This is a genomic window from Nocardia sputi (assembly GCF_023501985.1).
The window spans coordinates 403,026-459,916 of sequence record NZ_JAMFLC010000002.1; the positions used below are offsets into that span (position 1 = coordinate 403,026).

The window sequence follows — 56,891 nt, forward strand, 5'->3', positions numbered from 1 at the left end:
CATCAGCGACAGCGGGCCTTCCTGCATCCGGGCGCCACCCGATGCGGTGACGATGATCAACGGAATACGCCGCGCCAGCGCCGTCTCCGCGGCGGCGGTGATCATCTCGCCGACCGCGGTGCCGAGGCTGCCGCCCAGGAAGCGGAAGTCCATGGCGGCGATCACCACCGGCCTGCCCTCGATCGCGGCCTGCGCGCACAGCACCGCGTCGTGCAGGCCCGTGCGGGCGCGGGCGGCGGCCAGCCGGTCCGGGTAGGACTTCGTGTCGGTGAAGGTCAGCGGGTCGTCGTCGGTGACGGCGACCGGCAGCGGCTCGAAACGCCCCTCGTCGGCGAGCTGTCCGATGCGCTGCCGCGCGGTGATCGGAGTGTGCCTGCCGCATTCGCCGCAGACGCCGAGGTCGCGGGCGAACCGCTTGCCGTACAGCGGGATCAGGCATGCAGGGCAGAGCACCCAGTCCGCGACCTCCTGGTCGTGTGCTGACTTCATCACGCGTGTCTCCTGTGCTCGGGAACGGGTGGTCGGTCCGGGCGGCGCCGGCCGGGCGATCACAGCGACAGCCTGCGCCCCGCCGCTCGAGAACAACTCGACTCGTTCGCTCGAGCGATGTTCGAGGGCCGTCCTCGATGCTCGATCGCACCATCGAAGGGAGAATCGCCATGAATCTGAACGCATCCGGTGGTGCGCGATGAGCCGCCGCGTCGTCGTCACCGGGCTCGGGGTCCGCGCGCCCGGCGGGTCGGGCAAGGACGAGTTCTGGAAGCTGCTGTCGGAAGGCCGTACCGCGACGCGCCGTATCTCGTTCTTCGACGCCTCCCCGTACCGGTCCCAGGTGGCCGGCGAGGCCGACTTCGACCCGGCGCGGGAAGGTTTGTCGCCCAGGGAGATTCGGCGAATGGACCGGGCGGTGCAGTTCGCCGTGGTCTGCGCGCGGGAGGCGGTGGCCGACAGCGGGCTCGACCTCGCGGCGGTCGATCCGCACCGGCTCGGCGTGAGCCTCGGTAGCGCGGTCGCCGCGGCCACCAGTCTCGAGCGCGAATACCTGGTGCTGTCGGACTCCGGCAAGAACTGGCTGGTCGACGAGAGCTACCTCTCCCCGCACATGTTCGACTACATGATCCCCAGCGTGATGCCCGCCGAAGTGGCCTGGAGCGTGGGTGCGGAGGGGCCCGTGGCGATGGTCTCCAACGGGTGTACCTCGGGGCTGGACTCGGTCGGGCACGCGGTGCAGCTGATTCGGGAGGGCTCGGCCGACGTCATGGTGTCCGGCGCGTCGGACACACCGATCACACCGATCGTCGTGGCCTGCTTCGACGCGATCAAGGCGACCACACCACGTAACGACGAGGCGGAGGTGGCCTCGCGGCCGTTCGACAACTCCCGCAACGGGTTCGTCCTCGCCGAGGGCGCCGCGATGTTCGTGCTCGAGGAGTACGAGAGCGCACGCAAGCGGGGTGCGCACATCTACGCCGAGATCACCGGGTACGCCACCCGGTGCAACGCCTACCACATGACCGGACTCAAGGCGGACGGCCGCGAGATGGCCGAGGCCATCCGGGTCGCGCTCGACGAATCCAGGATCGACCCGACCGCCGTGGACTACATCAACGCCCACGGCTCCGGCACCAGGCAGAACGACCGGCACGAAACCGCCGCGGTGAAGCGCAGTCTCGGCACGCACGCCTACGCCACGCCGATGAGCTCGATCAAGTCGATGGTCGGGCACTCGCTCGGCGCGATCGGCTCGGTCGAGATCGCCGCCTCGCTGCTGGCGCTGGAGCACCAGGTGGTGCCGCCGACGGCGAACCTGCACGAACCCGACCCCGAATGCGATCTGGACTACGTGCCGCTGGTCGCCCGCGAGCAGCGGATGGACACCGTGCTCACCGTGGGCAGCGGGTTCGGCGGCTTCCAGAGCGCGATGGTGCTGCGCAAGGCGGAGGCGGTGGCGGCATGATCCTGGTGACCGGAATGGGAGTGCTCGCGCCGAACGGTATGGGCGTGGAGCGTTTCTGGGATGCCGTGCTGGCCGGGCGCGGCGGAATCGCGCCGCTCACCCGGTTCGACACCAGTCGCTCGGCGGCGCGTCTGGCCGGCCAGTTGGCCGATTTCGACGCCGGTGAGCACCTGCCGAGCCGGCTGCTGCCGCAGACGGACATCTCGACCCGGATGGCGCTGGTCGCCGCGCAGTGGGCGCTGGACGACGCGAAGGTCGACACCACCACGATGACCGACTACGAGATGGGCGTGGTGACCGGAAACGCCTCCGGTGGTTTCGAATTCACCCACCGGGAGTTCAAGAAGCTGTGGTCGCTGGGCTCCGAGCACGTCAGCGTGTACGAGTCCTTCGCGTGGTTCTACGCGGTCAACACCGGCCAGATCTCCATCCGGCACGGAATGCGCGGGCCGAGCAGCGCTTTGGTCGCCGAGCAGGCCGGCGGGCTGGACGCGGTCGGCCACGCGCGGCGCACCGTGCGGCGCGGAACGCCGCTGGTGGTCACCGGCGGCGTCGACTCGGCGCTGGACCCGTGGGGCTGGGCGGCGCATCTGTCCAGCGGCGCGGTGAGCGCCGCGACCGACCCCGAGCGCGCCTATCTGCCGTTCGACGCCGCCGCGGCCGGATACGTGCCCGGTGAGGGCGGCGCGATGCTGGTCGTCGAGGACGCCGCCGCCGCGCGGGCCCGTGGCGTGCCCAAGGTGCACGGCGAAATCGCCGGGTATGCCTCGACATTCGATCCACCGCCCGATTCGGGTCGCCCGTCGGGCCTGCGCCGCGCCGCCGAACTCGCGCTGGCCGACGCGGGGATGACGCCCGATGACATCGATGTGGTGTTCGCCGACGCCTCCGGCATCCCCGACCGCGACCGCGACGAGGCCGCCGCCATCGAGGCGGTGTTCGGGCCGGGCGGCGTTCCGGTCACCGCGTCGAAACCGCTGACCGGACGCCTGTTCTCCGGCGCGGGTCCGCTCGACATCGTGACCGCGCTGCTGGCGATGCGCGACTCGGTGATCCCGCCGACCGCGGGCACCACCACCCTCGCCGAGGACTACCGGATCGACCTGGTCCTCGGCGCCGCGCGCACCGCCACCGTCGGCGGCGCGCTCGTCCTGGCTCGTGGGCGCTGGGGGTTCAACTCCGCGGTCGTCGTGCGCGCCGTATCCGATTGAGTACCACTTCCCCAGGAGCCGATCATGACCATGACCATCACCGAATTGCGCCGGATTCTCGTGGACTGCGCGGGCGGCGAGGACCTCGCCGAACTCGCCGGCGACATCGCCGCCGTGGAGTTCGAGGAACTGGGCTACGACTCGCTCGCGCTCATCGAGACCGCGGCGCGCATCCAGCGCGACTTCGGCGTGACCATCCCGGAAGAACAGCTCATCGAGGTCAAGACGCCGCAAGAGCTGGTCGACATCGTCAACACCGAATTGCGGGGCGCGGCATGAGCGTGATGAGCCACACCAAGGTGGTGCAAGCCGCGCCCGAGGTCGTCTACGACCTGATCGCCGACGTGACCAGGTGGCCGGTGATCTTCGAGCCGAGCGTGCTGGTGCGCCACCTGCACCGCGGGCCGGACGAGGAGCGCTTCCGCCTGTGGGCGACCGTCGGCGGGGTGGTGAAGAACTGGACGTCGCGGCGGGTACTGGACGCCGGACAGCGCCGCATCGTCTTCGAGCAGGAGCGCAGCCAGGCGCCGATCGCGTCGATGGGCGGCGGCTGGTCGTTCCGCGAGATCGGTCCCGGCACGACGAAAGTGACGCTGGACCACCACTTCACGGTGGTGGAAGGCGCCGATCCGGAGCGGGTCGCCGCGTCGGTGGACCGCAACAGCGAGGTCGAACTGGCGGCGCTGGCCCGCATCGCCGAGCTCGGCCACCCCGTCGAAGAGGTGATCCACACCTTCGCCGACACGGTGACGCTGGACTGCTCGGCCTCCGAGGTCTACGACTTCGTCTACCACAGCGAACGCTGGCCCGAGCATGTGCCGCACGTGGGCCGCGTCGACCTCACCGAGGACTCCGAGGGCGTGCAGCTGATGGCGATGGACACGGTGACCGCGGGCGGGATCGCGCACACCACCGAGTCGATCCGGGTGTGTTTCCCCGGTGAGCGGATCGACTACAAGCAGCTGGTGCCGCCCACGATACTGTTCGGCCACAGCGGCACGTGGGAGTTCGCCGACGGGCCGGACGGCGCGGTGGTGACCGCGCGGCACACAGTCGCGATCGACCCCGTGGCCGCGCGCGAGGTACTCGGCTCGGACACCGATCTGGCCGACGCCCGCGCCTACCTGACCGAGGCGCTGTCGAGCAACAGCCGCAACACGCTGCGGTGCGCACAGCGCTACGCCGCGACGACGAAGTCCCCGACATGACCGCCGCCGACATGACAGCCGCCGACATGACCGCCGCCGAGGCCGCCGTGACACCGCACGTGCACGAGATCGCCGACGGTGTCTACGCCTACACCCACACCCGCGGCGGCTGGTGTGTCAGCAACGCCGGTGTGCTCACCGGGCCGGACGGCGCGGTGGTGATCGACACGCTGGCGACCGAGGGACGCGGCCGCGCCCTCGTCGAGTTCGTCGACGGGCTCGGTACCGGCCCGGCCCGCACCATCGTGAACACCCATCACCACGGCGACCACAACTTCGGCAACCACCTGTTCGGGCCGACGGCCGTCGTCGTCGGCCACGACCGGATCCGGCCCGAGATGATCGAGACCGGGCTGGCGCTGACCGAGCTGTGGCCGCAGGTCGAGTGGGGCGACGTGCGGGTCACTCCGCCGAGCATCACGTTCAGCTACCACCTGACGCTGCACCAGGGCCTGCGCCGTGTGGAGCTCCTCCACTTCGGGACGGCCGCGCACACCACCAACGACGTGGTGGCGTGGCTGCCCGAGGAGCGCGTGCTGTTCGCCGGTGACCTGGTGATGGCGGGCGCGGCGCCGTTCTGCCTGGTGGGATCGATCAGCGGTTCGATCACCACGGTCCGGCGGCTGGCCGCGCTGGGCGCCGAGACGGTCGTCGCCGGGCACGGCCCGGTCACCGGGCCGGAGATCTTCGATCAGACGCTGCGGTATCTGCGCTGGGTGCAGGACCTCGCCGCGGAGGGACGCGCGCTCGGACTGACACCGCTGGCGATCGCGCTGGAGGCCGACCACGGCGAGTTCGCCGACTTGCTGGATCAGGAACGGTTGGTCGGCAACCTCTATCGCGCGGACGCGGAACTCACCGGCGGCCTGCTCGGCGAGGCGCTGGACGTGCCGGCGATCTTCGAGGAGATGGTGGTCTACAACGGCGGGCAGGTGCCGGTATGCCTGGCGTGAGAACCGAATCGGTACAGGTATGCGTGATCGGCGGCGGCCCGGCCGGACTGATGACGGGCCTGCTGCTGGCACGATCCGGCTTGGAAGTGCTCGTGCTGGAGAAGCATCCGGACTTCCTGCGGGATTTCCGGGGCGACACCGTGCACACCTCGACGCTGCTCGCCATGAACGAACTCGGCCTGGCCGAGGAGTTCCTCGCGCTGCCGCACGTGGAATTGCCCCAGCTGCCGATGGCGACCGCGACCGGCCCGGTGGTGTTCGCCGACTTCAGCGCTCTGCCCGGGCCCTTTCCGTTCGTGGCGTTCATGCCGCAGTGGGACGTGCTCAACTTCCTCGCCGAGGCGGGCCGCCGCTACCCCGGCTTCCGGCTGGTGCAGCGAGCGGAGGTCACCGAGCTGGTCCAGCGCGACGGCACGGTGGTCGGCGCACGCGCCGAGACGGCCGATGGCCCGCTGGAGATCAGCGCCGACCTGGTGATCGCCGCCGACGGACGGCATTCGATCGTGCGCCGATCGGGGCTGCTCGAGGTCGCCGCCAGCGCGGCGCCGATGGACGTGCTCTGGTTCCGGGTAGGCAAGCCGGAAGGCGAACGGCTGCCCACCGTGCGCAGCGGGCACGGATTCTTCATCGTCTGTATCGACCGCGGAGACTATCTCCAGGTCGCGTACATGATCCCGAAGGGGGGCTTCGCGACGATCCGGGAGGCGGGGCCGGCCCGCTTCCGCGCGGATCTGGCCGCCATCTATCCCGCGCTCGCACCGCATCTGGAGGCGGAGATCCTGGACTGGGACGACGTGAAGCCGCTCGATGTCCGAGTGGACCGGCTGCGCCGCTGGTACCGGCCGGGGCTGGTGGCGATCGGGGACGCGGCGCACGCGATGTCCCCGGCGGGCGGGGTCGGGATCAATCTGGCGGTGCAGGATGCCATCGCGACCGCCCGGCTCCTGGCGCCGATCCTCACCGCAGGCGCGATCCCGACCACGGCGCAGCTGCGCACCATCCAGCGCCGCCGCGAATTCCCCATGCGCGTGGTGCAATTCGCGCAACTGCACCTGCTGGCCGACCTCTACCCCAGCGCCGGGCGACCCGGGACCGACAGACCGCTGCTGGTCCGGCTGCTCCGCCGTTTCCCGCGCCTGCCCCGGCTGATCGCCCGGGTGATCGGCCTCGGCATCCGTCCCGAGCCGGTGCCGCTGGCGCCCGACTCGACCGAGAACATCACGGCACTGACGAAACTCAGGGAGAACTGATCGTGTCGACCTACCTGCTCATCCACGGCGCCTTCCACGGCGGATGGGTCTGGCAGCGGGTGATCCCGCTGCTGGAAGACGCGGGCCACCGCGTCCTGACCCCCTCGCTGGTCGGTCTCGGCGACCGCGCCCACCTGCTCACCGCGGACGTCGGCCTCGACACCCACGTCCAGGACCTGATCGACCTGATCACCGCCGAGGACCTCACCGACATCGTCCTGGTGGGTCACAGCTACGCGGGCATCGTCGTCACCGCCGTGGCCGACGCCGTGCCCGACCGCATCGCCGAACTGGTCTACCTCGATACCTTCGTGCCCCGCGACGGCGAAGCGGTGGCCGACATCATGCCGGGCATGGTCGACGCCTTCGCCGCCGCGGCGGCCGCCACCGGCGACGGCTGGCGGGTGCCGCCGCAAACCGAACCGAGCGGCGACGGCGGACTGTACGGCGTCACGGAGGAACCCGACCTCAGCTGGCTGGCGTCCATGCAGACACCACAATCGCTGAAGACCTTCCAGCAACCGATGAGGTTGACGAATCCGCGAGCGCTGGCGGCTATTCCGGTAACGCACGTGCACTGCGGCGAAGGCGGCGAGGACTTCAAAGCGATGCGCGCGGCCATGCCGCGGACCCTGCCGCCCGCCGATCTGCCCGCCGAGCGCCTGCACGTGCTCCCCACCGGGCACGACTGCATGATCACGATGCCGCGCGAATTGGCGCAGTGCCTGCTCGCGCTTTCCGCTCGCCCAGCGGCAGCACCGTAGCTCGTCGGTTGCCGCGCGAGGGGCGCGGCTCACGAGGGACGCCGAGCGCACCTGCGCTCGGCGTCCCCTCACGTCCGCGGACGCGGCGCCTGCCTCAGCCTCGTGTTCGCCCGCGCTGGTCCGGGATCAGCCCGCGGTCGCACCCGCGTCATAGGCGGCGCGTGCCGCGAGGACCTCGCCGAGGTGTTCGGAGGACCAGGCCACGATGCTGCCGAACACCGGGGTCAGCGTCTTCGCCAGCGGGGTCGCCTCGTACTCGACGCGCGGTGGGACCTCGGGATGGTAGGTGCGCGCGACCAGGCCGTCGCGTTCGAGCTGCCGCAGGCGCTGGGTGAGGACCTTGGGGGTCAGGCCGGGGATCCGGTGTTGCAGTTCGGTGAAGCGCAGCCTGCCGTCGTGGGTGAGGACCCACAGCACCTGGGTGGACCAGCGGCCGAACACCAGGTCGATGACCGGCGTGATCGGACAGGGGTCGACGGGCGTTTCCGACGCGGTTGTCATACGTCCCTCCGGTAAGTCACTTTCCCCTTGGTTACTACTATACTTTGGAAAGTACTGTGTATCCAGGTGTCGCGAGCACGCGAAATCCGAAGGGACACAGCCATGACGACAACAGTGGACGAGCGCCTGGATCTGCCGCGCCGCTCCGGCGAGCGGCCGCGCACCCGGGCGCACAATCCGCACCAGCAACTCGACCAGATCGCCCCACCGGAACTGCAAGAGCGACTCTGGTCGCGGATGACCACGCTCGACGGCGTCCTGCTCGGCCGCAGCGGAGTGTCCCTGCCCGATACCCGCGCGGTGCACCTGCGGCCGACGATCGCCCAGGGCCCCGACGAGGCCTACCTCGCGGGCACCGAATTCGCCCATCTGCACGGGCACGGCGACGGCAGCCTGCACATGTCGCTGCCGAAAGATGTAGTGGCGCAGGCGGTCCGGCAGGGTTGGGCGGAGCCGCATCCGATGGCTCGGCAGGGGTACCTGCCCGAGACGCTGGTGATGGTCTACGGGCCGCGCGATCAGGAGGAGCTGGAGATCGTCTGGCAGCTGGTGCGGATCAGTCACCGCTTCGCCGGCCGACCGGCTACAGCGTGATTAGAGCGGCAGCCGTCATCGTCGGTGCCATGAACGCGACCGATCTTGTGGGCACCTGGGAACTGCTGTCCTACTACGACATCGACGATCACGGCGTCACCAGCGAGGGGCCGCTCGGCGCCGCGCCGCGCGGCCTGCTGATCTACGGCGCGCACGGTTACATGTCGGTGAGCATGATGCGCACGGACGCAGCCGCGGGAGCCACGCCGTTCATGGGCTACGCGGGCACCTGGCGGCGATCCGGCACAGAGGTGGTGCACGCGATCAGCGTGTGCTCCAACCCGGCGTGGGCGCAGACCGAGCAGGTGCGGCAGATGTCGCTGAACGCGGACGTGCTGACGCTGATCGGTGCCGCACAGGTCGGCGGGCGGGAACAACGCCGGATACTCACCTGGCGTCGCAGCCACCCGCCCGCCTGAACACCCTGTCACTCCGGCGAATAGGAGAACAACGGCTCGTCGAATTGGACCGGCTCGTTGTCTTCCTTGAGTATCCCGGTGATCACGCCGCCGGCCTGGGCCGTCACCGGGATCATCAACTTCATCGCCTCCACGATGGCGATCTGCTGCCCGGCGCTCACCCGGTCGCCGACTTCCACGAACGGGTCGGCGCCAGGTTCGGGGCACCGGTAGAACACGCCGACGCTCGGTGCGCGCACGACCGCACCCAGCGCCGGAGTCTCCGAGGCGGCGACGGCTTGCACCGCCGCCGCCGCGATCGGGGCGGCCGCCGGGGCAGCGGACGCCTGCCACTCGGCCTCGACGGTCACCTCCCCCACCTGGAAGCGCAGTGCGCTCGGCTGCTGCGGGAAACCCGCCAGCAGCTGCAACGCGCCGGTCTGGATCGCCTCCAGCACCCGGAGGTAGTCCTCATGCCCGGCGGCGGCGGCGTTTTCTTCTACTGCGGTCATTGCCGTCACTCCTCGCGCTCAGTAGTTGCCCAGGCCGCCACAGACGTTCAACGCCTGCGCGGTGACGGCGCCCGCGCCGGGACCGATCAGGTAGTCGACCATCGCCGCCACCTCGAACGGTTGCACATAGCGGCCGATCGGCACCCGCGCGCTGACCCTGGCGTGCACCTCGTCGGTGTCCACACCCCACAGCCCGGAATACACCTCCCGTACTCGCTCGGCCATCGGCGTCTCCACGAATCCGGGACACACCGCGTTCACGGTGATCCCCGTCTTGGCCAGCTCGAGGCCGAGCGCCTTGGTGAAACCGACCACTCCGTGCTTGGACGCGGAGTACGGAGCGCCGTGCACCACGCCCTGCTTGCCGCCGGTGGAGGCGATGTTGACGATCCGGCCGCTGCCGCGCTCGAGCATGCCGCCCGCGTTGAGCACCGCCTTCGTCATCAGGAACACGCTGTTGAGGTTGGTGTTGATCACGTCGAACCACAGTTCGTCGGGCACCTGCGCGGTGACGCCGCCGCCGCTGCGGCCGGCGTTGTTGACCAGGATGTCGATCGGCCCGTAGCGCCGCACACCCGCATCGACGTACTCGCGGACCTGCGCGGCGTCGGCGACGTCGCAGACGGTGCCGTCCACCTCGTGCCCCTCGTCTTGCAGGCTCTTCACCGTGTCCGTCACCCGCTGCTGGTCGCGAGCGCAGAGGAACACCGCGATGCCCTGGGCCGCCAGGTTTTTGGTGATCTCCAGGCCCATGCCGCTGGTCGCTCCGGTGACCAGCGCGACGCGCCGATTTTCCGCCATGACTCCTCCATCGGTCGACTTTTCCGAACTCTCCGGGCTGTTCGACCACCAGGGTCGACCCGCGTCCTATAGATCCGGTCAACCGCAGGACGCCGACCGCGACTCGACCGAGGCTCTAGCGGCGTGGACCACCCTGGCGTGCGGCCCAGGCCCGCCGCAACGACAGGAGCAACCATGACCACCGTCGCAAGCCGCACCGAGTTGTACGCCGAGGTCCAGCAGTTCTACGCCGAGCAGATGCAGCGGCTGGACAACCGCGACATCCCCGGCTACGCCGCGACCTTCACCGAAGACGCGGAATTCGAGCACACGCCGGGCATCCCTCCCGCCCGCACCAGGGCGGGCATCATCACCGACCTGGTCGAGTTCCACAAGCGCTTCGAATCCGACCCGATGCAGCGCAGGCATTGGTTCAACATGATCAACCTGCAACCACGCCAGGACGGGGCCATCGTGTCCACCGCCTACTGCCTGGTGGTCAAGATCCGCCCGAACAGCAAGCCGGAGATCGCGCCGAGCTGCGTCGTGCACGACGTGCTCGTCCGCGTCGACGGCGCATTGCTCACCAGGTCACGGCGCGTCGTCCACGACTGATCCGAACACCGATCTCAGTCGAGGTGATCGACGCCGGTCCCGGCCTGTCACCCTCGGACACCGCCCGCGTGTTCGAACGCTTCTACCGCGCCGACGCCTCGCGCACCCGCGCCAGCGGCGGGGCCGGACTCGGCCTGTCCATCGTCCAGACCCTGGTCACCGCCCACGACGGCCGGGCATCGGTGGACAGCGAACCGGGACGCGGGTCGATCTTCACAGTGGTGCTGCCCCGCGAGCCCGCGGATACGCCGACCACAGGTGAGCCAGTCCCGTCTCAACGATGACGAGCGACCCCGGTGCCGTCACCGTGCACCCGTACCGCTGAACTCCGGCGCAGGCGCACGCCGAGCGCCCAACGCCAGCAGCCCCACCGCGATCCAGGCGAGCACCCAGGGAGCCGGTTCCAGGATGACGGCGGCGACCACGGCCCAGATGCCGAGCGTCCACGCGACGAAGGGCGGCGGCACCATGCCCCGCCGATCCAGCCACAGCACGATCAGCCCGACCACGATCAACGGCACGCCGAAGCTGCCGGTGGTCAGCCAGAACGACGCCATCACGGGGCTCATCTCGCTGATTCCTTCCTCGGGCCGCCACAGCTTCGCGCTGAACCATGAGTCCGCGTGATCGGGAGCCACCAGCAGCAAGCTGCCGAGCGTGTGCCCGACTCCGAGGAACACGAGGAGGCGACCGGCCCACTTGATCATGAAATCCACCCTTCGATTACGGAACCAACAGTTCCGATACTGACAGTTCCGTATAGTAGGCGCGTGCCGAAACCGAAACAAGGCGTCGGGCGTCCGCGCGACAGTGACGTCGATCTCGCCATCGTGCGCGCCACACGCGACCTACTGGCCGAGCGCGGCTACGCCGGACTCACCGTCGACGCCGTGGCGATGAAAGCGGGGATCGGCAAGGCCGCGATCTACCGCCGCTACGCCACGAAGCAAGAGATGATCTTCGCCGCCACGGTGCACGACATGCGGGAACAGGCACCTCCTGATACCGGAACCCTCCGCTCGGACCTGGCCGCGCTGACCGAGACCATCGCCGCACACCTCGGCCGGGCGCCGAACGACGTGCTCGCGGGCCTGCTCGCCGACATCTACGCCGACCCCGCACTCAGCGCCCGCTTCGCCGAGACCTTTCTCGAACGCGAACGCCAGGCGGTGACCGAGGTGCTCGGCCGCGCGGTCGCCCGCGGCGAATTGGCGGCACAGCCCGATCTCACGACCGTGCACGCACTTCTGCTCGGCCCTGTCTTCGCCTGGCTGCTGATCCTGGACGGCGACCGCGCCGGGTTGCCGGATCTCACTCGCACGGTCGCCGAAGCGACGGCGACCGTACTGCTGTCCGAGCCCTCGAGCTGAGCCACCCACTTGTGCGAGTGGGTGTCCGTTCTGTGCAATCCACCCACCAGCTCCAGCAGTTCGTGACCACCTCGACCTGGGACCACACCGAGGTGAGGGCCCGGTTGGCCGGGTAGGCGGCGCGGTTGATCGATCCGGACGCCCTCGTGGTCGATGACACCGGTTTCCCGAAGGAACCCCGACAAACCCGTCACCGCCAAGACAAAGATCACCACCACCGGCCGCTCGGGCGGACGGTTCGTGACCTAGCGCCGCGGCAGCCGCAAGACCGCATCCAATCCCGGGGCGGTGATGCGATCCCGGTTCCTCGCGCTGCGAGTGCGTCCGGCCAACCGCAACATCACCCGAGCACCCGACGGCAGCCTGCCCGAATGCTGGCTGCCGGCCGAATGGCCGACCGGTGCGCCCGAACCCACCGACTACCGGCTGGCCACCCTCCCACCCACGATTCCGCTACGGGACCTGGTGCGGCTGGCCAAGATCGCTGGCGCATCGAACACGACTACCGCGAACTCAAAGACGGACTCGGCCTGGACCACTTCGAAGGCCGATCCTGGACCGGCCACTGCCACACCCGCCACCAACCCATCCCCACCCCAACACGATTACACACCTAACAAAGTCCTACTAGGCGCTTTCGTGGTCGTCGAATCGCATTGACGGTGTCGGTAATCTATCCGGCAACCTGCCCGCACGCGCTGGATCACGGATTTTTCACACCTGGGAATTATGTAGTTGACACATCATGGGAACCTGGCGATCGTGAGGGCGATCACAAGCCGTCTCAAGGCGCAGGGCGGCTGAGTGCGGTGGAGCCGTGCGGGCCAGGCGTGCCGAAAAAGACTGGTCGGGGCGATCGGTTTTCGCCGCGTCGACTCCGATCGAACGAGAGCAATAGCAGTATGGAATATAGAGAACAGGTGGCGAAGTTGATCGATTCGCTGCTCGCGGTACCGGCCTGTCGTGCCGAGCTGGAGTATCTGCAGCGCAGACTATCCATCCCACCGCAGGAGATCATCGATGCATGGATGTTCTACGACCTCTCCATCATGAACTACTCGAACGAGTCGTACTCTTCCACTTCGTTGCGTATGGCGATGCATCTCCACAATCAGCTCGCCGGCAATTGGCATGATCGACGGCAGGAGATCGTGCTCGGATATCTGGAGACCATCGCGCCGGAGGCGGTGTGCGACATCGGTTTCGGCACGCCACAGCGCTACGTCCGGCACTATCTGTCCACCCGGCGGGTCGAGATGGCGCTGTGCGAATTCGAGTCGACAAGTTTGGAGTTCGCGGAGTTGGTGCTTGAGCACTGGCGCCCGGACTGGAGTAGTACGATCAAGCTGATCGAGCACGACATGAACCGCGATGAACTGCCCGCCGGTTACCCGGCGTACCTGTTCCAGGATTCGATCGAACACGCTCTGCAGCCGACCGAGACACTGCACCGATATGTCGACAGCGCTTGGTCGGGCACCTATTTCCTCTTCTCGCTGCCCATTGAGGTGGCCGACCCCATACCGGGCCACCACATCTCGTGGACCGAGGAGGCCGCAGCGCTCGATTGGCTCGGTGCGGCCGGTCTGACCGTGCTCGACAAGGAAGTAATCCATTTCCACGCTGATCTCGATCTGCATTCGCACCGGCTGCATCCGGACACTCGGCAATTGGCGGTGCTGTCCGTCAAGAAATAACACCCACTGAGTCGAAATGTCGCCGACTTCGACATTGGGTTCGGGCGAAGCCGACGACCAGCAACCCTGCCTTGCGCGTCGACCACGCGGATGAGGGCGTCGGCAGCAGGGCGACTGGACACAGCCCCGTAGCTACAACTGCCCCTTGGCCCGCTGATCCCGACGCGCGAAACCAGCGAACATCTCCGCCGCGAACTCCTCGATCACCGGACGCACCACGTCCATCTCCACACCCGACACCGGTCAACCACAACACATCCCAACCCACCTAACAAAGTCCTACCAGGCGCCGAGTCCAAACCGCCGGGGATATCGAGACTGGTCGCAGGGGGTCGGGCCGGTCGGTCTCTCTGTCGGCCAACCGACCTCTGTGCTCGAGAAGCGGCGTGCGCGCGTTGGTGAGGGTTGGTTACTGCCGGCCGCGTGGATCCGCAGCCCGCAATCGATTCGGCCGTGCGCCTGACGCGGCGCGGTGCGTGGCTCCCTAACTGGCTTTGTCAATTCTCCGACTCGAGCGCCACTTTCATGCACCGGGACACCATGAACGACGTCGCCGACCCCGCCCTGTGCACCGGTGTCCGGCCACGCACATCGACCCGCGGCGCGGTTTGCGCGCTACGAGTCGATGTGGGAGGTGTTCAGCAGGAGTGTCCGGGGTTCAGTGGCCCGCGCTGCCGGTGGACGGTCGAGCCCTGCGCAGTTCGCAGGCCAGCCGGTCGGCGTCGGGTCGGTCCTCGCCGGAGCGGGCGCAGCCCTGCGAGGTGTAGCCCTGTGCGTCGTAGCCCCACCGGTCATAACCCCACCGGTCATAACCCCACCGGTCGTAGCCCCAGAAGTCGAAGCCGTCGGGGCCGTAAGGGTCTTCCGGCTCAGCAGGTTTCGGAAATGAGGGGGTCGTTACGGGCGGTTCGGTCGTTACCGGCGGAACAGTGGTGACCGGCGGCGTGGTCGTCACCGGCGGAGCGGTGGTCACCGGGGGCGCGGTAGTGACCGGTGGCGCGGTCGTCACCGGCGGCAGCGTCGTCACGGGCGCGGTGGTGACGGGTGCGGTAGTAACCGGGGTTCGATCAGGGGTTGCGAATGCCGGTATGACAAGCGCGGCCGGAGCAAGCGCCACGGTCCCGGCGACTGCGGCCAGCAGGACCGACTGCCGAACGGTGCGCGGACTTCTCCTCCACTGCGACATAGCTGACCTCCAACTCGAGATGAGCGCGCTCACCGCACCCGAGTCGGCTATCGGTCGGATGTCCAAAATTCGTTACACAGTAGTGACTTCGCGCCCGTGGTTTGCGGCAGGGTCATCGAGTACCGACCCGACCTGGCGGATCTTCTCGCAGCGCCTCGAGCGGCAGAGTCACACGTTCGCGCACCATGTCGACGTCGAGTATCTGTGCGGTGATCTCCTGGCGGAGGGTGAGGATCTCGGAGGGGTGGTCGTGTACCCACTCCCCACCTTCCGGTCGGCGTCGGTGTAGATACCTTCCTCGTCGGCGGCGATCTCGATCGGTTCGGCGATCAATCGCAGAGCCCCCACAGACCGTGACCTCAGCGTCCGATAGCCGAAAACTACACTCCAGAATGTAGACATCCTGTGAAGGCCGGTATACAGTCGCTGTCGTTGGAGATGAAGAGTCTGGTTGGCCGGGTAGGTGACCTGCCCGGAAAGCAAGAACTACCGTCCCCTCCGGCGGAGAAGAGAATCCGGTGCAGTCGGCCGGCCCGCCGGAGGGGATGAAGAACTCCGGTAGCCGACTCCCGTGCGATAGCCCCTGCCGATCAGCGAGGCGCGGGCCGGAATATGTCGTCGAGAGGCGTGGCGGAGGTGGAGGCAGCTCCCTCTTCGGCGAACCATTCCCAGCGCAGCACTCGGGCGAGGACCGGTGTGGGTAGGCCCGAGAGCGCCTTCGCGATGGTGGCGAAGCGGCTGGAGCCCTCGATGATCGAGCGGTGGGCGGCCAGAGCGGTCTTGCGCTGGGCCGCATGGGCGGCGACGTCGATGCGGTGGGTGATCGCCGAGCGCGGACTGTACCGCGAAACGAGGGCGGACGGGTCGTCGGGCAGGGGAATTCGCGACAACCGCAGCACATGGATCAGGCGCGCGTAACTTTCGCGCGGCAGGGTGGCGTCGAGGACACGCGAAACACCGGCGAGTTCGGCCGCGCGCTTGCCGACCTCGTGCACGCGAACATGGTCGCGGTGGCCGTACCCGCCGTTGCTGTCGTAGCTGAGCAGGATTTCGGCGTTCTCCTCGCGGAGGATGGCCGCCAACCGTTGCGCCGCCTCCTCGGGATCGGCGCGGACGAATCGCCTCCGGTCCGGCGGGTCCGCGTAGAGCACAGCGCCGTGCCCGCTGTCGGCGTAGCCCAGGTGCACCACCCGGTGCACGCCGAGAGCGGCGGCGCTGGACTCCAACTCGCTGAGCCGCAACGGTTTCCGGCCGTCCAGATCGGCCATGTGACCGTCGGTGGCCACGACGATCACGGTCCGGTGCCCGGCGGCCGACAGTTTGGCCAGCGTGCCTCCGGTCAGCAGCGTCTCGTCGTCCGGGTGCGCGTGGAATGCCACAACGGTCGCCATCGCCCCAGTCTGCCAAATGCGCTCACAGCAGGTCCTCGGCCAGCCGGGTAGCGCCGACGAGCAGGTAGCCGCCGGTCAACGCGACCAGGGCGGCCGCGGTCGGACGCGGGACGTCACTGCGCAGCAGGCGAATCCCGCCATGCGCGGTGTCGAGGAAGTCCACCATCAGCGCGAGACGCTGCCAGCGCGGCAGCTCTTCGGGCGGCGCGGTCAGGTATCCGAGCCCCAGCGCGATCGCCCGCGCGCCGAATATCCGGCTCATGTAATCGAGTTCGGGTGTGGGGCGCACGCCCAGCGCCTCCGCCAGCCTCGCCGGGCCCACGAGGGCGGCCGCCCCCAGCACGACTCGGCCGAGCGCCAGTCCGCGCAACGCACCGGCCAGTGGAGATCGGGTTTGCCGCATGCTGTCGGTCACCATGTGTCGAGCCTGACCGATGACACCCGCCGGGTCGATTACCTGCGAGGTAATCGACCACTGGTTGAAGAACCAGAATCCATGCGGGCTGGGCTGCGGATCGTTGTGGCGCTGCTCGGGCACAGGGTTGCGCCCCGGTCGTCATGGCCCGGCGCCGCGCTCGCGACACCCGCGCCGTTGCCGACCGCCGCCAGGGCGATGCTTCCGGCGACCTCGTCACCGATGCATGGGACTTCCACCGGTCGGTGTACGGCGACTGATCGACCAGCAGAACGATGCGCTTGTCCCGGTTGCCGAGCGACCTCGGCCGCTCGCCCGGCAGCGGTGTGATCAGAGAATGAGCAGAATCAGCGCCTTCTGCAAGGTGTCCATGATGCGGCCGATGGTGATCGCGATTTCGACGGTGCCCATGACAGGCCCCTTTCCTGGGACATGGCAAATCCTCGACACCTCAATTCAAGCGCGTGCGAGAGGGATTCGGAAGCGAACGCCGGAGCTCGAATGGTTCATGCGCTCGAGGCGCAGCGGTAGGACGGAACTCGGGAAGGGTTGATCCACGACACCTGTCTCTTCGAATCATTCGTGTCGCGACGCCGGTCGGGGCCGCGGGAGTGGATCATCGCATCACGCCCACGTTTCGAGCAGCTGTCAGGAGCACATGTGTCGTCGTCGCAACCGTTGGCCTGGAGTGAATCGCACGACCGTTTCCAGTATTCGGCGGGCGCGGTGGGGCTGGCCGCGGCGATGCTGGGCAGGCTCGGTCGAGTCCCCGCCGATCACGCGGCGGTGCACGCGCGGCTCGCGATACTGGCAGACAGCACCGTGTGCGCACCGCTGGACAGCCCTGCGGCGACCGACCGGTGTCGCCTCGGCAGTGCCCTGCACAGCGTCGTCGTCCACCTCCGGACGGTGGCCGAGCGTGCGCACCGGCACGGCGTGACGACGCTCGCGGACGAAATCGTCGAAGTCATCGGCATCGTCGAGGAGTGCGGGCGGGGCACGGCTCGATCGTTCGCGACAACGACCGATGCCACCTGGCCCGCGCGCTATCGCGCCGAGATCTCGCGACTGGCCGACGACGCCGACGACGCTTTCCGCCGCCTGTTCGCACGGTGGTACTTCGACACCGACGACCTCGCGACGGTGGCCGGGATGCGGGAGGTGGGCGACGAATTGGAGAACGTGGTGCGAGCATTCGAGTCGGTCGCCGACGCCGTGACGGCGATGGCCGCGCAGCCGCGCGGCGAGCTACCCCGGTGACGGTCGGTGGACGCTACATTCCCACCACATCGATGATCGGCGCCGGATAGTCCGCCGGGTCGACCTGCGCGCGCCACGGTCGGTGGATGCGCGCACCGGGCAGGTGCGCCAGCTCGGGCACCCAGCGCCGCACGTACGCGCCGTCGGGGTCGTAGCGCTCGGCTTGACGTAACGGATTGAGCACCCGGTTCGGCCTGGTGTCGGTCCCCGTGCCCGCGACCCACTGCCAGTTGAGCTGGTTGTTCGCCAAGTCGCCGTCCACCAGCCAGCGCAGGAAGTGCTCCGCACCCACCCGCCAGTCCACGCGCAGCGACTTGGTCAGGAAGCTGGCCGTGATCAGTCGCGCCCGGTTGTGCATCCAACCCTCCGCGCGCAGCTGCCGCATCCCGGCGTCCACGATCGGGTGGCCCGTGCGTCCCTCCCGCCACGCCTCGACCGCCTGGTGGTCCTCCCGCCAGCGGATCGAGCGGTCGCGGTAGTCCCTCCAGGCCGCGGACGGGCGGGCGGCCAGCAGCTGGTGGTGGAAGTCGCGCCAGGCCAGCTGCCGGGCGAAGGCGTGCCCGCCCGCGGTGGCCGTGTCCACCCGCTGCACCAGCTCCACCGGGGACACGCAGCCGAAATGCAGATACGGCGACAGCCGGGAGGTGGCGTCGGCGGCGAGGTCGTCGTTGTCGCGGTCGTAGTGCTCGATCGGTCCGGCAAGCCAGTCGCGCATGATCCGGCGGCCCGTGGTCTCCCCGCCGACGGCCAGCCGCGGCGAGGTCGGGCCCGCGCACAGTTCGCCCGGGTCCGGCAGCGGCAGGCTCGACACCTGCGGCACCGTGAGGTCGCGCGGCTTGCCGAGCGGACGGCGCTGCGATGCGTCGGACCAGCGCCGGAAATACGGGCTGAATATCGCGAAGTGGTCGCGGCCGGTGGCGGGCCGTAGTGTCTCCGGATCGGCGGCGGTGATGGTGGCGGCATGCAAATGCAGCAGACAGCCTCGGCGCGACAGACGTTCGCGCAGCGCGCGCGCCCGATGACTGCTGTAGCCGCTGACGTCGGCGGCTACGTGCACGCTTTCGGCGTGCACCTGGGCGACGACGCGGTCCACCTCCGCGGCCACCTCACCCCGGCGCAGGATCAAACCGCCGCCGACGGCGCGCAATTCGTCGTCCAACTCGGCGAGGGCCGCGCACAGGAACCGGGCACGGTTGGGCGCGGCGAATCCGCCGGAGAGGATGGCGTCGTCGAGCACGAACAGCGGCACCACCGCGCCTTCTCGGTGGGCCGCGGTCAGCACCGGATTGTCCCGCACCCGGAGGTCACGAGTGAACAGAGCGATCGTGACGGTCATCGGACACGCTCCCGCCGGGCGGCATGGATGTTCATCGTCGAGCCTCCCGGTACGGCGGTCGTGCTCGGCGGTCGTGAGGGCCGCGCCGGAGCGGCATCGGGCGGCTCAGCCATACCGCCGACGACGCGACCCTCGCGAGCGCCGAGCAACCTTGCTCACCCCGTGCAGAGCGGCACGATGCGCGAGTCACCGCCGGTGGTCGGCGAGGTCAGGTACAGGCACGGGTTCTGGCCCGCCGCCGTGATCGCCGCGCGCACCTGCTGCCAGGTACCCGCGTCCAGGGAGGCGGCGCGCGCCAGGACGAATCCCGAGACCCGGCTCGGGTCGGTGACCACCGCCCACGAGTAGTCCGGACCGAGCGCGGTGACGATGTAGTTGGTCGGGCCCTCCAAGCCCTCCTGGGTCGGCACGCTGGGGAAGCTGACGTGCAACTGTGCCCCGGTCTCCCGATCGTTGACCACCGCGGTGCCGTTGATCTCGTTGCGGGTGTTCGCCCACGTCGTGCAGGTGTTGCGTACCGCGATGTTGCCTTGCGGATCGAGGGAGTAGTTCGCCTGGGTGTCGCGCGCGCAGGCCAGGTTGAAGTACTGCGGGACGGCGGCGAGCTGACGCCACGTGCCCAGATACCGGTCCAGCTCGAGGCGCGGTACCGGCGCGGGTCCGGCGGCCGGACCTGGCGCCGCGGTGGCGCCTCCGGCCATCAGAGCCGTCGCCGACAGCGCCGACACCGCCCCGGCGAGCAGGCGGGACGACGTACGCAGCAAATTGCGACGGTGCACGCTAACTCCTCGAAAATCGGCGATGCGAACCACATTAGCATAATAACGATGCATAATTGATGCAACGGCCATTTGTCAGGAGAGCTCATGACGCGGACGACGGTGCCCCGTCTCGTCGGCATCGCGACCGCCGGACGAGGCTTCCGCCTGCCCTCATCCGGCTCGGGTTGGGCGGCGGGACGGACGACACAACCGCCCGCGCTACGGCACTCATGGCCGGATGGCGCGAGCACGCTCCGACGCCTGCATCCGCCTTCGCACCCGATGCTTTCCGGCTGTCGGTCGCAGCCCGCCTCGGCTCGGATCTCGGTGGCACCGTGACGCTCGAGCACGCCTTCCCCGGACAACCGCAGCGCGCCAAGGACATCGCGGTCGGGGTCGACTCGACCGCCGCGACCCCTGCCCACGCGCGGCGGGGATGACGCCGTGCCACGACCGCGCGGCCTCGCCGTAGAACGCAACCACCCGGGCGGGACGGATCCCCCACGGGGCGGCGGGCAGAATAGGGCGATGCCCGCCGGTTCCGTCCCCGTGTCCGTCGCGGCCGGATACACGGTGCGCGCGGTCGCCGAACGCCTCGGCATCCCGACCGCGACGCTGCGCAGCTGGAATCGCCGCTACGACATCGGCCCCCCGCAACATCGCCCGGGTAAGCACCGCCTGTACACCGAAGCCGACATCGCCATGCTCGAGCGGATGCTGACCCTCATCCGCGCGGGAGCGAGCCCTGCGGGGGCGGCCGCGGCGGTACGCGGGCCGGCGCCGACGCTCGGCAGGCGCGAATCGCTGCTGGCCGCGGCCTTCGCGCTGGACACCACCTCGGTGTCGAGCCAGCTCGAAGCGCACGTCCGCGCGTTCGGGGTGGTGGACACGTGGGACCTGCTGTGCCGTCCCGCTTTCGCCGACATCGTCGATCGGCAGCTCGGCGGCGAGGGCTGCATCGATGTCGAGCACTTGCTGTCCTGGTGCGTCATCTCGGTGCTGCACCGGACGAACCCGCCGCCCGTGCTCGGCGGTACGACACCGGTGGTGCTCGCCTGCACCAGCGGAGAGACGCATTCGCTGCCGTTGGAGGTGCTGCGGGCGGCTCTCGCCGAACGCGGCGCCGGAGCGCGGATGCTCGGCGCCGACGTGCCCGCCGCCGCACTCGCCGACACCCTCGCCCGGTTCGACCGCCCCGCCGCCGTGCTGCTGTGGTCGCAGCAGGAGTCCACCGCGTTGACCTCCGCGGTGCGCGCCTGTCTCGGCGCGGGCGCCCGGGTGCTGGTCGGCGGCCCGGGATGGGAGGCGGTCTTCCTCCCCGACGGCGTGGAGCGAGTCGACAGCCTACGCGACGCCGCCGACCGGCTCGCCTGACCCGCACCCCCCGCTGCGGCGGAGACCGCCGTCGGCAGTTCCAGCGCCGAGGAGCGCGCCCCGGCGCTCACCCGCGTGGCCCAGCTGATCGAACAGCGCTCCCCGACCTGCTCGCGCTACGGGCTCCGCGCCGCACTCGTCCTGACCACCACCGAAAGCACTCTTATATTGATGCACCTTCGACTCACACCGATTCGAGTCTCGCCGCTGGCGCAGCTGCGCCGCGTGAGTGCGCAATTGTCGAGCACACCCATAATGAACGACAGATGTAAGCCCAGGCGCTCGCCTGGAGCGACACTGCCTCGTCTTGCGACTCGCGGCGTGCGATGACGACGTTTCGCACTGTCGGGTGGCGCCGATGACGAAAAAGCGCTTCGACGCGGGCCTACGCCGGAATTCGACATCAGCCGGATACCGCTCCTCGACCGGAAAGGTCAGGCCGCCGACTTGCCGAGCAGATGCCGCAGCGCCGGTTCCAGGGTCGGCGTACGGAATCGGTGACCGGCCGCTGCCAGCCGCGCGGGAACGACGCGCTGACTCGCGGAGGCCAGTTCCCGGTTGCCTTCACTGCCGAGCAGCAGCGCGGGACCGAACCCGGGTACCCGCAACAGTGCGGGCCGGTGCAGCACTCCGGCGAGGACCTCGGTGTACTCGGTATTGCGAACAGGTTGCGGGGCAACGGCATTGATCGCTCCGGACATCGCGGTGTCCCACAGCGCCCGGTGATAGACATCGATCAGGTCGTCGATGCCGATCCACGACAGCCACTGGCGGCCGTCGCCGATGCGTCCGCCCAGCGCGGCCGCGAACAGCGGGCGCAACAGCCGCAGCGTGCCGCCGCGCGGGGACTGCACGATCCCGGTGCGCACGCGCACCACCCGCACACCCGATTCGGCGGCGGGGACCGTGGCCGCCTCCCACCCGTCGACCACATCGGCGAGGAAGCCGTCACCGCGCGTCGACTGCTCGGTCAACGTCTCGTCGCCGCGATCGGAGCCGTAGTAGCCGATCGCGGAAGCGCTCACGAAGACCGGTACCGCCGCCCGCACCGCCACCTCGGCGAGTTTCCGGGTCGGCCCGATCCGGCTGTCGGCGACGGCGCGCTTGTGCCCCTCGGTGAAGCGGCCCGCGATGGACGCTCCGGCCAGATGCACCACCGCGTCGACGCCGTCCAGCAGATCCGGCGCGGGATCAGCGGTGTCCCATCGCCTTTCGTCCGCGGCCCGCGGTGCGTGCCGGACCAGCCGCACCACGCGATGCCCTCCGGTGGTCAGGAACGCGGCCAGCGCCGAGCCGACCAGCCCGGACGCTCCGCTCACCGCGACCGTCCTGCTCAGGAAACCTTCCCGCGCCGCACGCGCGTGAGCCGCGAGATCGTCGGCGAGTTGCCGGTGGCGGTAGGCGAACATGGGGCGCAGCACCGTGGCGGGGACCGGCGCGTCCACCCGGTCCACCACCCGCGTGCGGGTCTCGTCGACGACCTCGAAATCGTGGGTGTGCCGCCACGGCAGCAGTCCGGCGGGCAGCGAGCCGACTCCATCGATGGTGACCGCGTCGACGAACCGGCGCGGCGGGTCGTATTCCCGGGGATCGTGCCGGGCCACCCACCGCAGACCACCGGGCAGTCCGAGCACCGCCTGCCCATCGGAGAGCGAGTCCGACTCCGCGCGCGGCGACACCGGTTGCCAGGGCGGCGCCAGGCGGGTCAGCGCGCCGGGGCGAGCGTGCCAGGCGAACACCTCGGAACGGGGTAGATCGATGACGCTCGCATAGTCGATGCCCATCACCCGACTGTAGCCCGAAATGAACCCATTGCACCGTTTCCGCATCATTGATTGGTACACAAACTTCGAAGTACCAGGAACTGCCCAATGACCATTTCATCCGATGCAGCGTTTGGCTCGAACTGCGCCGCACTCGACACGCGGACGAGGAGGCGCGACGGCCGAATTAGAACTTGTTCTACCATGTGTCGAGTCCGGCTCGCGTCAACGGAGGTTCTGCCATGCCGCTGGATCCCTCGGCCGCAGCGTTGCTCGCGGTCGTCGAGGCCTCACCGCGCGCGGTCGCGGCGCACGACAAGTCGGCGTGGGTCGGCTTGTTCGCCGACGGTGCCGAGGTCAACGACCCGGTGGGCTCCCGCCCGCACGTCGGCCGCGCCGCCATCGAACGCTTCTACGACACCTTCATCGGGCCGAACACCATCACCTTCCGGGTCGACCGCGACCTGGTCCACCCGCCGACGGTGCTGCGCGACCTGACCATCGTCACCACCATGTCGACCGGCGCCACCGTGCTCGTCCCGATGCATCTGCGTTATCGGCTGGTCGAGGAGGACGGGGCCTGGAAGATCGCCCATCTGGCCGCGCATTGGGAGTTGGCGAGCATGATCTGGCAACTGCTGCGCACCGGCGTGCCCGGGTTCGCCGCGGCGCTGAAGCTCGGACCGCAACTGATCGCCAAGCAGGGCGTCGGCGGGATGCTCGGCATGTTGCAGGCGCTCGGCGGCGTGGGGCGCGGTGGAAAACGCACCACCACAGAGCTTCTCGCGGCCGCGGCGGGCACCGATCTGAGCCGCGTGCGCGAGTTGCTCGGCCACCGGGCCGACATCGAATTGCCCGCGGGCACGGCGGTATCGGTGGAGGAATTCACGAATCGAGCGCGGAACATGCGCTGGAGCAAGGTGATCGCCGCGGGTCGCACCGTCACGGCGAGTGTCCGGCTCGGCGCGGTACACGGGGTCGCGGTCGTGGAGCTCGCCGCCGGCGGCGACAGCATCGCGGCGCTGCGGTTCTATCTCGACGCCGACTGACGCGGCGGATCATTCCTGCCGTGCGCCGCACCGGCGCCGTGATCGGGAACCTCTTCGTTCCGGACTCACCGCCGGTGACCGGGCTGAACCCGCCCTGGGAAGGCCACCGCACGGCTTTCCGAGCACGCGACGCCCCGGGCCGATCCGTGCCCGAGCCCGGACCGGCCGGTAGCCGAGGGGCGTCGAGGCGTCCGGCTACCGGTCACCGTGGAACCCGGAAACAGTCGGCACGATCAGGACGCGAGCTGACCGGCGCGTTCCACGGCGCGGCCGGGGACCGGATCTTGGACGCGCTCGGAGACCGGCGTGGCATGCTCCGTCCAGCCGGGCGGGCCGAAGACGTACCCGAGCCGCCCGCGCCAACTACTCGCGCCGCGCACGTCGCGGATCAGCGCTGCCAGTTCGTGATAGTTGACCTTCAACGGGTTGTCGGTGCCGATGTTCTTGGTGAGGCCGTAGCGGACCGGTTCGGATTCGGCGGCGAAACTGCCGAACATGCGATCCCAGATGATGAGGATCCCGCCGTAGTTCTTGTCGATGTAGGGCTGGTTCGAGCCGTGGTGGACCCGGTGGTGCGATGGTGTGTTGAACAGGAACTCGATCGGGCGCGGTAGCGCCTTCACACGCTGGGTGTGGATCGGGAACTGGTAGAGCAAGCCGATGCCCTGCAACAGGAAGATCATCCACGCCGGGAATCCCAGCAGCGCCGCGGGCACCCATGCCAGTCCGCGCAGGACGCTGGGGATCGGATGCAGCCAGGACAGACGGATCGCCGTGGAGAGGTTGAAGTACTCGCTGGAGTGATGCACGTTGTGCGCGGTCCACATCAGCCGGACGCGGTGGTCGGCGCGATGCGCCCAGTAGTAGCACAGGTCCGTGACGACCAGGCCGAGCACCCAGACCCACCACGACCGTGGCGACAAGTGCAGTGGCGTGATCGCCGCCGCGCCCACCACCGCCGAGAACGGCACCAGGTACTGCAGCAGCGGCTTCGTCAGCCTGCCCACCGTGAACGTCACCACGTTGGAGGCGGTGTCACGGGCCGATCCACTGTGCTCCGGCCGGTCGGGATCGCGCCGGTAGGCGATCCACTCCACCAGCATCAGCACCGCGAACGCGGGAATGGCGTAGCTCAGCAACTCCACACGGCCCATGAGTCCTCCTCCACGTCTGCCGTCGGCCTTCGACGCTACGGCCGCGCGGGCGCCGGCACATCGCGCCGACGAGGGATCGCGCGTCCCCCGCGCGGGGGACGCGCACGGCTCGATTCGCGGGCACAGTGAGCTGTCGACATCCACGGCGTGGCCGGACACGCTCGCTAGGATCGCCCACGGAACTCGACGCTGGACCGGACGGAGGCGGTGGCGAACTGTTGGATGTGAGCAGGTCGCTTGCCCGGCAATCGGTGGTGGTGGCCGTGGCGGCGGCTCTCATCGACGCGGTCGTGCTCGGGCTGGGCGGCGTGTTCGCCGTCGACCCGTGGCGGACGACCGCCGCGATCATCGCGATCGTGGCCGCCGACCTGGCCTTGGCCGCGCCGCCCCGGACTGCCGGGGTGGTGGCGGTGGCGCAGGTCCTGGTGCGGCTGCCGGCCGTATTCCTGCTGCATCGGCACGGGTTCCCGGCGCGGATCGCCGACGTGGGCTTCCTCGTGGCCGGATACCGCGCGGGGGCGTGGCTGACCGGACCGAAATCCGTGCTGACGATGCTGCTGCTGTGCGGCGGTATCGCCACGGGCCACCTGCTCACCGGCAGCAACGCCGCGCAGGATTGGCGGCTGCTGGTCGCCTCCATGGTGGCCGCCGGCTGCGTGCCGTGGCTCGTCGGCCGCTATACGGCCGCGCGCGGCGCCTACATCGCCGACCTCGAGCAACGGGCCCGGCTGCGCAGGCAGGAGCATCGGGCCGCACTGGAACGCGCGGTGACCGAGGAGCGGGAGGCGATCGCGCGGGACCTGCACGACGTGATCTCCCATCACGTCAGCGCGATCGGCATCCACGCCGGTGCGGCGCGGCTGGCCCTGGGCGGCACGGCGAACGCGGCCGCCGCCCGATCGCTTTCGGCCGTGGAGTCCAGTAGCCGGGCGGCGATGGTCGATCTGCGCCGCCAGCTCGATCTGTTGCACGGGCGCGAGGACGACGGACAGCGCCAGCCGGGACTCGCCGACATCGACGGACTGATCGAGCACGTCCGAGCGGCCGGACTCGAGGTCGAGGTGAACGCGCGCGGAGTGGCGGTGGAACTGCCGGACTCGCTGAACATCACCCTGTACCGCATCGTGCAGGAGATGCTGACCAACGCGCTGCGGCACGGGGACGGCGCGCACGCGCGACTGGACGTGGAGTACCTGCCGAAGCGAGTGGTACTGCGCGCGACCAATCCCCTCGCCCGCGAACCGGCCACCGCCGACACCTCGGTCCGGCGCGGACTCGACGGCATTCGCCGCCGCGCCGAGCTGTTCGACGGCGAACTGGACTACGGCCGCTCCGCCACCCATTGGCACACCACGGTGTCGGTGCCGATCGGAGGATCGTGAATTGCCCATCCGCGTCCTGATCGCCGACGATCACAGCATGTTCCGCTCCGGTCTGCGCGCCGTCGTGGACAGCCAGGTCGATCTGGACTGCGTCGCCGAGGTGAGCGACGGTCGCGCCGCGATCGCCGAGACCGCACGGCTACGACCGGATGTCGCGATTCTCGACGTCCGGATGCCGAAGCTGGACGGGCTGGCCGCCACCGCCGCGATCGTGGCGGCGGGCGGAACGCACGTCCTGGTGCTCACCACCTACGACAGCGACGCCAACCTGTACCGCGCGTTACAAGCAGGCGCGAGCGGGTTCCTGCTGAAGAACCTGCCGCCGGAAGAACTGGTCGCCGCCATCCGGATCGCGGCGCGCGGTGACGCGTTGATCGACCCATCCATGACCCGCCGTCTGGTCTCCCGCTTCGCGAGCACGCTGACCCCGCCCCACACGCCACCGGAAGTCCGGCAACTCACCGCCCGCGAGCTGGAGGTGTTGTTACTGCTGGCCGACGCGCGCAGCAATGCCGAGATCGCCGCGCGGCTCGGCGTCGGCGAGGAGACGGTGAAGACGCACGTCTCCCGCATCCTCGCCAAACTCGGCGTCCGGGACCGAATCCACGCCGTCGTCTACGCCCACCAGCACGGCCTGGTCACGCCCGGATCGGCCCGCTCGGACTGAACCGCCGAGGCGCGGGCACCACGGGCCATGTGCCGTGGGCCGCGACCTGTGCCGCGAATCGCGCCGGTGCCCGTTCGACGGGCTGCGGCGTCCTTGTTCCCGGCATGGTCGACCGAGCACGTGTTCCGCCGGGCGCGGCACCGCGCCGGCGATGGCGGTGACGTGACCGATCGCGCTCGGGGCAGGACAACCCGGCGGAGCGGCTCACCGCACCGCTCCGCCGGATCGGCTCAGGACCGGTGAGCAGGTCGACTCAGGAACCGGTCGGCGGTTCGCCGACGGTGGTCGTGGGGTCGATGATGCCGAAGACCTCACCCTGCGGGGCTTGGACGATGCCCATGCGGCCGAAGGGGCTGTCGTCGGGCCCGGACAGGACGGCTGCGCCGAGATCGCGCGCTTTCGCGAGCGCGTTGTCGGCGTCGTCGACCTGGAACCAGGCCAGCCAATACGACGGGTTGTCGCCCGGCATCTTCGTCGAGTCGTTGACGCCGCCGACGGCGTCGCCGTCCTGGGTGCGGCTGAAGGTGGAGTAGATGAAGTGCTCCCCGTCACCGATCTCGGTGTAGTGCCAGCCGAACACGTCGGCGTAGAACTCCTGTGCCTGCTTGTAGTCGCTGGTGTGCAGTTCGTTCCAGCAGTAGGCGCCGTGCTCGTTGTAGATGCCCGCCCCGGCATGCGCTTTGGCCTCCCAGATCCCGAAGACCGCGCCGGTGGGGTCGGCAGCGACGAACATGCGGCCGACGTCGAGCACGTCGAACGGTTCCATCATCAGCGAACCGCCCGCGCTGTTGATCTTCTGCGCGACGGCGTCGGCGCTGTCGGCCGCGATATAGGTGGTCCACACCGACGGCATCGGCATGCCTTCCGGCTTGGGTCCGATGCCCGCGGCCGCGCGGCCCGCGCGCATCGCCATCAGATATCCGCCCGCCTCGGGCGAACTGTCCTCGATCTCCCAGCCGAAGAGTGCGCTATAGAACTCGCGGGCGCGCGCCGGGTCGTCGACCTGGCAGTCGACCCAGCACGGTGTTCCCTGCGGCCAGCTTCCGTCATGAGTGGGCATTGCGGGTGCCTCCTGACACGGGTTGCCGAGGTGCGGCCGGGACAGCCGACACACGGCTAGTCAACCACCAGCATTCCGTCTTGTGAGCCGATTCGACCGACCGCGCCGATCGAGTCGGCGAGCCCGGGATCCAGGCGAAAGACCCCCTATACAGATCAGTCCCCGGTAGTCTCCATCGAAACCGTGAGCGTCAGTCGTCGCTGACGACTCCGGTGTTTCGACTGGCTTGCCGGGGGCCTAGCCGGTTCTTGGATCGGTGTCTTCACTGCCTACCGACGTCTCGGCTGACAGTGCGCTCACCGATCCGGTGTTCCGGTGTAATACCTAGTCTCCTCCACTTTTCGCTCGAGTCAATAGCTCCGCACCGCTGAGTCCGGAGCGGATTCCGGCGCGCTCACCGCGCCCCAGGCATCCTTCAGCAAATCGATCTTGGCGTGTAACCTTGGCAGCCTGACCATGTGATAGTGACTGGGGTCACACCTCGTCGTCCGACTACACTCGCCTGCCCGATCACCGGGCCTGCCGTCCCGTTGGAGTCCCCATGGCGCTCGTTGGCTCTCGCACTCGGCCGGGCGAGGGCGCACGCGCGCACACCCTCCCGCAACCGCGCTGCCGTGGACACCGGATCCGTCACTACGGAGACATCATGAGCACACCGAATCGATTCGACGAGTTGCAGCATCGCGTCGCGGACCTCGCACCGGTGTTGCGCGACCCGCTCGACTCACCATACGAGATCTCCAACGAGTTGTTCGCCGCACTCAGGCACGTGCTGCACGACGTGGGCGGCCAGCCCGATATCCCGGTCGAGTATCGCGAGAAGGAGGAACAGCCCTGGGAGATGAGCACCTACGTCACGTGTGAATGCCTCGGCTGGCGTGGCGTCTGGAACTCCGAGGAACGCCGGCGCGCGGAGAACGACCTCGGTGCGACGCTGTATTACGGTCTGCCCTACTACGCGCGCTGGGTGACAGTCGCGGCGAAGACCTTGGTCGTCAAGGGGTTGATCACCCCCGACGAATTGTCGGCCAAGCTGGACGAAGTACGCGCACGGATGGAGGCGCGCGCATGACCAGGAAGTACCGGATCGGCGACCGCGTCCGGGTCCGTTCGGCCACGTCGATGTTCCACACCCGCACGCAGGCCTACACCCGCGGGCACACCGGCGTCGTCGTCGAGTACCGGCCGGAGTGGATCATCCCGGAGGACGAAGCATGGGGGCGCGAGGACGGGCGCGTGGAGCCGTTCTACGTGGTGCGGTTCCGTCAGCAGGAGTTGTGGCCCAAATACACCGGCTTCGACGTCGACACCCTGGAGACGGAAGTCTCCGAGCGCTGGCTCGAGCCCGCAGAGGAGGATGACCGGTGAGCCGGACCCACGATCACGACGCGCACGCGCCGATCCAGGCGAGCGAGGAGATCAGCGAATTCGAAGTGCTCGAGACGGCGGTGCGTGAACTCGCCATCGAGAAGGGGCTCTTCTCCGCCGAAGACCACCGCAGGTTCACCGAGTGGGCCGAATCGGTGGGTCCGCACGGTGGATCGAGACTGGTCGCGAAGGCGTGGACGGACCCCGACTTCAAGGCGCGCCTGCTCGCCGACGGCACCGAGACGTGCAAAGAGGTCGGCATCGACTGGCGTGACCCGACCGGATCCGGGACCCCGAGCGACTACACCTACTTCTACGTGCTGGAGAACACGCCGCAAGTGCACAACGTCATCGTGTGCACGCTGTGCTCGTGCTACCCGCGACCGGTTCTCGGGATGTCCCCGGACTGGTACCGCACCCCCAATTACCGTCGTCGCCTGGTCCGGTGGCCCCGCGAGGTGCTCGCCGAGTTCGGCTTGCACTTCCCGCCCGACGTCGAGATCCGGGTGCACGATTCGAATCAGAAGTCCCGGTTCATGGTGCTGCCGATGCGCCCCGAGGGCACCGAGGGCTGGACCGAGGAGCAACTGGCCGCCATCGTCACCCGGGACACGATGATCGGCGTGGCGCTGCCCCAGGTCGACTGGACCGCGCAGCACCCACCGAGCAGAGTCGAGTCCGCCGCGAGGAAGGATGGACACCGGTGACGAGTGGTCCGTACGAAGTCCTGCTGAGCACGCTGGATCCGCGGGTGCGGCGGGAGAGCACGCTGCCCGAACTCGACCGTAGACCCGACCCCTGGGAATCCAGCATGCAGGCCACGTGCGAATGCTTGTCCTGGCGCGGCGCTCTGGACAACCTGGAACGCCGCCACGCCGAGGACGCGCTCGGCGAGACGATTTATCAGGACTTCCCGGTCCGCACCCGCTCGGTCGTCGTCACAGCGCACACGTTGCTGGATCGCGGCGTGATCACCCCGGAGGAACTGAGCGCTCGCATGGACGCCGTCCGTGAGCGGTTCCACCGACAGTAGAGTCCGCCGACCCCGCCCGGCGCTGCCGGGCCGGAAGCCGCATACAGACGAAAACGGCCCGGAACCTCTTGGTTCCGGGCCGTTTCCCTTGTAGCGGGGACAGGATTTGAACCTGCGACCTCTGGGTTATGAGCCCAGCGAGCTACCGAGCTGCTCCACCCCGCGTCGGTGAACACAACATTACACACCGGTTCACTCACACTGCAAATCGCCAGCTCACCAGCGGTTTCGAGCAGTTGAACAGCCGGCGAAGCCGACAGCGCGAGCGTGCGGCGGACACCCGAATCGAGCGACATCCGTGCCACACCGCGCACGTAAGTATTGCCGCGGCGCAGACCCTTCAAACGTGATGCATTTCACTATATCGTGGTGATCTCGCTCACATAACGATGCGATAACTTAGCGCTGAATTGGCGTGTTGATGCCGTTACTCACCTGGTAAAACGCTGATATTCGGGTTATTCGTTTCACACAATTCGAGCGTTATCCAGATGTGATCTGCTGAGATTTCTTCGTTACCGTCAGGCCACGGCCCGGATCAACCGAGACGGGCTCGAACTCGAACCGCCGAACACCGGCAACCCTGTCCCGCGGTTCGAGGATCCCCGACGACCTGGGGACAGGGACACGGCGCAGCTCCATCGCCGTGCCGGCGGGCGCAGGGAGGGAAACGACCATGACTGAGAACCGGAAGATCAGCACCCGCGCCCTCGGCCTCGCCGCCATCACCGGCGCTCTTGTTGCCGTCCCGTTCGCATTCTCCACCGCTTCTGCCTCCGCGGCGACCCACGACTGGGACGGCGTCGCACAGTGCGAAAGCGGTGGCAACTGGGGAATCAACACCGGAAACGGCTACTACGGCGGCCTGCAGTTCTCGCAGAGCACCTGGGCCGCCAACGGTGGCAAGGGCTACGCTCACACCGCGAGCAAGGAAGAGCAGATCCGCGTGGCGGAGAACGTGCTCGCCACCCAGGGCGCCGGCGCGTGGCCGTCGTGTGGCAAGTTCCTGCGCCCGGGCACCTCCGAGCCCGAGCCGCTCGTGCGGGCCGAGGAACTCCCCGCCGTTCCCGAGCCCGCCCAGCCCGCCGTGAGCGCCGCGCAGTCCGCGGTCGACCAGGCCAAGTCCACCGCGGTCGAGCTGGCCGAGCAGTACGGCGTCGAAGGGCAGTTCCAGCAGATCCTGAGCCAGAACAGCGCACTGATCGACTCGTTCGGTCGCTGACGCGTCCTGCACCGCAGATACCGAAGGGCCGCCATCGCGACGATGGCGGTCCTTCGGTATTTCGCGCCTATTCGAACGACGGCTTCATTCAGCGTTCCGCGTCATTCAGCGACCCGCGTCATTCAGCGACCCGCGTCCTGATATGCCTTGACGGCGGCTTCCAACTCGTCGAGCGCCCGGCCGAAGTCCTGGAAGTTTCCGCTGCGCATGGCATTTCGCACATTCTCGATCTTCCGGTTGAGTTCGGCGGCCGCGGCGTCCTTGCCGGAAGCCGATCCCGACGCGGGCGGCGGACCCGACGCGGGCGGCGGGGTCGCGGCGTTGCCGGGCCCGTTGTTGCCGCCCTGGTCCGCGGGCGGCGCGACGGTGCCGGGCTTCGGCCTGGTGCCGGAGTCACCGCCGAACGGCGTCGCCAGCGCGCCCGCACCCGGGATGACCTGGTTCAGCGCATCCGCCAGTGTCGAGGCATAACCTACCTTGACGTTGCCCGCTTCATCCCGGTAGCTCACCAGCACCCGCAGCAGCTGCGGGAAGGTGGCGGTGTTCGGCCCGGTGTTGCGTTCGTTGTAGAACGGCTCCACATAGAGGATGCCGCCGTCGGCGACCGGCAAGGTCAGCAGGTTCCCATATTTTATCTTGTTCGAATTCGACAGCAGCGTTTTCTCGCGCGATACCTCCGGCGCCGTCGTCATCCGGTTCTGCGTCTGCTGCGGACCCAATGTCTGTGTGTCCGTGGGCAATCGCCGGATCGTGAATTGTCCGTACCCATCCGGGTCCGAGCGCACCGAGATATAGGCCGCCAGATACGGCCGGTTGTAACCGGTCATCGCGCTGGTCAAATTGAACGTGGGCCTGTTCGTTTTCGAATCACCCAGCAATACGTAATACGGCGGCTGGTCGGCGGTAGTGCCGCCCTCGGTGGTCGGATCGGCCGGAACCGACCAGAAAGCGTTGTTGGTGAAGAACTCTCGCGGATCGTCCACGTGGTACTTCGACAACATCTCACGCTGGACCTTGAACAGATCCTCCGGATAACGGAAGTGCGCCCGCAATTCCGGCGAGATCTCGCTCTCCGGCTTCACCGCGCCCGGGAACACCCCGCGCCACGCCTTCAGCACCGGATCCGCGGAGTCCACCTCGTAGAGGGTGACGGTGCCGTCGTACGCGTCGACCGTCGCCTTGACCGAGTTGCGGATGTAGCTGACCGACTTGCGCGGCAGCAGACGCCCGGTCTTCTTGTCGATGCTGTCCTCGACCGCGCCCTCCAGCGAGGTGCTCTGCGCGTACGGGTAGTTGTCCAGCGTGGTGTACGCGTCCACGATCCAGACGATCCGTCCGCCGACCACCGCCGGGTAGGCGTTTCCGTCGGTGGTCAGCCACGGCGCGACCTTCTGTACCCGGTCGCGCGGGCTGCGGTTGAAGATGATCTTGGAATCGTCGTCGATGGCCGAGGAGAACAAGATGTTGCGCTCGGCGTACTTGGCCGCGAACGCGAGGCGGTTGATCCAGTTGCCGATCGGCACGCCGCCCTTGCCGGTGTAGGTGTACTGCGCGGTATCGGAGTCGTATTCCCGCGGACGCTGGCCGTCCATCGCGCCGACGATCGCGTAATCCGGATTCGACTGCGAGATCAGCTCACCGAAGTACACCCGAGGCTGGTCGACCCTGATCCGCTGCTTGTCCGACGGGGTGAACAGGTCGCTCACCATGAAGATCGGATAGCCGCCGTCTCCGCTGCCGCCTACCGCGTTGGGATCCTCCGACGGCGGCTTGTTCACCCGGTTGGCGGGAGCGGCGACGAAGCCGTTGCCGTGGGTGTACACGGTGTGCCGGTTGATCCAGTCGGTCTGGTTGCCGCTCAGCGCCGCGGGCGAGAGCTCCCGGGCGGCGACGACGTAGTCCTGTACGTCACCGTCGAGGTTGTAGCGGTCGATGTCCAGCGACTCCGGGAAACCGTAGAAGTTCTTCAGCTGGCGCAGCTGGGTGAAGGTGGGCGAGAGGATGTTCGGGTCGAGCAGCCTGGCATTGCCGATGGTCGCGGCGTCGACCGGGACATCGAGCGGGCTCTTGTTGCTCTCGCCCTTGTAGTCCTTGTATTCGATCCTGTCGTTGGTGATGCCGAACGCCTGCCTGGTCGCGGCGATGTTGCGTTCGATGTACTCGCTTTCCTTGTCCGCGGCGTTGGGACGCACGGAGAACTGTTCGACCACCAGCGGCCACACCGCGCCGACCAGGATCGAGGACAGCACCAGCAGCGCCGCGGCCATCGCGGGCACCCGCAGATCACGCAGCACGATCCCGGCGAAGAAGGCCAGCGCGCAGATCACCGCGATGGACAGCAGGATGAGCTTGGCGGGCAGCACCGCGTTGATGTCGGTGAACGAACCGCCGGTGAAGGTGGGCTCCTTGCGGCTGCTGGAGAGCAATTCGTACCGGTCGAACCAGTACGCGATCGCCTTGAGCAGGACGAACAGTCCGGCCAGCACCGCGAGCTGGACGCGGGCGGCGCGGGTCAGCGTGCCCTCGCGGCCGGTCAACCGCAGTCCGCCGAAGACGTAGTGGGTGACCAGGCTGGCGAAGAACGCGATGACCACCGCGACGAACAACCAGTTCAGCACCATCCGGTAGAAGGGCAGGTCGAAGGCGTAGAACCCCACGTCGAGACCGAACTCCGGGTCCTTCTCACCGAAGGATCCACCGTTGAGGAACAGCTGCACCGTCACCCAGTTCGACTGCGCCACCAAGCCGGACAGCAGGCCCAGCAGCACCGGTATGCCGACGCCGAACAGCCGCAGCCTGCTCATCACAGTGGTGCGGTAGCGCGCGATCGGATCGTTCGGCCCCACCACCGGGATGAACACCGGCCGGGACCGGTAGGCCAGCAGCAGCGCCAGCCAGACCACCAAGCCGACGAAGGCCGCGACGGCGATGAACAGCAAGACCCGGGTCCGCAGCACCGTGAGATACACGTTGCGGAAATCGACCTCACCGAACCACAGCCAATTGGTGTAAGTGTCCGTCAGCCGCGGCCCGAGCAGCAGCAATGCCGCGAGCACGACAGCCGCCACCAGCAGCACACGGCTGCGTCGGGACAGCGAAGGTAAGCCAGTGGGGGGCCGCATGCCCACGATGCCACTCTCCAAGGTCCGGCGACGCTCGCACCGATACGCCCGGCCGATGCGCCGCAGTCCGATGTTGCGGGTGGTCCTTCCGGACCGTCCCGGCCCACTCTACGGAAATCGGACACCATGCAGCTGGCAGGGTTGCGCTTGCCGCGCCGGAGAACCGATCGTCCGGGTTTCCGGCTGGCCGGCTCGGCGGTTTGATTGGATGTTCGCGTGACTCCAGACCTGCACGCCGAACTCGTCCTTGCCCGCTCCGTCCGGGAGGTGGCGGAATTCGTCGATGCCGAGGGGTGGGGTCGTCCCCCACAGATGTTCGCCCTGGTGCCGACCGTCGACCTGGTCGCCGCGCAGCCGGAGCTGGAGGATCAGCTCGATGAGGGCGGCGAGCTGACGCCGGTCGCCCAGGAGGCCTTCCCCGACGACATCACCGGCGGCTCGATCGCCTTGGACGAATTCCTGGCCACCACCAGCTGGCCGCCTGCCGTCCGCGGTTGCGTGCTGGTGCAGGAGATCGTGGTGCTGCCACCGGACGCGGAGTCGACACTCGACGACGCGCTCGCCCCGCTGCTGGCCGACCACGAGGCCGCCGACGCGGCCGCGCGCGCCGCCGCCGAAGCGCATCCGCAGCGCCGGGAGGCGCGGTTGTTCGCCGCGGTGCTGCGTGAGGGCGCGTCACTGTGCCTGCTGCAACTGCGGCCCGAAGATGACGCCGACGATTTCGGCGAGCTGGACCTGCGCACCTATCCCAACCTCGCGCCGAATCTGGTCGAGGCGCTGCACCACACCCTGGAGTGAAGCCGGGCCAGGGCGATCTCACCCACAGCTCACCGGCTCCTTGCCGGTGTTGATCTCGTTCAGCGACTGCACCGCGCCGGTGAGGTTCTCGACCCGCACCAGCCGCAGCCCGTCCGGGATCCGCTGCTTGGCCTCGTTGCAGTTGGCGGCGGGGACCAGGAAGGTCTCCGCGCCCGCCTCGCGCGCGGCCATCATCTTGTACTGGATGCCGCCGATCGGGCCGACCTTGCCTTCCTGATCGATGGTCCCGGTGCCGGCCACGAACTTGCCGCCGTCCAGCTCGCCGGGGCTGAGCTTGTCGATCAAGGCCAGGCTGAACATCAGGCCCGCCGACGGCCCGCCGATGTCGGCGAGGTTGAAGGTGACCTGCATCGGCGGGCGTGCGCCCTCCCCTGGCGTCACGCCGAGGTAGCCCTTGGCGGGGTCGCCGGGGCGGGTACCGAGGACGATCGTCGCGGTCTGCTCGGCGCCGTCGCGCCGGTACACCACTGTCAGCGGGCTGCCGGGCGCCTGGGACGAGACCGCGGTGACGACCTCCTGAGGCGAGGTCATGGGCGTGCCGTTGACGCTGACCAGCTCGTCGCCGGCACGCAGTACGTCGTGGGCCGGCCCGTCGTCGGCGACCTTGCGCAGCAGCACGACCGTGGGCAGGTTCAGGTAGTGCAGTGCGGCGACCTCGGCGTTGCCCTCGGAGTCCTTGAAGTCCTGCTGGTTGGACTTGTCGATCTCCTCACGCGACACACCGGGCGGGTAGACCTCCGAGCGCGGCACCAGGCCGTGCTTGCCGCTGGCCCAGAAGCCGAACGCCTCGAACAGGCTCAGCCCGTCACGCACCGAGACGGTGGTCATATTGAGATTGCCCGTGGTCGGATCGACCTGGGTGCCCCGCACGTCGACGACTTCCTTGCCGTCCACCGTGCCGAGAGTGTTGAAGGTGGGACCGGGCCCGAGTGCGACGAACGGCACGGTCAGCACGCTGCCGACGACGCCGAGCACGAGCACCGGGATCAGGGCGGCCACCAAGGTGAGGATCCGACGATTCACCCGGACCACGATAATGACAGCCCGCCTCGCCGGGCGCCGGAGGCGGTCGTTTCGCCCGGGCGCGCCGCCACCGGTTTCGCGCCGCGCGAACATCGAGACGCTGTGGTACACGCGTAACCTGTGGGGTATGAGTGACCTCCCCTTCGGATTCTCGGACCGCGACGACGACGATCGCAAGCGCGGCGACGAGCCGAGCGGCCCCGGTCCGAACGACCCGTTCGGTTTCGGTATCGGTGGGGCCGGCGCGGGCGGATTCGACCCGTCGCAACTCGGGCAGATGCTGACCTCGCTCGGCCAGATGCTCAGCGGGATGGGGCAGCCCGGCTCGGCACAGGCCGGGCCGGTGAACTACGACGTCGCCAAGCGGCTGGCCCGCCAGCAACTCGGGTCGACCGTCGCACCGGTGACGTCGGGCGCGGCGAGCGCGGTGGCCGATGCCGCGCACCTGGCCGAACTCTGGCTCGACAGCGCGACCACCCTGCCCGCGGGCGCCACCAGGACGGTCGCGTGGACCGCCAACGACTGGATCGAGCAGACCCTGCCCACCTGGCAGCGCCTGTGCGACCCGGTGGCCGAGCAGATCTCGGGGGTGTGGACCGCGGCGCTGCCCGAGGAGGCCAGGCAGTTCGCCGCTCCGATGGTCGGCATGCTCGGCCAGATGGGCGGCTTGGCCTTCGGTTCGCAGCTCGGGCAGGCGCTCGGCCAGCTCGCCAAGGAGGTGCTGACCTCCACCGACATCGGCCTCCCGCTCGGACCCACCGGCACCGCCGCGCTGCTGCCCGCGGCGATCTCGGAGTTCAGCTCGGGGCTGGAGCAGCCCGAGAGCGAGATCCTGGTCTTCCTGGCCGCCCGGGAAGCCGCGCATCAGCGGCTGTTCGCCCACGTGCCGTGGCTGCGCCAGCAGGTGCTCGGCGCGGTCGAGGACTACGCGCGCGGTATCCGCATGGACTTCTCCGCGCTGGAGCAGGCCGCGCAGGGCATCGACCCGATGTCGCTGACCGATCCCGCGAAGCTCGAGGAGATCCTGGCCCAGGGAACCTTCGAGCCGCAGACCACGCCGGAGCAGAAGCAGGCGCTCGAACGGCTGGAAACGCTGCTCGCGCTCATCGAGGGCTGGGTTCAGGTGGTGGTCAGCGACGCCGTCGGCGACCGGTTGCCCGGCGCGGGCGCGCTGGCCGAGACACTGCGCAGGCGGCGCGCCACCGGCGGGCCCGCCGAGCAGACCTTCGCGACCCTGGTCGGCCTGGAGCTGCGGCCGCGCAAGCTGCGCGAGGCGGCCGCACTGTGGCGCAGGCTGACCAGCGACGCGGGCATGGCCGCGCGCGACGGGGTGTGGGCGCACCCCGACCTGCTGCCGAACTCTCATGACCTGGACTCCCCTGCGGGCTTCATCGACTCGGTGATCGGCGGCGGCGCCACCGCGTTCGACGATCCGCTCGCGCAACTGGCCGAGACCGAGGCGCGTGAGCAAGCCACGCGTGCGCGCGAGGACGACGACACCGGGCCCGACCTGGGCAAAGAGGGCGGCGCAGCCTCCTGATCCATCCTGTGGATGGCACGAAACCCTGTGGATAAGTGGGGGTTTCGGGACGAGTCGTACACCGCGTGGTCCGCATACTGATGACATGACAACGATGTGTCGCGGTCCCCGGTTGCGCCCCAGGGTAACCGTCCTGGTCCGCCCGACCGGCGTCGTGCAGCTGGGGTGCGATCCGGAAACGGCGGTGGTGCTCGGTCCGGAAGGCATGGACGCCGAGACCGTTCTCGCCTTCCTCCGCCTGCTCGACGGGCTGCGCACCAAACCGCAGATCATCTGGCGAGCCGGGGAATGCGGAATCGACGCCGAGCGCGCCGCGGCATTGCTCACCCTCGTCGACGAAGCCGGACTGCTGGACCACCCGGAGGACCGGGCCGGACAGGTGCGAGCGGTGCGAGTGCACGGGCTCGGTCCGCTCTCCGACGCCGTGTCGGCCGGGCTGCGCGCGCTGGGAGTGCGGCCGAGCCGTTCCCGGGACTACCCGTCCGGTACGTCGGTAGTGCGGTCGTGGGAGTCGGACCTCGTGGTGCTCGCCGACGCGCTGATGCCCGACCCGAGGCTGGTGAGCGACCTGCTGCTGCATCGCATCCCTCATCTGCAACTACGTATCCGAGACAACAAGGGCGTCGTCGGGCCGCTGGTGCTGCCCGGCGTCACCAGCTGCCTGCGCTGCGCGGACCTGATCCGCTCGCAGAACGACGCCGATTGGCCACACCTCGCCGCCCAGCTACTGGGCCGCGTCGGACATGCCTCCCCCGCCGGGATCACGGCGACCACGGCGGTCGCCCTCGGCGAACTGGAGGCGATCATCGCCTGCTCACCGCGGCGCAGCCCGGCCACGTTGAACGCTACTCTGGAGCTCGACCTGGATGCACACGTCCTGGATCGGCGGGCGTGGGGCCGCCATCCCGCGTGCGCTTGTGCACGGGTTTCCACAGAACTCGGCGTCGGAACTCGGTAGTGATCAAGATTGCCGTGGCCGATCGGCTGGTCCGTCCGCCATGATGGGTACGTGTCTGAGATTGTGCGCCGTCGCTCGTCCCGCAACGCCAAATTGGCCAAGATCCCGCTCGGCATCGCCGGGCGGGCAGCCGTCGGGTTCGGCAAGAAGCTCGCCGGAGGCGACAAGTCCGAGATCAACGCGCAGCTCAACCAGAAGGCCGCCGAACAGTTGTTCACCGTGCTGGGTGAGCTCAAGGGCGGCGCGATGAAATTCGGACAAGCGCTCAGCGTGATGGAGGCCGCAGTACCGGAGGAGTTCGGCGAGCACTATCGCGAAGCGCTCACCAAGCTGCAGGCCGCCGCGCCGCCCATGCCCGCCGCAACCGTCCACCGGGTGCTCGATCAGCAACTCGGCACCCAGTGGCGCACCCGTTTCCGTGACTTCGACGACGCACCGGCCGCTTCGGCCAGTATCGGGCAGGTGCACCGGGCGGTGTGGTCGGACGGGCGGACCGTCGCGGTCAAGGTGCAGTACCCCGGCGCCGACGAGGCCCTGCGCGCGGATCTGAAGACACTGTCACGTATGTCCGGTCTGGTCGCCTCCGTGATCCCGGGTGCGGACGTCAAGCCGATCCTCGCCGAGATCACCGAACGCACCGAAGAAGAGCTGGACTACCGCAACGAGGCGGCCAACCAGCGCGCCTTCGCCAAGGGCTTCGACGGGCACGGCGAGATCGTGGTGCCGAAAGTGGTGGCCAGCGCGCCGAAAGTGATCGTCACCGAATGGCTGGACGGCATCGCCGTCTCCACGATCATCAAGCAGGGCGCCGAGGACCCGGCGGGCACTCTCGCGCTGCGCAATCGTGTCGCGGGGCTGATGGGCCGGTTCCACTTCTCCTCCCCGGAGGTCGTCGGACTACTGCACGCCGACCCGCACCCGGGGAACTTCATGATGCTGCCCGACAACAGGCTCGCGGTCATCGATTTCGGCGCCTGCGCACCGATGCCCGACGGCTTTCCCCCGGTGCTGGGCCGGATGCTGGCCCTCGCGGTCGAGGAGCGTTTCGCCGAACTCACCGAACTGCTGTACGACCACGGCTGGGTCATTCCCGGCCGGGTGGTCACCCACCAGGAGATCGCCGACTATTTGCGCCCGTTCACCGACCCGATCCAGACCGACTCGTTCCACTTCACCCGCAGGTGGATGCAGCGCGTGGCGGGTAAAGCCTCGGAGTTGTCCAGCCCGGAGATGAAAACCGCGCGGGCACTGCAACTTCCGGCGGAATACGTGATGATCTTCCGCGTGCTCGGCGGTTCCGTCGGCATCTTGGCGCAACTCGACGCCGAGTTGCCGTTCATGCAACTCGTCCGCACCTGGATGCCCGGTTTCACCGAAGAACGTACTGCTTCCTGACTCTCAGCGCCGCAGGCGCCGCAGATCGGACACCACGCAGAGCAGCCGCCCACCGACGACCGGTGGGCGGCTGGTCTGCTTTCTCGTTCGTTGGCTCGGCCCGTGCCGGGACCGACCGAATCGAGCACATCGACCGGAGGGAGGGAAGTCACTCCCCGGCTCACGCCGGGACCGCGACCTTGCGCGGCCGACCGCGGGGACGCTTGCGGGCGATCACGACACCCTGGTCGAAGATCTCACCGCCCCAAACACCCCACGGCTCACGGCGATCCATGGCGGCGCTCAGGCAGCCCTTGCGGATGGGGCAGGTCGCGCACAGCGCCTTGGCCTGCTCCAACTGGACCGGGCTCTCGGCGAACCAGAGGTCCGGATCTCCAGCACGGCAGGGCAGGACCTTGGTGATCTCCTGGGACGGAGTAGTCGACGCCACGGTTCGGCATGTCACGTCAGTAGTGGCCTGCGGCCAACCCTGTGCGGTGAACACGTCGTTCTCCTTCAGCTTGTTGCAGCGGTTCGTTTCGTTGAGCGGCGAAACCGGTGCCGGTCGGCTGAAGGGCCGGAGAATACTGGCCACGGTTTCGCTGTCGCGCGATCCGTGGCCAGGAGGTCGGGGAAGAGTTCCCTACCTAGGTCGACATCTGTGTCGAGTCCTGTTCACGGTCGCTGGGTGTGCGGTGCGGAGGCGTGCTGCCCGCGGATCCGCCGGCTCGAAGCCGACTTCATCCGCGAAGACACCGAGTGCTGCCTCGGCAGCCGTCGGGTGCCAGCCCGCGCTGGGCTTGCCCTGGATTTCGGTACGGATCGAGGCGTGCATGGCAGCGCAATTCACTTGCGTGCCGAACGTGCCGAACCCACCGATTTCGGACAGACCGATCCCCTGCAAGGCGAGGATCCCCCGGGAGGCCGCCATAGGCGCATAGACCGCAACGCCATTGGCGCTGAAGTTCGTGGTGTTGCCCATTGCTCTGCCTCCCTCCTGTACTCGTGTTTGTCGGTAACTGTGCGCGCCGAGATGCCCTCCCGGTGCGTGAAATCCACCATAGGCAAGATCTTCCAGCGCCACAACCTATTTTCTACCTGCGGTTTTGTGACCTTGATCGAAGCCGGGACGCGACGATCGCGAGCACGTCGGCGCCGAACTGGTCGATCTTCTTCGCGCCGATGCCCGCGATCGCGGCCAGCGCGGCGTCGTCGGCGGGCAGTTGTTCGGCGATCGCGGTGAGCGTGGTGTCGGTGAACACGACGAATTCGCGCACCCGCAGTGCCTGCGCCTTCTCCGAACGCCAGTCCCGCAGTGCCGCAAGCAATTCGGCGTCCAGTTCGGCCGGGCAACGGCGGCAGCGGCCGAGCATCGTCGCATAGGTGCCGATCAACGGCTTCGCGCAGACCCGGCAGGTCGGGCGGACGCCGTTCGGGGCCTGCGGCGCGGCCGCGATCCGCGACGCGGGCGAATCGTCGGGGACGAGGCCGTTGAGGAATCGCGAACGCCGCCGCGTGCGCCTGCCCCCTTCGTTTCTGGCCAGCGCCCAGGACAGTCGCAAATGTTCGCGCGCCCTGGTGACCCCGACGTAGAGCAACCGCCGCTCCTCCTCGAGCGCCGCCTGGTCGGCGACCGAGCCGTCGTCGGCGAGAACGTGCGCGATCGGCATGGTCCCGTCGGACAGGCCGACGAGGAACACCGCGTCCCACTCCAAGCCCTTGGCGGCGTGCAGCGAGGCCAGCGTGACCCCTTGCACCGTGGGTGGATGCCTGGCCTCGGCGCGCGCCGCGAGTTCGCGCAGCAGCCCGGTCAGGTCGAGCCGCTCGCCGTTGCCGACCAGTTCCTCGGTCAAGCGCACCAGGGCGACCAGCGAGGACCAGCGTTCGCGCGCCTGGGCGCCTGCGGGCTCGGTAGCGGTGAGGCCGAGCGGGGCGAGGGCCGCGCGGACCAGTGAGACCAGCGCTTTGCCGCTGCGTGCCTGATCGGGCAAGTCCTCGCGGGTCGCGACCTGCCGCAGCGCCTGCACGGCCTGCCTCACCTCCGCTCGGGCGAAGAAACCCTCACCGCCGCGCACCTGGTACGGGATGCCGCGCTCGGTGAGCGCCTGCTCGTAGCTCTCCGACTGGGCATTGATCCGATACAGGACGGCGATCTCGGCGGCCGGTGTGCCCGCCTCGATGAGCCGGCCGATCGCCTTGGCCACCGCCGCGGCCTCCGCGGGCGCGTCGTCGTATTCGGCGAACACCGGTTCGGGCCCGTCGGCGCGCTGGCCGATCAATTGCAGCCTGGTGCCCGCGATGCGCCCGCGCGCCGACCCGATCACCCGGTTGGCCAGCGACACCACCTGCGGAGTAGAGCGATAGTCACGTTCCAGACGGACCACGGTGGCATCGGGATAACGACGGGAGAAGTCCAGCAGGTAGCTCGGCGTGGCGCCGGTGAACGAGTAGATCGTCTGGTTGGCGTCGCCGACGACGGTGAGGTCGTCCCGCTCGCCGAGCCAGGCGTCGAGCACGCGCTGTTGCAGCGGCGTGACGTCTTGGTACTCATCGACGACGAAACTGCGGTACCGGCCGCGAAATTCGTCGGCCACCGCCGGATAGTCCTCCAGCGCGGCCGCCGTATGCAGCAGCAGGTCGTCGAAATCCAGCAGCAGCCCGTCCGGCGTCGCCTTGAGCTTCTCGTAACCGGCGTAGACGTCGGCGACGCGCAGCGCCTCATAGGGGGTCTCGCGCCGCTGCTCGGCCACCGCCGCCATGTAGTCCTCCGGCGCGATGAGCGAGGCTTTCGCCCACTCGATCTCGCTGAGCAGGTCGCGGACGCTGTCGGTGGCCGTGGACAGTCCCGCCTGGTGCGCCGCCTGCGCGACGATGGGGAACTTCGCATCGATCAGCCGCCACGGTACGTCACCGACGATCTGCGGCCAGAAGTACTTGAGCTGCCGCAACGCCGCCGCGTGGAATGTTCGCGCCTGCACCTGGGTCGCGTCGCCGCCGAGGCCGAGCGCGCGCAGCCGGGTGCGCAGCTCCCCCGCCGCCCGCGCGGTGAACGTCACCGCGAGCACCTGATCAGCCTTGACGTGCCCCTGCGCGATCAGGTGCGCGATGCGATAGGTGATGGTCCTGGTCTTGCCGGTGCCCGCGCCCGCGAGCACGCACACCGGGCCGCGCGGCGCGCGGACGGCGGCGGCCTGCTCGGGATCGAGGTCGGCGAGGTCGAGAGCGGGCACGCGGTCCATCATGTCAGCGGCCACCGACACGCACCGTAGCGCCGTCGCGTGCAGCGGTGTCACGCCCGCGTCGGCGGCACACGCGGACGGAGCCTTTCCTTCCTTGCCGCAGGTCCCCACCGCTGTGGACGGTGAGAAGCCGGCGCCGGTTGGAAAAAGGTTCGAGTTGGAACAGTGCGCGGGTCTCCGGCGTTGCAGTCTCCGTGACTGACGCGAACCCCACCCTGACGATGTACTCGACCACCTGGTGCGGCTACTGCCGCAGGCTCAAGAAGCAGCTGGACGAGGCGGGCATCACCTACGTCGAGATCGACATCGAGCAAGATCCGGCGTCGGCCGAGTTCGTCGGCAGTGTCAACGGCGGCAATCACGTCGTGCCGACCGTCAAGTTCGCCGACGGCTCCACAGCGACCAACCCGTCGCTGGCGGCCGTCAAACAGGTCCTCGCCGGTCTGTCCTGATCAGGCGCGCGCGGGTCGTCCCGACCCGCGCGCGAGCATGTGCTCAGTCGATCGCGGCCCAGGATTCGACGATGGTGCGCGCGATGGAGATCGAGCCGGGCAGCAGCAGCTCGGCGCCCTCGCCCTGCTTCGACCAGTCGCCCACCGCCAGCGCTTCGCGCACCTGCGCGCGGGTGAACCAGTTGGCTTCGGCGATCTCCCCGTCGGAGAAGACCAGCGGCTGCTCGGGATCGGCGACCGCGGCGAAGCCGAGCATCAGCGAGCGCGGGAACGGCCACGGCTGGCTGCCCAGGTAGCTGATCTCGCGCACGTCGAGGCCGACTTCCTCGCGCATCTCGCGCTCCACGCAGCGTTCCAGCGACTCGCCCGCCTCGACGAACCCGGCCAACAGCGAGAACAGCGACTTCGGCCAGCTGTGCTGACGCGCGAGCAGCACCCGGTCACCACCGTCGTGGATCAGGCAGATCACCGCCGGATCGATCCGGGGAAACTCCTCGTAACCGCTCTCGGTGACGCGCGACCACCCCGCCTTGGCCGCGGTCGTCACCGTGCCGTCGGCACCGTGGAATCCGGCCTTGTCGTGCCAGTTCAGCAATGCGATCGCGGTGGAGAGCAGCCCGGCGGTGCGGTCGTCGACGGTGCCGCCTGCCAGCGCGCGCAAATCGGTCAGCGTGCCCTCCAGCTCCGGGTCCCGCACCGCCCAGAGGTGGATGTCGTCCTCGACGCCGAGGAACACCGCGGCCGGGCTCGGCTCGGCGGACAACTCGAGTGCCGATTCCAGGACCAGGACGCCCTCCTCGAACCGCGCCTGCCCGCGCCGGTTGACTCGCAAGAGTCTCGCGCTGCCCCAGCCCTCCTTCAGAGCCTGGGCATCACCCCGGATCTGCTCGGCCCGGTCCACGACGGCACGGGACAACAACGGAACACTATTGAGCTGAAAAGCGGACACGGTTCGAGACTATCGCGCCCTGGCTACCACCCGGCCCGCGCCGTGATCACTTCGCCGATCGACGGATGTAGAGCAGTTTGTCGCGCGCCTCGATCGCGTCGACCTCCGGCTCGCCCACCCGGTGCAGCACGCCGTTGCGCACCACGCCCAGGACGATATCGCCGAGATGCCGTGGCGAGCCGCCGATCTCGGACGGCTCCACCTCACGTTCGGCGACGGCGAAGCCCTCCTCGGGCGTCAGCAGATCTTCCATCATCTCCACGACCGTCGGCGTGGTCGTCGCGATGCCGAGCAAGCGGCCCGCGGTCTCCGAGGACACCACCACCGAGTTCGCGCCGGACTGCCGCACCAGGTGGGTGTTCTCCGCCTCCCGGATCGCCACCACGATCTTGGCGGTCTTGTTCAACTCCCGGGCGGTCAGCGTGACCAGCACGGCGGTGTCGTCGCGGTTGGTGGCGACCACCACCGACTCGGAGTTCTGCACACCGGCCAGTCGCAGCACGTCGGATTGGGTGGCCGAGCCGTGCACCGTGACCAGCCCGGCGTTCGCCGCCGCCTCCAAAGCGACCATGTCGGTGTCCACCACGACGACGTCGGCGGGCTGCACGCCGTCGCCGAGCATCGCGTCGATCGCGGTCCGCCCCTTCGTGCCGTATCCGACGACCACGGTGTGATTGCGCACGGTGTGCCTCCATCGCTGAATCTTGAAAGCCTGCCGGGAACGTTCGGTCAGCACGCTGAGGGTAGTTCCGACCAGGACGATCAGGAAAAGGATGCGCAGCGGGGTGATGATGACGATATTCGCCAACCGCGCATCGGGCGTCACCGGGTGGATGTCGCCGTATCCGGTGGTCGACAGCGAAACCGTGGCGTAGTAGAACGCGTCCAGGAACGACAGCTCGTTTCCCGAGTTGTCGTGGTAACCGTCGCGCCCGATATACACGACCAGCGCGGCCAGGAAGAGCAGCCCCGTCGCGAACAGCACCCGCCTGGTCAGCGAAATCCACGGGCTGGCCTGCACTTCCGGGATGCGCAGCACGCCGACCAGAGCGAAATCGGGGCGATTGGCCAACCCCAGAGCACGCGCTCGATCACCGAACACCGGACACACCCGCCGGTTCGTCGCTCGTGTCGGTCATCTCCGGTATTCCTTGTCCCTCCGGCACAGGAGGGCAGCCTACTGTGTTTGATTCTCCAGCGCCTGCGGCGCTGGGTGTTCGCGGCCCCCTTGTGGCTCGCGTCCGAGCGACCGCCGCTGGCGACTTCGTCGCGGACGCGGCGGCCACTCGGACGCGAGCCGGGCCGCGACCGGCCCATGCTCGGTCTCGCTTCGCTCGAAACCGGGAGTCGAGCCGAGCCGGGCACGTCGGCATTCGAGTACCAGACGTAGATGTATGCCCGCAACGGCTCACCGTCGAGTCGACGGCACCCGCCACGGCTACTCGGATGCGCGCCAGGTCGTCAACGGCACATGCTGAAGCCCTCAGGTCGCGTCCACGCGAAGAGCGCTCGCTCCTTCGTCGCTTACGCAGCGGCCACTCGGACGCGAGCCGGGCCGCGAACGGTACATGCTCGAGCCCTCAGGTCGCGTCCACACGAACGGCGCTTGCTCGGTCTCACCGGGGTGAGACATGTCGGATTGGGCGGTGAGGGGGCGAAACGCCGAGCCCGCATCAGGTCGAGTCGACGCGGCCGCCGGGTGAATGCAAGGGTGCCTCATGGCAGAAAACACGCTGACACCCGTGGCCGAAGCCGGGCGGCGGCCCGCGCTGGCCCTGGCCACCCTGCTGTTCGGTAGTGGGGTGCTGCACTTCGTCTGGCCGAAGCCCTTCGATTCGATCGTGCCCCGCTTGCTGCCGGGCCGGGCCCGCGACTACACCTACGCCTCCGGCGTGGCCGAACTCGGCGTCGCCGCCGCGCTCGCGATCCCGCGTACCCGCGGGTTCGGCGGACGTCTCGCGGCACTGCTGTTCATCGCGGTGTTCCCGGCCAACGTGCAGTTCGCCGCGGATGTGCTGGCCAGCGAGAAGGCCCCGCGGCTGGTCAAGATCGGCGCGGCGCTGCGGCTTCCGCTGCAGATCCCGCTGATCACTTCATCGCTGGCGGTGAGCCGACGGGCGCGGCGTTCCTGACCAGCTCGGCCAGTTCGTCCGGACCGGCCAGGTTCCTCGGCGCGATGGTGCGCCCGGTGCGCACGTAGTGGAACGCCGCGCCGATCCGGGGCAACATCTCCTGCTCGGACCGTCCCTCGCGCGCGGCCATCAACCGTGCCCACGCCAAGCGGTACACGGCCAGCTGCATGGCCACCGCGGGCTCTTCGGCGGCGCTGGGCTCGGCGCCGGTCTTCCAGTCCACCACGATCCAGCCGCCGCCGGGTTCGGCGAACACCGCGTCCATCCTGCCGCGGATCACGGTGCCCGCGATCGAGGTCTCGAACGGGATCTCGACCTCGATGGGGCTGCGGTCGGCCCACGGCGAGTTCAGGAACGCCTCCTGCATCGCGGTGAGTTCGGCGTCCAGGCCCGCGTCGGCCGCGCCGCTGTCGGCCGCGCCCGGCAGTTCGTCCAGACCGAGCAGGCGGGTGGAGCCGAACCAGCGCTGCACCCAGGCGTGGAACGCGGTACCGCGGCGGGCCAGCGGGTTCGGCGGGTAGGGCAGCGGACGACGCAGGCGGGCGGCGAGTTTCGCGGGGTCGGCGCGCAGCTCAACCAGTGCGGTCGCCGCGATCTGACCGGGTAGCTCGACCTCCTCGGCCGCGGCAGCGGCGGCCTGGTGTTCGGCCAGCAAGGCGTCCACGTCGGCGGCCCAGCCTTCCGGATCGTCCGGGTCCGGCACCGGATGAGTGTGCTCCGGCCGGTACGGGTCCTCCGGCGGGGGCGGAGCGAAGCCGGTCGCGGCGAACGGCTCGTCAGCGGACAGGTACTCCTCCACCGGGTCCGGCGCCGAGCCGAAATAGGGCTCGATGTCCGCGTAAGGGTCGGCGTATTCGGTCGCGAGGACCTCGAAGTCGTCCGCGAACTCGTCCGGTGGGACCTCGTCGTCGGGCGGATAGTAGGCCGGTTCGTCCGGGTATGCCGACGCGTCGTCCAGCGGCGGCAACTGCCCTTCGAGGAGGCCGCGGCCCTGGGCGGTGTCGTGTGGCGCAGGACCGGCGTCGGCAGGGCGGGAGCGCAGATCGGCCAGAGCGGCACGGACCAACGCCGCGCCCTGTTCGACGGGGTCGCGGCGGGTGCTGAGCGGGTCGCGCGGCCACTCGGCGGTGGCGGGGTTGTCGGTGAACGGGTTGACGGCGTCGGCCGCGGGCGGGTCGTCCCAGCGGTCGATCGTCAAGACGTCGTATGCCGGGCTGTCGGGGTCCTGGTGCGCGTGCTTCAGCTCCAGCAGGAAATCCGAGGGCCCTTTCGGGGAGCTACCGGTCTCCGCCCAGTGGTGGGCCGAGACGAGCAGCACGCGTTCGGTTCTGGTGAGCGCGACATAGAACAGGCGGCGTTCCTCATCGATCCGGCGGCGCTCCAGCGCCTCCTTGTGCGCCTTGATCGCGCGGTCGAGGTCGGCGCGGTCGTAGAGGTCGGTGAGATCGAGCACCGGCACGCCTTCGGCCGCGTCGTCCTGCTTCCGGTCGCCCCGCAACGACGTCGGCAGCTCGGCGAGCGCGCCCAGCCACGTGCCGGAACCGACTTTGGACGGGAAGACGCCCTCCACCACGTGCGGCACGGCGACGATCTCCCATTCCAAGCCCTTCGCCGCGTGCACGGTCAGCACTTGGACCCGGTCCTTGGCGACCTCGACCTCGCCCGGCTCCAGGCCGTTCTCGACCTCCTCCGCGGCGGCGAGGAACGCGAGCAGTCCGCCGAGCGAGGCGCCGGTGTCCGCGGCGTAGCCCGCCACCACTTCGGCGAACGCGTCCAGATGCTCGCGTCCGGCCCCGGTGCCCGCCATGGCTCGTCGCGTCTGGGTCTCCACGCCGACGCCGATGGTGCGCTCGACGTCGGCGACCAACTCCGCCAGCGGCTGCCCGCTGCGTTCGCGCAACGCGGCCAGCTCCCGTCCCAGCGCCTCGATACGGGCGAACCCGGCCTGCGAATACTGCTGCCGCGGACCGGGATCGGCGATCGCGTCGGCCAGCCCGGCCTGCTCGGCCGGTTCCGGCGCCACTTCCCGCAGCGCCTCGTCCAGCGCCGCGCCGTCGGCGATCTCGGCCGGGCCCTGCGACCCCGGAGGCCGGATGGACAGGTCCCTGGCCCGGCGGGCGAGCGCGGCGATGTCGGCCACTCCCAGGCGCCAGCGCGCGCCGGTCAGCACACGCATGGCGGCGCTGCCGGAGCCCGGTTCGGCGATCAACCGCAGGGTGGCGACGATGTCGGCGACCTCCGGGGTGGCCAGCAATCCGCCGAGCCCGACGATCTCCACCGGGAGCCCCTGCGCGCGAAGGGCTTCGGCGAGCGGCGCGGCATCGGCGTTGCGGCGCACCAGCACCGCCGACGTGGGCGGCGGCTGCTGCGCCGCGCGCCGGGCGGCCCACTGCGCGGCGATCCGCTCGGCCACCCACTCGCGTTCGTCGGCCACGGTCGCGGTCAGCGCCAGCGCCACCACTCCCGCTCCGGCATCGGGCTTGGCGCGCAAGGCGTCGACGGTCACGCCGCCGCCTTCGATCGCCTTGCGCCGCAACGGTTCCGCCACCAGATTCGCCAGTGCCAGCGCCTCCGGCGGATTGCGCCAGCTGGTCAGCAACGCCAGCGTGGGGGCGGGCACGCCCGGTGCGGTGGGGAAATCGGTGGCGAACCGGGGCAGATTCGCCGCCGAAGCGCCACGCCAGCCGTAAATCGACTGCATCGGGTCCCCGACGGCGGTCACGGCGAGCCGCTGCGCTCGCGGGTCTCGCGGCGGGGTCCGCTGGTCGTGCCTCCTGGTCTCGGCGCGAGGGTCGTGCGCACCGGCGAACCGCGGTCGGCCCTCTTGCGTCATGTCCCCGGCATCGGCGCGCTGGGAGGTCGGCGCGAAGTGGGCGTCCTGCGGACCGTCACCGAGTGGGGACGCTGTCTCCGGCGGAAGCTGGTCTTCCACCGAGGAATCGTCATCGGTTCTCTGAGTGCCGTCCTCCGCGCCACCGAACAAGGCGGCGAGCAGGACTCGCTGGGCGTGGCCGGTGTCCTGGTATTCATCGAGCAGGACCAGGCGGAAGCGGGCGCGTTCGGCGGCGGCGACCTCGGGATGCTCGGCGGCCAGGCGCGCGGCCAGCGACATCTGCGCGCCGAAATCCAGTGCGCCGCGCCTGCGCAGAGCCTCGGCGAGCTGCTGCACCAGCGGCAGCAGTGCCACCCGTTCCCGCTGCACCTGCACGATGTTCAGCAGGGTCTGACTGGGCCCGCCGCGCTGTCGCGGACCCGCGGGCAGTGTGTGCACCAGCTTCGCCAGCTCGGTGTGCGCCTCGGCCAGTTCCTCGGGCTCGACCAGATGCTCGGCCAGCTGCCCGGACAACGCGAGCACCGCCTCGGTGACCGACACCGGGGTGCGGTCGGTCTCCAGGTCTCCGTCCCAGGCGCGGACCACCTGATGGGCGAGCTGCCAGAGCTGTGTCTCGGTCAGCAGCGTCGCCGAGGGCTCTACCGGAAGCAGCAGGCCGTGTTCGGTGAGCAACCTGCCCGCGTACGAGTGGTAGGTGCTGATCTCCGGTTCCGCGCCGGTCAGCTGGGCGCGCAGCCGACCGGTCGGGTCGAGTTCGCGCAGCAGCGGCGCGCCAGCGAGCCGGGCCAACCTGGTCCGGATGCGGGCGGTCAACTGCTGTGCGGCTTTACGCGTGAACGTCAGCCCGAGCACTTCGTCGGGCAGCACGAGCCGGTTCGCGACCATCCACACCACGCGGGCGGCCATCGTCTCGGTCTTGCCCGCGCCCGCGCCCGCGACGACGAGGGTCGGGCCCGGTGGGGCCGCGATCACGGCGGCCTGTTCGTCGGTCGGCGGCGGCAGGCCCAGCGCTTGCGCGAGCTGATGCGGCGTCACCCGGCCCGTCACCGCGCCGCCCCGGCGATCGACCGCGGCGAGACCGACGAGGCGCTCACTCGTCGGTCACCTGCCTCCCGCGGTCCTGCACGGGGCAGCTGCCCGCCACCGCGCAGTGGCGGCATCCGTCGTTACGCATGGCGAGGTAGCTGGGGCCCTGCGTGGACGCCGCGGCCTGGTGAATCGTGTCGCGCCACTGGTCGAGCGCCTCGGCGTCCAACGGTGGCTGCATGCGCTGGGTCGCGCCTTCGGCCTTGCTCGGCTTGGCGACGTACACCAACCGCGCCCCACCGGGCTCGCCGGACGGGCCGGTCGCGGTGGCCGCGTCGTCGGGGCCGGATTCCGCCGGAGTGTCGAGGGCGCCCATGGCCGCCGCCACCTGATAGGTCGCCAACTGTGCGTGATCGACGGCGGCCTGCTTGGTGACCGGCGACTTGCCGGTCTTCACGTCGACGATCACGAAGCGTCCCTGCGCGTCTCGCTCGAGCCGGTCGACGCGGCCCCGGATCCGCACGGCGCGTTCGTCTTCCGTGCGCGCGGGCAACACGCAGTCGACCGGCACCTCCACACCGGCCTGGGTGAGTTCGCCGCGAGTGTTGCGCACCCAGGACGAGAAGGTCGCCAGCATCGCCTCGGTGCGGCGCAGCTCCTGCCGGGAATGCCAACCGCTCCCGGGGTCGACCGCCTGCCAGGCGCGCTCCAGCGCCGCGCGCACTTCGCCCTCGGGCACCTTGCCCGCCAGCGCCTGCACCAGCGTGTGCACGAGGTTGCCCTTGACGGCGTGCGGGTTGTCGCCGTCGGTGCCGCCGTTGCGTTCCAGCGCCCAGCGCAGCGGGCAGGTGCGCAGCATTTCGACGGTGGAGGGCGACAGGGCCACCGCCGCGTCGTCCTCGCTCCACAGCGGACGCCGCGAGCTGAGCTCGGCGGTGCCGTACCAATCGTCGGGATGGGTGCCGCGCACGCCCCCGTCCGCCAGCCGGGCGAGCTGGTGTGCCGCGCGACGCCTGCGCTGCGGGTCGGCCTCGGGATCGCAGACGACGCCGCGCAATTCGGCCACCAGGGAGTGCATCACCAGGGCGCGACCGGGATCGACCACCGGCAGCGCACCGGGCTCGCTGTCGTCGTCGTGCCCGAGCAGCTCGGCGAGGAAGCGCGACGGCACCAGGTCACGTTCGCCCGACACCGACTCCACGGCGGTGACCAGCAGCGACCGCCGGGCCCGGCTGCACGCGACGAGCAGCAGCCTGCGTTCCTCGGCGAGGATCGGCGCCGCACGGCTCACCCGCTCCCCCGCGTCGGACACCCCGGCGGTGAGATCGACCAGCTCCTCGGTGTGCAGCAGCGTGCCACGGGAGCGCGGATTGGGCCAGATCCCCTCCTGGACGGCGGCGACCGCGACCACGTCCCATTCCCGACCGGCGGCGGCGTGCGCACTCAGCAGCGCCACGGCCTCGCGCGGCGCGGTGCGCGGCGCCGCGTCCTGCGGGATCTCCTGGTGCGACAGGTATTCGACGAATCCCTCGATGCTCGCGCGGGGCAACCGGTCGACGTAGGCCGCGGCCGCGTCGAACAATCCGACGGCCGCGTCGAGGTCGCGGTCGGCCTGCATGCCGACCGCGCCGCCGCGCTCCGACTGGGCCACCCAGCGTCGCTCCAGCCGGGAACCGGTCCACAACGCCCACAGGACGTCCTCGAGGCCCGCGCCACGCCCGCGCGCCTTGCGCGCCCGGCGCAACGTGTCCAGTACCCGGCGCAGCGGCGCGGCCTCGACGTCGGTGAGGCGATCCAGGAGCGCCGGATCGGCGGTCCCGATCAGCAGGTCGCGCAGTATCTGCGCGGAGGGGCGGTCGAGGTCCGCGCCGCGATCCGGCGGCGAGTCCCCGGCCGGGTCCGGAGCCTTCGCCCTGGCGCGCACGGACTCCAGCACCGCGCGCCGGATACCGCGCCGCAACCGGCGCAAGGAGATCTGGTCGGCGCCGCCGAGCGGCCCGGACAGCAGATCCAGGGCGTCCTCCGGCTCGAACGCGGGTTCGGCGTCCCGCTGCGCCGCCTCGCCCGCCAGCACCGCGCGCAGCGACAACAGCATCCAGGCCGCGCCGCGCCTGCGCGCCAGCGGCGTGTCCAGCGCGGGCTGCTGCACCGGGACGCCCGCGGCGAGCAGGGCGCGGCGCAGCGGCGCCAGCGACAGCGGCACCGAACGGACGATCACCGCCATCCGCGACCACGGCACCCCGCCGGTGAGATGCGCGCGGCGCAAATGGTCGGCGATGAGCGCGGCTTCCTTCGCGGGTGTGGCCAGCACGCGGACCCGCACCTCGGTGCCGTCCTCCCCGGGTTCGGCGCTTTCCGGCACGGGGATGCGCTGCGGCGCACTGCCCGGCAGACGCGCGGCGATCCGCGCGACCGCCAGCTCCACCTGACCGCTGAAGCGATGATTGTCCCGCAGCACGACGCGCCGCTCGCCGGGCACGTCGAGTTCGGCGACGAACCGCGCGTCCGCGCCGCGGAAGGCGAAGACCGCCTGATCGGGATCGCCCGCGATCACCGTGGTGCGCGCGCTGTGCCCGATCACCTCGACCAGCATCGCCGCCTGGGGGTCCAGGTGCTGTGCGTCATCGACCAGCAGGTATCTGATTCGAGCGCGTTCGGTGGCAAGCAGATTCGGGTCGGCGGCCAGCGCGTCCAGCGCCGCGCCGACCAGTTCGGCGGCGTCCAGGGCGGGCGCGGTCGCCTCCGGCGCCTCGACGCCGACCGACCAGCGCAACAGCATCGTCTGCTCGTAGCGGATGGCGAACCTGCCCGCCGCCACCCACTCCGGCTTGGCGTGCTCGCGGCCGAGGCGCACCAGATCCTCCGGCCCGATGCCGCGTTCGGTGGCGCGCAGCATCAGATCGCGTAACTGCTCGGCGAACCCGCCGAGCGCGAGCGCGGGCCGCAATCGCTCCGGCCACAGACTCCGCGCACCCTCGGCCATGTCCACCAGGTCGCCGCGCAGCATTTCGCGCAGCACCGCGTCCTGTTCGGCGCCGGTCAGCAGACGCGGCGGCGGGTTGCCGTGCGCCATCGCGTGTCTGCGCAGCACGGAGAAAGCGTACGAGTGCAGCGTGCGCACCAGCGGTTCTCGTGTGGCGCCGGGCACACCGCCCTCCGCGCCCGGTTCCGGTCCGCTCAGGCGCGTGGTGATGGCGTCACGCACGGCGCCTGCCGCCTGTTTCGAATGGGTCAGCACCAGCACCGATTCCGGATCGGCTCCGGCCGCGATGCGCCCGGCGGCGACATCCACCAGCAGGGCGGTCTTGCCGGTGCCCGGGCCGCCGAGTACCTGCCAGGGCCGCCACCCGGGGCGCGCGGGACCGGCCTCGGCCGCGGCGTCCAGCAGCGCGCGGACGTCGGCGCCCCAGTCTCGCGGCCGGGGCGCCACCACATTCCGGCGAACCAGTCGCACCGCGCCATCCGATCGCACCACGCGGGCTATTGCAACAGACACGACCGACACGCCGGTACACGCCTCCGCATGACCGGCGCTGCGGCCGCTCGGGGCGCAGGTCAGAATGGACCGGTGTCTGTCTTGAATGTCCATCGGTTCGGTCCGACGACGGGGCCGGTGGTGCTCGCCCTGCACGGCGTGACCGGTCACGGCAAACGCTGGGAGGACCTGGCCACCCGGCATCTGCCCGACGTCCGCGTGCTCGCGCCCGACCTGCGCGGGCACGGTCGCTCGACCTCGCTGCCGCCGTGGAATTTCGAGACCATCGTCGAGGACCTGGTCGAGCTGATCACCACGGAGGCGGACGGGCCGGTGGTGGTGGTCGCGCACTCCTTCGGCGGTGCGTGCGCGCTGCACCTGGCGCATCGTCATCCCGACCTGGTGCGCAAACTCGTTCTGCTCGATCCTGCCATCGCGCTGGAGCCGGAATGGCTCAACGAGATCGCGCTGTCCACTCTGGTCTCGGCCGACTACGACAGCGTCGAGCACGCGCGCCAGGACAAACTCGACACCGGCTGGGGAGACGTCGAGCCGCGGCTACTGCAAGCGGAACTCGACGAACATCTGATGCCCACCGCGAACGGGCGCTTCGGCTGGCGGATGAGCCTGCCCGCCGTCAACTCCTACTGGGGCCAGCTGGCCCGCCACTGGGTGCTGCCGCCCACCGAGCTGCCCACCGTGCTGGTGCAGGCGATGAAGGTGCACCCGCCGTTCGTCACGCCGGAGTTCCGGGCGGCGCTCACCGAGCACATGGGCGCCAACCTGACCGTGCTCGAATGGAACTGCGATCACATGGTCGCCCAGGCGTATCCGGCCGAGACCGGTGAGCTCGTGCGCTCGGTGCTCTGAGCCGATGCCGACCACCGACGCCCAGATCGAGCAGGTGCGCGCCCTGGTCGCGTCGATCCCGCCGGGCCGGGTCGTCACCTACGGCGACATCGCCGCGGCCGTCGGACTGTCCACGCCACGCACGGTGGGCTGGATCATGCGCACCGACGCGGCCGACCTGCCCTGGCATCGAGTGCTCGGCGCGAGCGGCAGGCCGGCCACGCACCTGGCCCATCGCCAGCTGCGCCTGCTCGCAGAGGAAGGCGTGCCGACCCGGGACGGACGTGTCGACCTGCGGGCCGCGCGCTTCCCGTTACCCGATCCTCCGGCCCGCTGAGCGCCGCTTCCGGAAATGCCTCCGGGCCGGATCGGCGGCCAGTACCGTTGATTCATGCCCACCCGCCTGGCATGTGTCGTGTTCGATGCCGACCGGCCGCGTTCGGTCGCGGATTTCTGGGCCGAACTGCTCGGCTGGAGCGTGACCCTCGACCGGCCCGACCAGGTGGACGTCGCGGCCCCCGACGCCGACGGTGGCGAACTCGCACTCACCTTCCTGCCCGCGATGCGGGCGAAGGTCGGCAAGAACCGCTTGCACCTGGATCTGGCCACCCGCTCGCTGGAGCATCAGCGCACCCAAGTGGACCGGGCGCTGGCGCTGGGCGCGCGAGCGGTCAACATCGGCCAGGGCGCGGTGCCGTGGGCCGTGCTCGCCGACCCGGAGGGCAACGAGTTCTGCGTGCTCGAGCCCAGGGAGGAGTACGTGGACACCGGCGCGATCGCGGCGATCGTGGTCGACACGCGCGACCCGGTGCTCCTCGGTCAGTTCTGGTCGACCGCCACCGGCTGGCCCGCCGCGCGGTGCGGCGAGC

The 56,891-nt window shown here is 69.5% G+C and carries 55 protein-coding genes, 1 tRNA gene and 1 pseudogene (2 of these 57 cut by a window edge); 34 read left to right on the forward strand and 23 right to left on the reverse strand.

Features of this window, described 5'->3' with window-relative positions; genetic code table 11:
* A protein-coding gene (accD, locus tag M8859_RS04470; RefSeq protein ID WP_159921311.1) for an acetyl-CoA carboxylase, carboxyltransferase subunit beta crosses the window boundary here: on the reverse strand, window positions 1–489 show its 5' portion. The gene continues 1,197 nt to the left of window position 1, outside the view; only the first 489 of its 1,686 coding nucleotides appear in the window; it begins with the start codon at window positions 487–489; its stop codon lies off the left edge, out of view.
* Between the two features lie 199 nt (window positions 490–688).
* On the opposite strand from accD, the gene M8859_RS04475 reads away from it, so the two are divergent.
* From M8859_RS04475 to M8859_RS04505, 7 genes are read left to right on the forward strand one after another with little or no spacing between them, the layout of a single operon-like run.
* Window positions 689–1,957 (forward strand): beta-ketoacyl-[acyl-carrier-protein] synthase family protein, encoded by a 1,269-nt coding sequence (locus M8859_RS04475; RefSeq protein ID WP_159920893.1) that lies wholly within the window; start codon window positions 689–691, stop codon window positions 1,955–1,957.
* Entirely contained in the window at window positions 1,954–3,168 is a 1,215-nt protein-coding gene (locus M8859_RS04480; protein ID WP_159920891.1) for a ketosynthase chain-length factor, read from the forward strand. Before M8859_RS04475 ends, M8859_RS04480 begins: the two co-directional genes overlap by 4 nt.
* A 24-nt stretch (window positions 3,169–3,192) precedes the next feature.
* Complete coding sequence (locus M8859_RS04485) at window positions 3,193–3,447, forward strand: acyl carrier protein (RefSeq protein WP_201295155.1); 255 nt, start codon at window positions 3,193–3,195, stop codon at window positions 3,445–3,447.
* Window positions 3,444–4,376, forward strand: coding sequence for an aromatase/cyclase (locus M8859_RS04490; protein ID WP_159920889.1), 933 nt, complete (start codon window positions 3,444–3,446; stop codon window positions 4,374–4,376). The genes M8859_RS04485 and M8859_RS04490 overlap by 4 nt, the downstream gene beginning before the upstream one ends.
* Complete coding sequence (locus M8859_RS04495) at window positions 4,334–5,329, forward strand: MBL fold metallo-hydrolase (RefSeq protein WP_249643888.1); 996 nt, start codon at window positions 4,334–4,336, stop codon at window positions 5,327–5,329. Before M8859_RS04490 ends, M8859_RS04495 begins: the two co-directional genes overlap by 43 nt.
* Window positions 5,317–6,579: an FAD-dependent oxidoreductase gene (locus M8859_RS04500; RefSeq protein WP_195069434.1), complete on the forward strand. Its 1,263-nt coding sequence runs from the start codon at window positions 5,317–5,319 to the stop codon at window positions 6,577–6,579. Before M8859_RS04495 ends, M8859_RS04500 begins: the two co-directional genes overlap by 13 nt.
* Before the next feature lie 2 nt (window positions 6,580–6,581).
* Window positions 6,582–7,343, forward strand: a complete 762-nt coding sequence (locus M8859_RS04505) for an alpha/beta fold hydrolase (protein ID WP_159920885.1) — start codon at window positions 6,582–6,584, stop codon at window positions 7,341–7,343.
* Window positions 7,344–7,469: 126 nt separating this feature from the next.
* On the opposite strand, the gene M8859_RS04510 is transcribed toward M8859_RS04505, so the two are convergent.
* The gene (locus tag M8859_RS04510; protein ID WP_159920883.1) at window positions 7,470–7,844 is read right to left on the reverse strand and encodes a winged helix-turn-helix transcriptional regulator; all 375 of its coding nucleotides are present in this window, start codon (window positions 7,842–7,844) and stop codon (window positions 7,470–7,472) included.
* 102 nt (window positions 7,845–7,946) lie between these two features.
* On the opposite strand from M8859_RS04510, the gene M8859_RS04515 reads away from it, so the two are divergent.
* Together M8859_RS04515 and M8859_RS04520 are read left to right on the forward strand one after the other, a co-directional pair.
* Entirely contained in the window at window positions 7,947–8,438 is a 492-nt protein-coding gene (locus M8859_RS04515) for a luciferase domain-containing protein (protein ID WP_159920881.1), read from the forward strand.
* Window positions 8,439–8,467: 29 nt separating this feature from the next.
* The gene (locus tag M8859_RS04520) at window positions 8,468–8,857 is read left to right on the forward strand and encodes a lipocalin-like domain-containing protein (RefSeq protein WP_159920879.1); all 390 of its coding nucleotides are present in this window, start codon (window positions 8,468–8,470) and stop codon (window positions 8,855–8,857) included.
* Between the two features lie 8 nt (window positions 8,858–8,865).
* Here the strand turns inward: M8859_RS04520 and M8859_RS04525 are convergent, their stop codons facing one another.
* On the reverse strand, window positions 8,866–9,348 hold the full coding sequence (locus M8859_RS04525) for an acetyl-CoA carboxylase biotin carboxyl carrier protein (RefSeq protein WP_159920877.1): 483 nt from the start codon (window positions 9,346–9,348) through the stop codon (window positions 8,866–8,868).
* Between the two features lie 18 nt (window positions 9,349–9,366).
* A complete protein-coding gene (locus M8859_RS04530; protein WP_159920875.1) occupies window positions 9,367–10,149 on the reverse strand; it encodes an SDR family NAD(P)-dependent oxidoreductase in 783 nt (260 codons plus the stop codon).
* 174 nt (window positions 10,150–10,323) lie between these two features.
* Between M8859_RS04530 and M8859_RS04535 the strand changes: the two genes are divergently transcribed.
* Together M8859_RS04535 and M8859_RS04540 are read left to right on the forward strand one after the other, a co-directional pair.
* On the forward strand, window positions 10,324–10,743 hold the full coding sequence (locus tag M8859_RS04535; RefSeq protein ID WP_195069435.1) for a nuclear transport factor 2 family protein: 420 nt from the start codon (window positions 10,324–10,326) through the stop codon (window positions 10,741–10,743).
* An 11-nt stretch (window positions 10,744–10,754) separates the two neighbouring features.
* Window positions 10,755–11,027 (forward strand): sensor histidine kinase, encoded by a 273-nt coding sequence (locus tag M8859_RS04540; RefSeq protein ID WP_321212363.1) that lies wholly within the window; start codon window positions 10,755–10,757, stop codon window positions 11,025–11,027.
* A gap of 18 nt (window positions 11,028–11,045) precedes the next feature.
* Here M8859_RS04540 and M8859_RS04545 read toward each other — a convergent pair whose 3' ends face one another.
* On the reverse strand, window positions 11,046–11,450 hold the full coding sequence (locus M8859_RS04545) for a DUF6463 family protein (RefSeq protein ID WP_159920871.1): 405 nt from the start codon (window positions 11,448–11,450) through the stop codon (window positions 11,046–11,048).
* A 63-nt stretch (window positions 11,451–11,513) separates the two neighbouring features.
* Here M8859_RS04545 and M8859_RS04550 point away from each other — a divergent pair, with 63 nt between their 5' ends.
* From M8859_RS04550 to M8859_RS04560, 3 genes and pseudogenes are all read left to right on the forward strand, one after another.
* Window positions 11,514–12,113 (forward strand): TetR/AcrR family transcriptional regulator, encoded by a 600-nt coding sequence (locus M8859_RS04550; protein WP_249643889.1) that lies wholly within the window; start codon window positions 11,514–11,516, stop codon window positions 12,111–12,113.
* Window positions 12,114–12,284: 171 nt separating this feature from the next.
* Window positions 12,285–12,730 (forward strand): annotated as a pseudogene (locus tag M8859_RS37500) (transposase); the annotation flags it as partial.
* Window positions 12,731–12,775: 45 nt separating this feature from the next.
* Window positions 12,776–13,810 (forward strand): hypothetical protein, encoded by a 1,035-nt coding sequence (locus M8859_RS04560; protein WP_201295169.1) that lies wholly within the window; start codon window positions 12,776–12,778, stop codon window positions 13,808–13,810.
* Window positions 13,811–14,468: 658 nt separating this feature from the next.
* On the opposite strand, the gene M8859_RS04565 is transcribed toward M8859_RS04560, so the two are convergent.
* From M8859_RS04565 to M8859_RS04575, 3 genes are all read right to left on the reverse strand, one after another.
* A complete protein-coding gene (locus M8859_RS04565) occupies window positions 14,469–14,819 on the reverse strand; it encodes a hypothetical protein (protein ID WP_201295168.1) in 351 nt (116 codons plus the stop codon).
* Between the two features lie 767 nt (window positions 14,820–15,586).
* A complete protein-coding gene (locus M8859_RS04570) occupies window positions 15,587–16,387 on the reverse strand; it encodes a PIG-L deacetylase family protein (protein WP_159920867.1) in 801 nt (266 codons plus the stop codon).
* Window positions 16,388–16,409: 22 nt separating this feature from the next.
* Complete coding sequence (locus tag M8859_RS04575; protein WP_249643890.1) at window positions 16,410–16,925, reverse strand: hypothetical protein; 516 nt, start codon at window positions 16,923–16,925, stop codon at window positions 16,410–16,412.
* 537 nt (window positions 16,926–17,462) lie between these two features.
* Between M8859_RS04575 and M8859_RS04580 the strand changes: the two genes are divergently transcribed.
* Window positions 17,463–18,062: a hypothetical protein gene (locus tag M8859_RS04580; RefSeq protein WP_195069439.1), complete on the forward strand. Its 600-nt coding sequence runs from the start codon at window positions 17,463–17,465 to the stop codon at window positions 18,060–18,062.
* A gap of 13 nt (window positions 18,063–18,075) precedes the next feature.
* On the opposite strand, the gene M8859_RS04585 is transcribed toward M8859_RS04580, so the two are convergent.
* Both M8859_RS04585 and M8859_RS04590 read right to left on the reverse strand, forming a co-directional pair.
* Window positions 18,076–19,398 (reverse strand): cryptochrome/photolyase family protein, encoded by a 1,323-nt coding sequence (locus M8859_RS04585; RefSeq protein ID WP_159920863.1) that lies wholly within the window; start codon window positions 19,396–19,398, stop codon window positions 18,076–18,078.
* Between the two features lie 155 nt (window positions 19,399–19,553).
* Window positions 19,554–20,099 carry a lipocalin family protein gene (locus M8859_RS04590; RefSeq protein WP_159921301.1) on the reverse strand — a complete coding sequence of 182 codons (546 nt, stop codon included), beginning with the start codon at window positions 20,097–20,099 and terminating at the stop codon, window positions 19,554–19,556.
* 290 nt (window positions 20,100–20,389) lie between these two features.
* On the opposite strand from M8859_RS04590, the gene M8859_RS04595 reads away from it, so the two are divergent.
* Window positions 20,390–20,599, forward strand: coding sequence for a hypothetical protein (locus M8859_RS04595; protein ID WP_249643891.1), 210 nt, complete (start codon window positions 20,390–20,392; stop codon window positions 20,597–20,599).
* An 88-nt stretch (window positions 20,600–20,687) separates the two neighbouring features.
* Window positions 20,688–21,533, forward strand: a complete 846-nt coding sequence (locus M8859_RS04600) for a MerR family transcriptional regulator (protein ID WP_195138900.1) — start codon at window positions 20,688–20,690, stop codon at window positions 21,531–21,533.
* Window positions 21,534–21,967: 434 nt separating this feature from the next.
* Here the strand turns inward: M8859_RS04600 and M8859_RS04605 are convergent, their stop codons facing one another.
* Entirely contained in the window at window positions 21,968–23,317 is a 1,350-nt protein-coding gene (locus M8859_RS04605) for a TIGR01777 family oxidoreductase (protein WP_249643892.1), read from the reverse strand.
* Between the two features lie 221 nt (window positions 23,318–23,538).
* Between M8859_RS04605 and M8859_RS04610 the strand changes: the two genes are divergently transcribed.
* Window positions 23,539–24,345: a nuclear transport factor 2 family protein gene (locus M8859_RS04610; protein ID WP_195069443.1), complete on the forward strand. Its 807-nt coding sequence runs from the start codon at window positions 23,539–23,541 to the stop codon at window positions 24,343–24,345.
* Between the two features lie 233 nt (window positions 24,346–24,578).
* Here M8859_RS04610 and M8859_RS04615 read toward each other — a convergent pair whose 3' ends face one another.
* On the reverse strand, window positions 24,579–25,499 hold the full coding sequence (locus tag M8859_RS04615) for a sterol desaturase family protein (RefSeq protein ID WP_201295152.1): 921 nt from the start codon (window positions 25,497–25,499) through the stop codon (window positions 24,579–24,581).
* Between the two features lie 224 nt (window positions 25,500–25,723).
* Here M8859_RS04615 and M8859_RS04620 point away from each other — a divergent pair, with 224 nt between their 5' ends.
* Together M8859_RS04620 and M8859_RS04625 are read left to right on the forward strand one after the other, a co-directional pair.
* Window positions 25,724–26,881 (forward strand): sensor histidine kinase, encoded by a 1,158-nt coding sequence (locus M8859_RS04620; protein WP_249643893.1) that lies wholly within the window; start codon window positions 25,724–25,726, stop codon window positions 26,879–26,881.
* A 1-nt stretch (window position 26,882) separates the two neighbouring features.
* Window positions 26,883–27,548, forward strand: coding sequence for a response regulator (locus tag M8859_RS04625; RefSeq protein ID WP_159920853.1), 666 nt, complete (start codon window positions 26,883–26,885; stop codon window positions 27,546–27,548).
* Window positions 27,549–27,801: 253 nt separating this feature from the next.
* On the opposite strand, the gene M8859_RS04630 is transcribed toward M8859_RS04625, so the two are convergent.
* Window positions 27,802–28,608 carry a VOC family protein gene (locus M8859_RS04630; protein ID WP_159920851.1) on the reverse strand — a complete coding sequence of 269 codons (807 nt, stop codon included), beginning with the start codon at window positions 28,606–28,608 and terminating at the stop codon, window positions 27,802–27,804.
* Window positions 28,609–29,254: 646 nt separating this feature from the next.
* Here M8859_RS04630 and M8859_RS37505 point away from each other — a divergent pair.
* Genes M8859_RS37505 through M8859_RS04645 form a run of 4 tightly spaced genes read left to right on the forward strand, consistent with a single transcriptional unit; the run spans window position 29,255 to window position 31,009 of the window.
* On the forward strand, window positions 29,255–29,680 hold the full coding sequence (locus M8859_RS37505) for an SH3-like domain-containing protein (protein WP_159920849.1): 426 nt from the start codon (window positions 29,255–29,257) through the stop codon (window positions 29,678–29,680).
* Window positions 29,677–29,976, forward strand: coding sequence for an SH3-like domain-containing protein (locus M8859_RS37510; protein WP_159920847.1), 300 nt, complete (start codon window positions 29,677–29,679; stop codon window positions 29,974–29,976). The genes M8859_RS37505 and M8859_RS37510 overlap by 4 nt, the downstream gene beginning before the upstream one ends.
* Window positions 29,973–30,683: a thiocyanate hydrolase subunit gamma gene (scnC, locus tag M8859_RS04640; RefSeq protein ID WP_249643894.1), complete on the forward strand. Its 711-nt coding sequence runs from the start codon at window positions 29,973–29,975 to the stop codon at window positions 30,681–30,683. Before M8859_RS37510 ends, scnC begins: the two co-directional genes overlap by 4 nt.
* Window positions 30,680–31,009, forward strand: coding sequence for an SH3-like domain-containing protein (locus M8859_RS04645; protein ID WP_249643895.1), 330 nt, complete (start codon window positions 30,680–30,682; stop codon window positions 31,007–31,009). Before scnC ends, M8859_RS04645 begins: the two co-directional genes overlap by 4 nt.
* Window positions 31,010–31,100: 91 nt before the next feature.
* On the opposite strand, the gene M8859_RS04650 is transcribed toward M8859_RS04645, so the two are convergent.
* A tRNA-Met gene (locus M8859_RS04650) sits at window positions 31,101–31,174 on the reverse strand.
* 511 nt (window positions 31,175–31,685) lie between these two features.
* Here M8859_RS04650 and M8859_RS04655 point away from each other — a divergent pair.
* Window positions 31,686–32,231 carry a transglycosylase family protein gene (locus M8859_RS04655; RefSeq protein ID WP_195069447.1) on the forward strand — a complete coding sequence of 182 codons (546 nt, stop codon included), beginning with the start codon at window positions 31,686–31,688 and terminating at the stop codon, window positions 32,229–32,231.
* 122 nt (window positions 32,232–32,353) lie between these two features.
* On the opposite strand, the gene M8859_RS04660 is transcribed toward M8859_RS04655, so the two are convergent.
* A complete protein-coding gene (locus M8859_RS04660; protein WP_201295151.1) occupies window positions 32,354–35,359 on the reverse strand; it encodes a UPF0182 family protein in 3,006 nt (1,001 codons plus the stop codon).
* 210 nt (window positions 35,360–35,569) lie between these two features.
* Between M8859_RS04660 and M8859_RS04665 the strand changes: the two genes are divergently transcribed.
* The gene (locus tag M8859_RS04665) at window positions 35,570–36,151 is read left to right on the forward strand and encodes a PPA1309 family protein (protein ID WP_249643896.1); all 582 of its coding nucleotides are present in this window, start codon (window positions 35,570–35,572) and stop codon (window positions 36,149–36,151) included.
* 18 nt (window positions 36,152–36,169) lie between these two features.
* Here M8859_RS04665 and M8859_RS04670 read toward each other — a convergent pair whose 3' ends face one another.
* Window positions 36,170–37,195 carry a YlbL family protein gene (locus M8859_RS04670; protein WP_195069449.1) on the reverse strand — a complete coding sequence of 342 codons (1,026 nt, stop codon included), beginning with the start codon at window positions 37,193–37,195 and terminating at the stop codon, window positions 36,170–36,172.
* 127 nt (window positions 37,196–37,322) lie between these two features.
* Here M8859_RS04670 and M8859_RS04675 point away from each other — a divergent pair, with 127 nt between their 5' ends.
* The 3 genes from M8859_RS04675 (at window position 37,323) to M8859_RS04685 (ending at window position 41,088) form a co-directional block, all read left to right on the forward strand.
* Window positions 37,323–38,735, forward strand: a complete 1,413-nt coding sequence (locus M8859_RS04675) for a zinc-dependent metalloprotease (RefSeq protein WP_159920835.1) — start codon at window positions 37,323–37,325, stop codon at window positions 38,733–38,735.
* Between the two features lie 85 nt (window positions 38,736–38,820).
* Complete coding sequence (locus M8859_RS04680) at window positions 38,821–39,693, forward strand: hypothetical protein (protein WP_159920833.1); 873 nt, start codon at window positions 38,821–38,823, stop codon at window positions 39,691–39,693.
* A 51-nt stretch (window positions 39,694–39,744) separates the two neighbouring features.
* Complete coding sequence (locus M8859_RS04685; RefSeq protein ID WP_159920831.1) at window positions 39,745–41,088, forward strand: ABC1 kinase family protein; 1,344 nt, start codon at window positions 39,745–39,747, stop codon at window positions 41,086–41,088.
* Between the two features lie 160 nt (window positions 41,089–41,248).
* Here M8859_RS04685 and M8859_RS04690 read toward each other — a convergent pair whose 3' ends face one another.
* From M8859_RS04690 to M8859_RS04700, 3 genes are all read right to left on the reverse strand, one after another.
* Window positions 41,249–41,572 (reverse strand): WhiB family transcriptional regulator, encoded by a 324-nt coding sequence (locus M8859_RS04690; protein ID WP_159920829.1) that lies wholly within the window; start codon window positions 41,570–41,572, stop codon window positions 41,249–41,251.
* Between the two features lie 138 nt (window positions 41,573–41,710).
* Window positions 41,711–42,049 (reverse strand): hypothetical protein, encoded by a 339-nt coding sequence (locus M8859_RS04695; RefSeq protein WP_159920827.1) that lies wholly within the window; start codon window positions 42,047–42,049, stop codon window positions 41,711–41,713.
* A 112-nt stretch (window positions 42,050–42,161) separates the two neighbouring features.
* Complete coding sequence (locus M8859_RS04700) at window positions 42,162–44,309, reverse strand: ATP-dependent DNA helicase UvrD2 (RefSeq protein WP_249643916.1); 2,148 nt, start codon at window positions 44,307–44,309, stop codon at window positions 42,162–42,164.
* Between the two features lie 218 nt (window positions 44,310–44,527).
* Between M8859_RS04700 and M8859_RS04705 the strand changes: the two genes are divergently transcribed.
* A complete protein-coding gene (locus M8859_RS04705; RefSeq protein ID WP_086007524.1) occupies window positions 44,528–44,758 on the forward strand; it encodes a mycoredoxin in 231 nt (76 codons plus the stop codon).
* Between the two features lie 43 nt (window positions 44,759–44,801).
* On the opposite strand, the gene nudC is transcribed toward M8859_RS04705, so the two are convergent.
* A complete protein-coding gene (nudC, locus tag M8859_RS04710; protein WP_159920825.1) occupies window positions 44,802–45,707 on the reverse strand; it encodes an NAD(+) diphosphatase in 906 nt (301 codons plus the stop codon).
* A gap of 46 nt (window positions 45,708–45,753) precedes the next feature.
* A complete protein-coding gene (locus M8859_RS04715) occupies window positions 45,754–46,809 on the reverse strand; it encodes a potassium channel family protein (protein ID WP_249643897.1) in 1,056 nt (351 codons plus the stop codon).
* A 616-nt stretch (window positions 46,810–47,425) separates the two neighbouring features.
* Here M8859_RS04715 and M8859_RS04720 point away from each other — a divergent pair.
* Window positions 47,426–47,839: a DoxX family protein gene (locus tag M8859_RS04720; protein WP_249643898.1), complete on the forward strand. Its 414-nt coding sequence runs from the start codon at window positions 47,426–47,428 to the stop codon at window positions 47,837–47,839.
* On the opposite strand, the gene M8859_RS04725 is transcribed toward M8859_RS04720, so the two are convergent.
* Window positions 47,796–51,707 (reverse strand): ATP-dependent helicase, encoded by a 3,912-nt coding sequence (locus M8859_RS04725; protein WP_308221160.1) that lies wholly within the window; start codon window positions 51,705–51,707, stop codon window positions 47,796–47,798. The two genes, M8859_RS04720 and M8859_RS04725, sit on opposite strands and share 44 nt — an antisense overlap.
* A 55-nt stretch (window positions 51,708–51,762) precedes the next feature.
* Complete coding sequence (locus tag M8859_RS04730; RefSeq protein ID WP_372492848.1) at window positions 51,763–55,194, reverse strand: ATP-dependent helicase; 3,432 nt, start codon at window positions 55,192–55,194, stop codon at window positions 51,763–51,765.
* Window positions 55,195–55,266: 72 nt separating this feature from the next.
* On the opposite strand from M8859_RS04730, the gene M8859_RS04735 reads away from it, so the two are divergent.
* The 3 genes in view from M8859_RS04735 to M8859_RS04745 are tightly spaced (at most 54 nt apart) and all read left to right on the forward strand, a layout consistent with a single transcriptional unit that may run on beyond the window.
* Window positions 55,267–56,043, forward strand: a complete 777-nt coding sequence (locus M8859_RS04735; protein ID WP_249643900.1) for an alpha/beta hydrolase — start codon at window positions 55,267–55,269, stop codon at window positions 56,041–56,043.
* Between the two features lie 4 nt (window positions 56,044–56,047).
* Window positions 56,048–56,359, forward strand: a complete 312-nt coding sequence (locus tag M8859_RS04740) for an MGMT family protein (RefSeq protein ID WP_195069455.1) — start codon at window positions 56,048–56,050, stop codon at window positions 56,357–56,359.
* Between the two features lie 54 nt (window positions 56,360–56,413).
* A protein-coding gene (locus M8859_RS04745; RefSeq protein ID WP_159920811.1) for a VOC family protein crosses the window boundary here: on the forward strand, window positions 56,414–56,891 show its 5' portion. It continues 278 nt past the right edge of the window; 478 of the gene's 756 nt are visible here — the first part of the coding sequence; its start codon is at window positions 56,414–56,416; the stop codon falls past the right edge of the window.

Bases quoted from the DNA above. Each gene is read 5' to 3' on its own strand.
- M8859_RS04475 (WP_159920893.1), top strand. From the start codon at position 689: ATGAGCCGCCGCGTCGTCGTCACCGGGCTCGGGGTCCGCGCGCCCGGC.
- M8859_RS04480 (WP_159920891.1), top strand. From the start codon at position 1,954: ATGATCCTGGTGACCGGAATGGGAGTGCTCGCGCCGAACGGTATGGGC.
- M8859_RS04485 (WP_201295155.1), top strand. From the start codon at position 3,193: ATGACCATGACCATCACCGAATTGCGCCGGATTCTCGTGGACTGCGCG.
- M8859_RS04490 (WP_159920889.1), top strand. From the start codon at position 3,444: ATGAGCGTGATGAGCCACACCAAGGTGGTGCAAGCCGCGCCCGAGGTC.
- M8859_RS04500 (WP_195069434.1), top strand. From the start codon at position 5,317: ATGCCTGGCGTGAGAACCGAATCGGTACAGGTATGCGTGATCGGCGGC.
- M8859_RS04510 (WP_159920883.1), bottom strand. From the start codon at position 7,844: ATGACAACCGCGTCGGAAACGCCCGTCGACCCCTGTCCGATCACGCCG.
- M8859_RS04515 (WP_159920881.1), top strand. From the start codon at position 7,947: ATGACGACAACAGTGGACGAGCGCCTGGATCTGCCGCGCCGCTCCGGC.
- M8859_RS04520 (WP_159920879.1), top strand. From the start codon at position 8,468: ATGAACGCGACCGATCTTGTGGGCACCTGGGAACTGCTGTCCTACTAC.
- M8859_RS04525 (WP_159920877.1), bottom strand. From the start codon at position 9,348: ATGACCGCAGTAGAAGAAAACGCCGCCGCCGCCGGGCATGAGGACTAC.
- M8859_RS04530 (WP_159920875.1), bottom strand. From the start codon at position 10,149: ATGGCGGAAAATCGGCGCGTCGCGCTGGTCACCGGAGCGACCAGCGGC.
- M8859_RS04535 (WP_195069435.1), top strand. From the start codon at position 10,324: ATGACCACCGTCGCAAGCCGCACCGAGTTGTACGCCGAGGTCCAGCAG.
- M8859_RS04545 (WP_159920871.1), bottom strand. From the start codon at position 11,450: ATGATCAAGTGGGCCGGTCGCCTCCTCGTGTTCCTCGGAGTCGGGCAC.
- M8859_RS04570 (WP_159920867.1), bottom strand. From the start codon at position 16,387: ATGGCGACCGTTGTGGCATTCCACGCGCACCCGGACGACGAGACGCTG.
- M8859_RS04585 (WP_159920863.1), bottom strand. From the start codon at position 19,398: ATGACCGTCACGATCGCTCTGTTCACTCGTGACCTCCGGGTGCGGGAC.
- M8859_RS04590 (WP_159921301.1), bottom strand. From the start codon at position 20,099: ATGGCCGGAGGCGCCACCGCGGCGCCAGGTCCGGCCGCCGGACCCGCG.
- M8859_RS04595 (WP_249643891.1), top strand. From the start codon at position 20,390: ATGGCCGGATGGCGCGAGCACGCTCCGACGCCTGCATCCGCCTTCGCA.
- M8859_RS04600 (WP_195138900.1), top strand. From the start codon at position 20,688: ATGCCCGCCGGTTCCGTCCCCGTGTCCGTCGCGGCCGGATACACGGTG.
- M8859_RS04605 (WP_249643892.1), bottom strand. From the start codon at position 23,317: ATGGGCATCGACTATGCGAGCGTCATCGATCTACCCCGTTCCGAGGTG.
- M8859_RS04610 (WP_195069443.1), top strand. From the start codon at position 23,539: ATGCCGCTGGATCCCTCGGCCGCAGCGTTGCTCGCGGTCGTCGAGGCC.
- M8859_RS04615 (WP_201295152.1), bottom strand. From the start codon at position 25,499: ATGGGCCGTGTGGAGTTGCTGAGCTACGCCATTCCCGCGTTCGCGGTG.
- M8859_RS04630 (WP_159920851.1), bottom strand. From the start codon at position 28,608: ATGCCCACTCATGACGGAAGCTGGCCGCAGGGAACACCGTGCTGGGTC.
- M8859_RS37505 (WP_159920849.1), top strand. From the start codon at position 29,255: ATGAGCACACCGAATCGATTCGACGAGTTGCAGCATCGCGTCGCGGAC.
- M8859_RS37510 (WP_159920847.1), top strand. From the start codon at position 29,677: ATGACCAGGAAGTACCGGATCGGCGACCGCGTCCGGGTCCGTTCGGCC.
- M8859_RS04655 (WP_195069447.1), top strand. From the start codon at position 31,686: ATGACTGAGAACCGGAAGATCAGCACCCGCGCCCTCGGCCTCGCCGCC.
- M8859_RS04675 (WP_159920835.1), top strand. From the start codon at position 37,323: ATGAGTGACCTCCCCTTCGGATTCTCGGACCGCGACGACGACGATCGC.
- M8859_RS04680 (WP_159920833.1), top strand. From the start codon at position 38,821: ATGACAACGATGTGTCGCGGTCCCCGGTTGCGCCCCAGGGTAACCGTC.
- M8859_RS04695 (WP_159920827.1), bottom strand. From the start codon at position 42,049: ATGGGCAACACCACGAACTTCAGCGCCAATGGCGTTGCGGTCTATGCG.
- M8859_RS04700 (WP_249643916.1), bottom strand. From the start codon at position 44,309: ATGATGGACCGCGTGCCCGCTCTCGACCTCGCCGACCTCGATCCCGAG.
- M8859_RS04705 (WP_086007524.1), top strand. From the start codon at position 44,528: ATGTACTCGACCACCTGGTGCGGCTACTGCCGCAGGCTCAAGAAGCAG.
- M8859_RS04720 (WP_249643898.1), top strand. From the start codon at position 47,426: ATGGCAGAAAACACGCTGACACCCGTGGCCGAAGCCGGGCGGCGGCCC.
- M8859_RS04740 (WP_195069455.1), top strand. From the start codon at position 56,048: ATGCCGACCACCGACGCCCAGATCGAGCAGGTGCGCGCCCTGGTCGCG.